Genomic DNA, 57,671 nt, shown 5'->3' on the forward strand with positions numbered 1-57,671 from the left:
ATGATAATAAATTATTTGTAGTACTCAATAAGAAGTACACTAATGCGGAAAAGTATATCATTTACATTGCCTATACTGCCAAACCAGATGAGCTTAAGGTAAAGGGCAGCGCGGCAATAACCGATGCTAAAGGCCTTTATTTTATTAATCCAGACGGAACCGACCTTAACAAACCAACACAAATCTGGACACAGGGGGAAACAGAATCTTCTTCTGCCTGGTTCCCCACTATTGACAAACCAGACCAAAAAACCACTCAGGAAATTGCAATTACCGTTCAATCTAAATATACCACCCTATCAAACGGTAGACTGATTACCCAAAAAGTAAATGCCAACGGTACCAGAACCGATACCTGGAAAATGGACTTACCGCATTCGCCATATTTGTTTATGATGGCTGTTGGTGATTTCAAAATCACAAAAGATACTTACAAAGGCAAAGAAGTAAATTATTACCTCGAACCTAGATTCGCGCCTTATGCAAAGCAGATTTTCGGTAAAACTCCGGTTATGATGAAATTCTACAGCGATATCTTAGGTGTAGATTACCCCTGGAATAAGTACGCGCAGGTAGTGGCAAGGGACTACGTTTCTGGCGCAATGGAAAACACTACAGCTACCCTGCATGGCGAACATGTTCAAAAAACTGACCGTGAACTGTTGGATGGAAATGAAGAAGGAACGATAGCACACGAACTTTTTCATCAGTGGTTTGGTGATTACGTTACCGCAGAATCTTGGTCTAACCTTACCATGAATGAATCTTTTGCAACTTTTGGTGAAATCATCTGGCATGGATATGATGCCGGGAAAGATGCCGAAGACAGATCGAGATATGAAAAGTTACAGTCTTATATCAGCTCTACCAAAAACGGAGACAGTCCTGTTTTAGCCAGATTTCATTATGCCGATAAAGAAGACATGTTCGATAACGTGAGTTATGCAAAAGGCTCGGTAATTCTTTATGCCTTAAAAAATCAGTTGGGGGATGCAGCCTTTTACAAAGGCCTCAATAAATACCTCACTACCAATGCATTTAAAAATGGCGAAACCCATCAGCTAAGATTAGCCTTTGAAGACGTTTCAGGCAGAGACTGGAGTCCTTATTTTAATCAATGGTACTATGCCGGCGGGCACCCCATTTTAGCAGTAGACTACGGCTATAGCAACGGAAAAGCAACCATAAAAGTAAAACAAACACAAGATGCAAGCGTTCAGACCTTCACGTTACCCGTGAAGGTTGACATCTATGTTAACGGGCAGAAAATCCGAAAAGAGATTTTAATCAATCAGCGTGAGCAGGATTTCGCTTTTGAAGTAGCAGCAAAGCCAGCACTAATCGATTTCGATGTAGATAAAATTATTGTGGGCGAAATCAATGACAATAAAACGGCAGAAAACTATTATTACCAGTACAAAAATGCACCAGGCTATGCCAACAGAATAGAAGCTTTACAGTTCATTATGCAAAGCAAGGCCAAAAGTGGTCAGCAGATTTTACTTGCCGGATTAAAGGATATTTCGGGCGATTTACGCGCCTTGAGCATTGACGGTTTAAACCTCGAAGATGCGGAGATTAAAGCAGCCGCTTTACCCGTTCTCCTGCAAATGGCCAAAGCTGATAAAGATACAGAAGTGAGATCGGCTGCAATATCCAAACTTGCTGAAACAGGAGATCAAGCGTACACCACGCTGATGAACGAGAGTGTAAAAGACAGATCTTACAAAGTGATAGCGGCAGGGATTGCTGGCCTTTCCAAGCTGGCTCCACAGCAAAGTTCAGCGGCTTTGGCATCCTTGGATCAGGATACAAAAGATCATATTTCAACCTCAATTGCAGCGTTATATGTTGCAGATCCGAAAGATGGGCATCAGGCGTTTTACACCGACATTATGAGTAAAGGCGATCGCAATAAAATCTTTGCGGTAATCGGTCAGTATTTCCAGTATTTACGTGCTAACAATAACCCCGCTGTTACTGAAAAAGGCATTGGGGATATCAGAAATGTTATTGAACGGTTAAAACTTCAAAGCTACCTGAACAAGCAACTTTCAGGTGCGTACTCAGCTGCAGCGCAAGGCAAATCACAGCAAGCTGCATCGGCTACCGGAATAGCGAAAGCCAACCTAACAAAGCAGGCTGATATATTTAATAAAGCTGCAGCAGAATTGAACAAAGAATAAACTAGTGGGTTAAACAAAAAGGGCTGACGATATAAGCTTATCGTCAGCTTTTTTTTTTTGCGGTAAGTATATATCAATCATCTACCTGCAGTTCCGATAAAAAATGGCCGTCACAGTCATTTTTTCATGACCTACTCATTACCCTACTCCCGTAAATTTATCTTATTTTTGTAAAAGTAGGGAGAAAGGAACCGCGATGTTGAAAAAACAACAGATTATCTGAACACGATAATCACACCTGATAAGCTTTATTTTCAGTCATTTACATTGTTTTCAACGATTGATGTTAATAATTATTTGTAAAACGAACAATTTAAATTATTAAACTTATAATGTGTTTATCTGATACTGGCACGGTTCTTTAATAGATTATAGATATGGAAGAAGAATTCTTTTTTGAATCCAACGAAGACGCACAACGCTCTGTGGAACGTTATGAAGAAATGCTTCGCAATCAGGATCAGTATTTTTTTGATGCTGGCGCATTCGAATACATCGTAGATTTTTACATCGAGAAAAATGATCCTGTTAAAGCATTACAGGTGGTTGATTTCGCCATTAACCAGCACCCTTATGCAACGGTGTTTTTAATTAAACAAGCACATTTATACATTCTCACCAACAATCACGAACAGGCATTTATTTCCCTGCAAAAGGCAGAGTTGCTGGAATCATCAGAGCCCGACATCTATTTGTTAAGGGGAAATATATACCAGAATACCGAACGGTTTAGCGAGGCGCTGGAGAATTACGAAAAGGCCCTTGGCCTGGCTGAAAGTACTGATGAAATTCTGTTGCAAATGGCTTATGTTTATCAAAGCATGGGCGATTATGAAAACGCCATCAACTATATTAAACAAAGTTTGGAACAAAATATGGAAAACCAGGACGGTTTGTACGAACTGGCATTTTGTTATGATGTGCTGGATAAGCAGGAAGAAAGCATTAAATTCTACCAGCAGTATATCGATACCGATCCCTATTCTTATGCCGCCTGGTATAACCTGGGCAACAGCTTTCACAAATTAAATCTTTTTGAGAAGGCCATTGATGCCTATGACTATGCCATTCTGATCAAAGAAGATTTCAGTTCAGCTTATTTCAACAAAGGCAATGCGCTGGTACAGCTGGATAAATATGACGAGGCTATTGAAGTTTATAAACAAACCTTCGAATACGAGCAACCAAATGCCGACACTTACTGTGCAATAGGCGAGTGTTACGAAAAACTGGAAAAAATGGACGAAGCCCGTTCATATTATAAGAAATCAGTAAAAATGGATCCGAAAATGGCTGATGCCTGGTTTGGGATTGGTGTTACCTTAAATCATGAGGAGCGTTATTTCGAATCGTTACATTTTTACAAGAAAGCAATTGATTTAGAAGCAGAGAATGCTGACTTCTGGTTTGCAATGGCTGATGCTTACTATAAGTTGGGCCAGATTGAAGAATCTATTGCGGCATACGAAAAGGTGCTCGAATATAATCCTCTGGATGTTGAAGCCTGGCTGGACTTCAGCACGGTACTTTACGAACAGGGAAAATTGTTAGAGGCCTCTGAAACCATGGCACAAGCAATTAAAAATAATCCGGAAGCTGCCGAACTATATTATCGCATGGTAGCTTATCTTTTCGCATTGGGTAGCTATGCCGACGCATTGGGATACCTCGAAACCGCATTGACTACCGATCCTGAAAAACATTATATTTTATTTGAATACCTGCCCCAGCTGCAGGATAACAGCGCCATTATCAACGTTATAAACCGATATATTCGGTAACAGCCTTGTGAGAAAAATTTAACAAATAAATCTCAAAATTTTTTTCACTTTTGTACACATATGAATTACCCATTATTAAACGTTCCTGAACGTCCAGATAAACCACGCCAGAAAGGCTTAACGATGGTTATGGATAAGGGATTGAGTCTACGCCAGGTTGAAGATTTTATCGAAGTTGCTGGCGTACATACCGACATCGTAAAATTAGGTTGGGCAACATCGCATGTTACCCCAAACCTCAAAGAAAAATTAGCTTTATATAAAAGTGCAGGCATCCCTACCTATTTCGGAGGGACGCTTTTTGAAGCATTTATCATCCGTGATCAGTTTGCAGATTATCAACGTGTTTTAGATCAGTATGGAATGGAGTACGCCGAAGTTTCTGATGGCTCTATCGAAATTGAACACGATAAAAAATGTGGTTTTATAAGCGAATTGTCAAAGCAGGTAACGGTTATTTCTGAAGTTGGAAGCAAGGACGCTGCAAAAATATTTGCCCCCTATAAGTGGATAAAGTTAATGCAGGCTGAAATTGAAGCAGGATCCTGGAAAGTGATTGCCGAAGCACGTGAAGGTGGAAATGTGGGTATATATCGCGGAAGTGGTGAGGTTCGTGAAGGTTTGGTTGATGAAATTTTAACTCAAATCCCTGAGGAGACCATCATCTGGGAAGCACCACAAAAAGAACAACAGGTTTGGTTCATCAAATTGATCGGCACCAATGTAAATTTAGGAAATATTGCACCGGCTGAAGTAATTCCGCTCGAAACCATTCGTTTAGGACTTAGAGGAGATACCTTTGATTATTTCCTGAACAAATTAAAATAATTACAATTTTTTTTGGCAAGGCAAGATTAATCTTTCTTATTCGACGGATTAGTCTTGCCTTGTTTAATATGATAAGAATATGAAAACATACGGACTAATCGGATATCCATTATCACATTCTTTCTCCAAAAAATACTTTACGGAAAAATTTCTGAACGAAAGGATTGCTGATCATCGTTACGAACTTTTCCCCATTGAAGACATTAAAGCTCTCCCTGACTTACTGAACGCAAATCCCACACTGTGTGGCATAAACGTTACCATTCCGCATAAGGTGAATGTACTTTGTTATTTAAACGAAGTTGATGAGGCAGCAGATCAGATAGGTGCAGTTAACTGCATCTCCATCAAATCTTTCGATGGAGAAAACTATTTAAAAGGATACAACACCGATGCTTATGGCTTTGAAGAATCGCTAAAACCATTGTTAGCCCCCCACCATCAAAAGGCGTTGGTGTTTGGAGATGGCGGAGCCGCTAAAGCTGTAAAATATGTATTGGAAAAACTGGGTATCGCTTATCAGGTTGTTGTCCGAAAGGCCACTCCCGGCGCCATATTGTATAGCGAAATTACACCCGAAATATTAGCATCGCATAAGCTGCTAATTAATACCACCCCTTTGGGCATGTCGCCAAATATTGATACTTATCCTGAAATAGATTACAGCTTAATGGATTCGAACTACCTGGCTTATGATTTGGTGTACAATCCTTTAGGAACAGCCTTTTTGGCAAAGGCCGCTGCACAGGGTGCCCAAATCAAAAACGGTTTAGAAATGTTATATCAACAGGCAGAGAAAGCCTGGGCCATCTGGAATAAATAATCAGGCCGATGATTAATTATTGAAAAGCCAGGCAATCAAATCCGGTGTTTAATGCTATGAAAATACAACAGATAATTCTTTTACCATTTGCACTACTGCTGGGTTTTTCCGCCTGTCGGAATAATGATTACAGCCCTAAACCAAAGGCATATTACAGAATTGAATTTCCCAAAAAATCATATCAGACATTCACTGCACCTGTGCCTTTCGGATTTTCTTATCCCATATATGCTTCAGTTGAACAGGATAACAGCCGCGATGCACAGAAAAACTGGTATAACTTACATTTTAAACAATTCAACGGTTATCTGCATTTAACCTATTATGATGTTTCCGGAAAAGAAGCATTTAACGAAATGGTGGAAGATGCCCGAAAGCTCGCATTTAAGCACACCATTAAAGCCAGTGCAATTGATCAGAAACTAATTAACTATCCAGAGAAAAGGGTTTATGGCGTGTATTATGCCATAGAAGGAAATACTGCGTCGTCCGTACAATTTTTCTTAACAGATAGCATCAAACATTATTTCAGAGGGGCACTTTATTTTAACGAACGCCCGCAGTATGATTCCATAGCACCCGTAATAAAATTCATTAAAACTGATATCGACACGCTTATTTCAACATTTAAGTGGAAAAACTAAAGAACTATGATTACCGTAAAAACATTCACCTTTAACGCGTACAGTGAAAACACCTACCTGCTTTTCGATGAAACCAGGGAATGTGTAATCATCGATCCAGGGATGTACGATGCATCAGAGCAGAACGAAATTGCCTCGTTTATAAAATCAAATGAATTAACACCGGTATTCCTGCTAAATACACATTGCCACCTGGACCACGTGTTTGGCAATAAGTTCGTTTTCGATACTTACGGACTAAAGCCTCAGTTTAACGAGGGAGAATTAACGATTATCAGTGCAATTCCGGGTTATGCCCCATCAATGGGGTTTACCCACTATGAGCTTTCTCCTTTACCAGATGTTTTTCTTCCTCAATCAGGTACAGTGTCATTCGGCAATAGTACGCTGGATTTGATTTTCGCACCGGGACATTCTCCTGCTCACCTGTGTTTTTATAACAAAGAAGATCATATCCTGATGGGGGGCGATGTATTATTTTATGGCAGCATTGGCCGAACCGACCTTCCTGGCGGAAACCATCAGCAACTTATCGAAAACATTTCAACCAAACTTTTTGTATTACCAGAAGAAACCAAAGTTTACCCTGGCCACGGTCCGGCAACAACTATTGGGTTTGAAAAAAAACACAATCCTTTCTTTTAACGAAAAGTGAGTTAGGGCAGGTTGCATTTTCCATCTTACATGATACATCTTACATTTTAACTATCTTTACCAGCGTGAATGCGTCGTTCTATATTGCCAAAAGGTATTTGTTCGCAAAGAAGTCTACAAATGCCATCAATCTGATATCAGGCATATCAATGGTTGGTGTTATGGTTGGAAGCGCCGCACTAATTATTATACTTTCGGTTTTTAACGGACTGGAAACGGTGGTTTTGGGAATGTTTGATACCGTTACCCCACAAATCCAGATTACGCCTGCACAAGGCAAAACCTTTGACCCCAACACTACTTATTTCAATTCCCTCAGAAAAAACAAAGCTGTTTACGCTTTCGCTGAAGTACTGCAGGAAAATGCCCTGTTAAAATACAATAACAAGCAGGCCGTAGGTATGGTGAAAGGCGTAAGTGATGCTTATTTAAAAAATCCAAAACTAGACAGTACGATTAGAGAAGGAAAGTTTGTATTAAAAAGCAAGAGCGGCAACCACGCAGTGATCGGTAATGGCCTGCAAAGTTATCTGGCGATTAATACTTTCGACCCCTTCACCGAACTGGAATTATACTCCCCAAAGAAAACGATTGCGGTGAATTCTATCAATCCGACTGAAGATTTCAATTTAAAGAGCATACCTGTTAGCGGTGTTTTCGAAGTGCAGGAAGAGTTTGACAATGGCATCATTGTGCCGCTCGAATTTGCCCGGGAATTACTTGATGAGCCTGTAAATGTTTCATCACTCGAAATCAATCTTAATCAGGGAGTAGACGTTGATGATTTCAAAAGTGAAATTGCCAGTAAACTTGGTGATACTTTTTCAGTGAAAAACCGGGCTGAACAAAATAGTTCTCTGCATCATATTTTCAATTCGGAAAAAAGCATGGTTTATATCATCCTTACCTTTATTCTGATCATTGCCATTTTTAACGTTGTGGGCTCATTAACGATGCTGGTAATTGATAAAGTAAAGGACATTGCCATCCTTAGTAGCCTGGGCGCAGGAAGAAAATTAATAAAACGTATTTTCCTCATAGAAGGGATGATGATTACGATGTCTGGATGCGTACTGGGATTAATCATTGGTATTGTATTTTACTATATTCAGCATTCCTTCGGTATTATAAAGATGGGAGAAGGGTCGATGCTGAGTTCCTACCCGATAGGATTGAAATGGAAAGATTTTGTATTAGTTTTCATTACTGTTGGTATTTTCTCATTTTTGGCATCTGCTTTGTCATCTAATTTAAGTGTAAAGAAGATCGATCAAATAAATCAAACTATATAACATGAAGTTTTTTAAGCAAGCAATAGTATTCGTTGTGCTCCTTGGCGTAGCCGTTACAGCTTGTAATAGGGATAATAAAGCCGAGGGTGATAAAACGAATGTAAAAATGGTTAAAGGCTTGTATACCTTTGGCCCGGAAATGAAGTCCTTTACACTTTGTGAGGATGGACGTGAATACTGGGTTACCGATAGTGTTAAAAACCTTGAACTGCAATACAACAACCTTGGCTTCGAAAAACCTTATGAACCGGTTTACGTTGAATTAGAAGGCTATTTTACAAAATCTGATACCGCTACCGTTTCCCAGGACTTTGATTCTACACTGGTTGTAACCAAAGTGGTAAAAATCAGTAAAGAAATCCCCGACGGATCCTGTTCTCAATAAGATAGAAATTTCCAATATATAAAAGGCGGCATCTGGATTACAGATTGCCGCCTTTTTCGTTTTGCAACCGCAGCATTTTTGTTCAATTCCAGCCCAATACTGATAGTTTATTTACAGGGGCTCAACAGGGAATCCAGAGGGGGTTAACAGGCATTTGCCCCTACTAACCCCCTGTTAACCTCCTGTTAAGCCCCTGCCAAGCCCCTGTCAATCTAAGCCCGTTACAGAAAACGGGTATAAATAAAAAAGCTCCTTGACATAACATCAAGGAGCTTCAGTTTTGTACTAAAGAAATCTACTGTGCAGGGAAGCTGAAATTGTAAGTTCCTTGCTCACCAATACCAGAAATATTGATCATATTGTTTCTGCCCATTGGCAACGCCTTCTGCACATCTGCAACAGAGCTTACCGGCTGTCCGTTAACTTTCGTAATAATTAATCCCTTTTCTACACCAATGTTATCGAAAGCTTTACCAGTAACAACTGAAGTCACTACAACCCCACTATTGATTCCATACTTAGATTTCTGGGCTTGCGTAGCAGGAGCAAACGTTGCGCCCAACTTAGAGACCTCAACACTTTTTGCAGCATTGTTGCTGGCGGTTAAACCAACACTTGATTCGCCTTTTAGGGTTACTGTAATGTCTTTCAATGAACCGTCTCTTAATACACTTAATTTCACTTTATCACCTGGATTTAAGCGGCCGATTTTCTCCTGTAAATCAGGTGAGTCGTTAATAACCACACCCTCTACCTTTTTGATAATGTCACCTGGTTTAATACCAGCTGCAGCAGCACCGCCACCAGCGACTACATCACTTACATATAGGCCACTTACCTCGTTTGTTTTGATGTTATCTGGTTTTTCCTCTGCACTAAGCGGGAAGAAGTTAACACCAATATAACCACGTTTAACAGAGCCATATTTCATAAAATCATCAACAATTTTACGGGCAAGGTTAACCGGTATAGCAAAACCATAACCCTGGTTATAACCACTTTGAGAAGCGATAGCTGAATTGATACCTACCAGTTCGCCGCTTGCATTTACCAATGCACCACCACTGTTTCCAGGATTAATGGCAGCATCTGTCTGGATAAACGATTCGATACTGGTGTTGGCCGGTGCCTGTGGTCTTTTACCTGTACGCTGATATTCACGGTATTCCTGCTCCGTCATTTCATTTCCACGTTGTTCCTGACCGATAATACCAATACTCCGGTTTTTTGCGCTTACAATACCTGCAGTAACAGTTGTATTTAAATCTAGCGGGAAACCTACTGCCAGCACCCATTCACCAACCTGAACATTATCAGAGTTACCCATTTTTACTACCGGCAATCCTGTAGCGTTTACTTTGATCAAGGCTAAATCTGTATTTGGGTCACGGCCAATTACCTTGGCTTCTACTTTTCTTCTGTCGGTTAATACAACCTCTACTTTTGAAGCATTTTCTACCACGTGGTTGTTGGTAATGATATAACCATCCTGACTGATAATCACACCAGATCCGGATGCTGCCCTTGGCTGACGTTGTGCCTGACGGCCACCGCCTCCGAAGAAATCATCGAACATATCAAAAGGAGATGAACTGCGTTCATTACCACCACTTTTTGCTTCATAAGTAGTTTTGATGTGCACTACGCCCGGCGCAACTGCAGCTGCTGCCTGTGTAAAATCTGCAGTACCCGCAGATGAAACCTTTAACGGGTTATTGGCAAAGTAAAGATTCTGCTTTTCAGAAATTGTACTGCCTGTTTGGTTGCGCTCAAATAGCTTATAACCCCCAACCGCTGCTACCCCACCTATAAAGGCAGCTAATACGGTAACTCCTAATATTTTTTTCATGTGTTTGTATATTGTTTTTTAATAGTCATGAAGCCATTAAAACCTATTGATTGGTTAGACTCTAGTAACTTCACTTGTTTGATAATGTTAATTTAAAAACCTGATCTGTTATAAACTACTTTGCTAGCTAATGGTTTGCCTATAATCGATTTCGGTTAATTTGCTTAAGCACCTGGTCACTTTGATTTAAGCAGGATGCTCAGGCAGTTTTTATCTGCTCAAATTTTCTTTCGTAAGTTTATTCAAATTTAATACCATATAAACGATATTTGCATCTTCAAAGCGCTTCAAACCTTGTTAAAAAATGTTAAATTACAAAACATCAGGGGCCGAAGAAACATTGCAACTCAAATATTGCATAAAATAATGAAGAATAAATGAAAATCAATTTTTTAAAATATCAGGGTGCGGGTAACGATTTTATTTTGATTGATCACACTGCAGAACCACTAAAAAACATTGATAATGAAATGGTTGAAAAACTATGTCACCGACGTTTTGGCGTGGGAGCAGATGGGCTCATGTTTCTGACCAAACATCCTGATTATGATTTTGAGATGCACTACTTTAATGCTGATGGAAAATTAGGTAGTATGTGTGGAAACGGTGGCCGCTGCATTGTGGCCTTTGCTAAACACCTGGGTGTCATCGGTAACGAAACTAACTTTTTGGCAGTAGATGGCCCCCATTATGCCAGAATTTCAGAATCGGGAGATTGGGTTGACCTTCAGATGATTGATGTGGATTCCATCACAAATGATGGCGAGGCTTTCGTACTGAACACAGGCTCTCCTCATTATGTTGCCATACAGGATAACTTAAGCAGTTTTGATGTATTTAATGCAGGAAAAAGCATCCGTTATAATTCAACTTATAATGAAAAGGGTATTAATGTAAACTTTGTTGAAGATCAAGGCGACCATTTATTCGTGCGTACTTATGAACGCGGGGTTGAAGATGAAACTTATGCCTGCGGCACAGGTGTTACCGCTGTTGCAATGGCGATGGCAAAATACAAAAACCAGACAGGCCACATCACAACTGCGATCAAAGTATTAGGTGGCGACATTAAAATAGAATTCGATTACGACGGACATAAATTTACCAATGTATTTTTATGCGGGCCGGCAAAGTTAGTATTTGAAGGCGAGGTAGAATAACTTCGCCGTTAATTATCCAGCTGTAACAAAGCCTGCCATTTGATATCTTACTTAAAAAGCAAAACATGAATTTTTTAGGCAATATCATCTGGATTATTTTTGGCGGTATATTTATCTTCTTCGAATACATTATTGGCGGGTTGATCCTATGCCTCACTATTGTTGGCATACCATTTGGCATTCAATGTTTTAAATTTGCGATAGTTGGCCTTGCGCCCTTTGGCGTCAAAATTAAAGATACATCCTCCAATACCGGTTGCCTGTCAACAATTATGAACCTGATCTGGATTTTCTGTGGTGGATTCTGGATTGCCTTAACGCATCTTTTCTTTGGAATATTGCTTTGCATTACCATTGTCGGCATCCCTTTCGGACGTCAGCATTTCAAACTCATGAACCTGGCGTTTACACCTTTTGGCAAATCGATTTCTTAATAAGCTATACCTGATGATAAAGCGTACAAACTATTTTATCAGGCCTATTTTTTTTGAATGAATGATGGCTTCTTCACTATTATTGAACAAACAGGTTTTAACTCCCTTGAGCTCAATTTTATCTAAAGCAGACCTTGCATCTGCTTGTTTTTCAGGTCTGATGTTCCGGATGTAGACTGCCGCAATATTTTGTGGATATTTTTCTACAATAGCAGCGTATATAGTAGGATCCTGCTGAGAATTGTCCCCAAAAAAAACAAATTTCTGATTCGGGAAAGCATCAAGTATCCGCATTACCCTAAGTAATTTTCCCTCGTGTCCGGTTTTACCTGTAGCTATTAAATCCTTCCACCTCTTTAAGGTGTTCAGGAGAAAAGCTCCGTCTGGCAGTTTATGGTAATGAAACGTTTCAATTAAATAATCATAGAGATTCCACTCGCTGCTGCTGACATAAAAGAACGGGTTGGGCTGATCCTCCTGAGTATGTGACAAGGCAAGCTGCCGGTAATGTTCCGCAACATTCGGAAAGGTTTTACGTGTATGGGGATTTTTAATAAACAGTTCCCTTAACCTCCTGGCGACGGTAGCAGAGTGAGATACCATCACGGTATCATCTACATCAGAAATAAAAGCATATTGTGTAATATGGGGAACGTAAACCTTACCTTCACCGGCACTTAATACGTTGCCGGCCTCATCCACCGCTTCAACTTTTACAAAATGCCATCCCGCTTCTACATCTTCAGTTGCTTCCCATTCAAACCTGAAAAAGCCGTCATGTTCTGTACGGTTATAAATGGTTTGATCAAAAAACTGCAACCTCACATTTACAAATGAATAGGGCTTCAGGATAAAAAGCTTTAACAGGTGTAGAATATTAACAAATATTTTGTTGCTGTAAATCTGCCGGGTTTTAGCCCTTTGTTTGAAAACATGGCCATAAACTACCAGATTATGCTTGTGTCCGTATCCATGATAAACTTTTACACTTGCAGATTTATTCATTGTTGTAAAACAGTGTTTGTTAAAACTTGTTTGTGTTGTAAATCATTAAGGTTAAACATGAAACTTCAATTCATCATCAATCCCGGTTCCGGAAGTCACGATATTGACCTTAAAGAGGCCATCACTTCGCATTTTGCCGACAGAGAAGCAGATGTAGTAATTTATGAACTACCGGATAATTGTTCGCTTGCAAAAATTAAAGAAGAAATTGAATCTGGTCAGGCAGACCGGGTGATTGCGGTTGGTGGTGACGGCACTTTAAAACTGGTTGCAAGTTGCTTACTCCAATCAGAAACACCCATTGGGATTATTCCTGCAGGCTCGGCAAATGGTATGGCAAAAGAGCTGGGTATCCCCACAGATATTAATGAGGCACTGGATCTGGTTGAGCATGGAACTGTCAAGCAAATCCATGTGATTAAGATTGATGATGAGATCTGCATTCATCTGGCAGACCTGGGGTTTAATGCTTATCTGGTTAAAAAATTCGATACGCTGCCAGAAAGAGGAATGTGGGGTTATGCTAAGGCTACCTGGCACGCGCTATGGAATCACAAGAGAATGGAAGTGGAAATCACTCTGAAAGGGGAGAAAATAAAGTCAAAGGCCGCAATGGTGGCCATTGCCAACGCGACGATGTACGGAACAGGCCTCCAAATTAATCCGGATGGAAAACTGGACGATGAGCTGTTTGAAATTATCCTGGTGAAAGATTATTCCTATCTGGAAATTTTAAAGATCTGGTTGACCAGACTGCCCTTTAACCCTAAAAAGATTGAAGTGTTTCAAACTGCAGCGGTAAAAATATTTTCAAAACACCAGGTACACTTTCAGGTTGATGGGGAATATATAGGAAGGGTAAACGAAGTAAGTGCAGCTGTGATACCACGTGCGATATCAGTAATTGTTCCTTAACTGGTCGCGATGAATCTGGATAGTAAAATACAGCCTGAAAAACTCTGCGACAAAGCATACTTTGAGTAGCACATAAAACCATTTTTCGCTTAAACTAACCTGAAACAATTCAGGGAGGTAAGTGAGAAACCCGATGGAAAATACCCATACGATTAATCTGAATGGGAACTGAACATAATAGGTAATGAATCCAAAGCGTTTGTATTGGAGCAGTCCCGCGGCAGAAATAAATAATGATAAAAACAGTGGAATTAAGAAGGCTACCTTGATCTGAGAGAGTAGCTGATCTGGAATTCGATCCAGATGGGTGACTACATTCCAGAATTGACTGGCTAATAACATGATACTGATTACATCCAGCAATCCAAAAAATCTGCCTGTATTTCTCATTAAGCGATATAGTTATGCTTACTTGCAATATTTAAGCAGAAATTCATCTGCTAATTTACTACCCATGTATTTAACGAACAGAAAGTCTTCACAAGCGCCTTGTTTATCGCCCTGCTTTATTTTTTTCATTCCGCTATCAATGCGCGATCTAAGGTAATCATCATCTATCCCCAACTGATTTTTGATGGCGATAATCTGTGCTTCCTGGCCTGGTTTGGCCTGATCTATATTTTTATAAAAATTGATGACAGAATTGGTTAATCCCTCCTCAGCCTGATAGTTTCGTATAGCTTCCTGAATATCTGAACTGGATTTACCCTCGCAATTATAACCCGAGAGCCTGAAATTAACAGGTACCACAACAGAAGCAGTTGTATCGTAACCTGCCGGAACCTGCCATTTCCCGCTACTCATCCGTATAAGCCGAAGCGCTTCCTCATCCAGTTCGCTCAGGATCCCTTTACTCACTTTCGACGAATACACTCTTCCTTTTTCATCTAGTTTAAAACTGATATTCACTGTGCCCTGGATACAGTTATCCTTCGAAAAGCCGGGATAAATCATCTTGTCCCTCAAAAAAGTAGCGAAGCCGGTTTTACCAGACTTGAATTGCAGCTGGGCCATACTGGCACCACTGTACAACAGCAGGCAAAGGATAATCAACTTTCTCATCATACTAATTTACGGTTTCTCAGGTAATAAAAGTTGATTGAAAAATAATATTCGGATCGGGACAGTTGGCCAGATATTTTTCCCGTTCGCTATACTTGCAGACTCCAGGATAGTCACCTTTTAGATTCTCCATATCCTGAATGACTTGAAAATGCAAATGAGGAGGCCAGTAGCCGTTTTCTTCCTTCACACCTAAAGAAGCAAAAGCAGTGGCTGCCGGAATAAATTGCCCCTCAGCTAAACTCTCCAGAGAACTAAGACTCAAATGTCCGTAAAGCACGTTAAATTGAATGCTTTCGATCTCATAAGTCAGGATAATCGTCGCACCATAGTCGCCGAAGCGGTTATTATTGGCAAAACTATGCACAACGGCATCATGAAAATTATAAACCGTTGTACCTGCCGGCGCCCATATGTCAACCCCTAAATGCAATCTCCTGGGCTCTTCGCCAGTATCAAAATGTGCACTTCGGGAATAGATGGTTCTATGTTCATTATAACCTCCGATTCCATAGCGTGCATCATAAACGGCAAGCTTTTGATTAACCCAGTTGGAGAACAAGACGGTGTCATCTAAAATCTCACTGTTCAGCTCAGTATTCTGAGCTGTGAAATCCATATTAAGTAACCGGTCTTTCAGGCAGTCAAAATCTACAACCCGCTGAATTGACCGCCTGTTGGCTTCAATGAGCTGTGCAAAAGATGGCTTTGAAAAATCCGACATATTTACTTTGAAACTGTTCAGAATTATTCTTCGTCCTCGTCTTTTTGTCTGGGCTCTTTGGCAATCTTATCAAAAAGATGATCCATGCGCTCTACATATTCGTTGGTATCATCAACAAAAAATGTTAACTCGGGCACCACCCGTACCTGATGACGGATTCTGCTGCCTAGTTTATATCTGATTTCACCTGCGTGTGCATTCACAGTGTTGATTGAAAGCGTAGTATTATTGGTATTAAAAAAGCTTAGATAAACCTTTGCCACAGCTAAATCCGGCGATACGCGAACGCGGGTAATGGTTACCAGTGTATTTGGTAAAAATGCAGCACCCTCACGCTGAAAAACCTGTGCTAACTCCTCTTGCAGTACCCCTGCAAACTTTTGCTGACGTTTACTTTCCATATTCTAATATAGCAAATTACTATCATACGGGTATCTCGCTACGTGTGCAGCTTTGATTTTATCGTACAATAGTGTTTTAAATTCTTCAATATTTTCTTTTTCTGTTGCCGAAATAAAGAGAACAGGTACTTTATCATGACTCATCCAGCTGCGCTTAAAATCCTCAAGTGTTAGTTTTCCATCATCCTCTTCGCTGTCAACTTCAGGAGATACATATGCATCTATTTTATTAAATACCAGGATAGTATCCTTATCTACAGCGCCGAGATCTTTCAAAGTTTCATTTACAGTATTGATCTGGTCTTCAAAATTGGGATGCGAAACATCCACAACATGGATCAATAAATCCGCCTCACGAACCTCATCCAGGGTAGATTTAAAACATTCTACCAGGTGGTGAGGAAGTTTGCGGATAAAACCTACTGTATCAGACAGCAAAAAGGGCAGATTCTCAATTACCACCTTCCTCACTGTAGTATCCAATGTGGCAAATAATTTATTCTCAGCGAAAACTTCAGATTTGGAAAGCATATTCATGATGGTGGATTTACCCACATTGGTATATCCTACCAATGCTACACGAATAAGCTGCCCACGGTTTTTGCGCTGGGTTTCATTCTGTCTGTCAATATTCCTCAAACGTTCTTTTAGCAGGGATATTTTATTTAGAATAATACGCCTGTCGCTTTCAATCTGCGTTTCTCCTGGTCCACGCATACCAATTCCCCCTTTTTGTCGCTCAAGGTGAGTCCACATCCCCGTTAAACGAGGTAAAACGTATTGTAATTGGGCAAGTTCTACCTGCGTTTTTGCCTGTGCGGTTTGTGCACGGCTGGCGAAGATATCGAGGATTAAATTACTTCTGTCGAGTACCTTTACCCCGAGTTCGCGATCAATATTTCTTAATTGTGATGGAGAGAGTTCGTCATCAAACACAACGGTATCAATCTCTTCCGACTTCACATAAGCTTTAATTTCTTCCAGTTTTCCTGTACCTACGAAAGTTGCCCGTTCAGGTTTAAGCATTTTTTGAGTAAAAACCTTCTCCACTTTTCCACCAGCCGTATCAACTAAAAAGGCAAGCTCATCTAAATATTCTTTAGTTTGCTCTTCTTTTTCACCCGGTGTTACCACGCCAACTAAAATCACCCGCTCCTGCTTTATAGCAGTATCATAAAATTTCTTTTTTCCCATGTAATAATACAAATATACGAAAATTGATCAGCTGTAAATTAGCGAACCAAAAACCCGGATTAACAAAATGTTACCGGTTTATGAAATTTATGAAGCCAGAACGCTTATATCTGTGTTACAAAATCTTTTATCGCCCTACCCGGATCATCTGTTTTCATAAAGTTTTCACCAATTAAAAAGCCGTTAAAGCCGGCAGCTTTTAGCTCCTTAATGGTTTGCGGATTACTGATTGCACTTTCAGAGATCTTTAAAAAATCGTTAGGTATCGTATTGACCAGATCAAATGAGGTCTGAATATCGACCGTAAAATCGGCGAGGTTCCGGTTATTAACACCAATAGCATCCAAATGCGGACATATACTTCTTTCCAGTTCCTCCAGATTGTGCACCTCTAAAAGCACATTTAAACCAAGGTTTTTGGCAAATTTACCAAAATCACTGATTTGCTGAGGGCTAAGGATTGCAGCGATGAGCAGAATGATATCTGCCCCCCAGGCTTTGGCCTCCAGTATCTGGTATTCATCAATCATAAAATCCTTACGCAGGATAGGAATTTCATTTGCGGCTCTCGCGGCCAGGATATCATCGGTTTTACCGCCAAAGAAATCAACATCAGTTAATACAGAAAGTGCCGACGCACCAGCCTGGTTATAAGCCTGCGTTACCTCAGCTACATCCGCTATACCGTTTATCAATCCTTTTGAAGGAGAGCGCCGTTTAAACTCCGCAATAATGCCGGTACGGTCTTCCGCCAGTAAAAACTCTTTAAAGGAATATGGCGTTCTGTTAAAGTGAACCGATTGCGTTAAATCATTAACAGAAATCAATCGCTTCGCATCAGCAACTTCTTCCTTTTTTCGTAGTACGATTTTATCTAAAATATTCATGTAATGTCTTATTTCTTAACTCGTCAACCAGTTTTCCATCATTTGCTTACCATATTCGGTAAGCACACTTTCGGGGTGAAACTGTACTCCGCGAACGTCGAGCGACTCATGTCGTAACGCCATAATTTCACTTTTGTGGTCCCTTGCAGTAATTTTAAGGCAGGCAGGAAAGTTTTCTTTGCTTACCACCCAGCTATGATAGCGTCCCACATTGATGGTTTGCGGACATTCCCAGAACAAGGGTTCATCACCATCTACCACCGTAACAGGTGTTGCAATGCCGTGCATTGGGCGTCCAAGGTTTAGTAAATTTCCGCCAAAAACTTCTGCAATTGCCTGTTGCCCTAAACAGACCCCAAAAATACTTTTGGTTGGTGCATAAGTTTTGATTACATCCAGGAGTAAACCAGCCTCTTCCGGAATGCCCGGACCTGGAGACAGTAAAATTTTGTCGTATTGTGCTACATCTGCCAAATCAAACTTATCATTGCGCCATACCACAGCCTCGTATCCAACTTCATTAATTAAATGAACCAGGTTATAGGTAAAACTGTCGTAATTATCTATCACCAGTACAGGTTTTTTATCTTTATTTTCCATTGTGATTCTTCATTTATTCATTTATCCCACATCATCCGTCTTACCTCTTCTGTCAGATTCCCTCTGCCATTTCCAGCGCTTTTCTTAAAGCGGCAATCTTATTATTCACTTCCTGCATCTCAGTTTCCGGAACCGAGTCTGCCACAATACCTGCCCCGGCCCGGTAATGCAATTCGTTATTTTTACTCATGAAAGTCCTGATCATAATGGCATGGTTAAAATCTTCATTGAAGCCCATAAAACCAATGGCACCAGCATAAAAATTACGTCCCAGTTTTTCATTCTCATCAATCAGCTGCATGGCTTTGTATTTAGGCGCTCCGCTAAGCGTTCCTGCCGGATACGTATCAGCGACAACTTTAAAAGCACTTACATCTTCCTGAAGGTGACCACTCACTTTACTTACCAAATGGATGAGGTGAGAGTAGTACTGAACTTCTTTAAACGATTTTACCTCAACACGGTTACAATGCCTGCTTAAATCATTACGGGCTAAATCGACCAGCATCACATGCTCGGCGCTTTCTTTCGGATCCTGCTCCAGTTTACGGGCCTGTTCTGCATCTTCGATATCATTTCCACTGCGTTTAAAAGTGCCCGCTATCGGAAAAATATTGGCCGTATTATTTTTGATCGTAATTTGAGCCTCAGGTGAGGATCCAAAGAGTTTGAAGTTGCCATAATCGAAATAAAACAGATAAGGAGATGGGTTGATGGAACGCAGGCAGCGATATACATTGAACTCGTCGCCAGAGAAGGCCTGTTTAAATGCACGCGACGGAACAATCTGAAAAACATCACCGCGATAAATATGTTTTTGAAGCTTTTCCACCAGATCCATGAAGCCTTGATCGGTTAAATTTGAGCTTTCCTCACCGCGAAGCTGAAACTTATATTCAGGATAGTTCTTGTTTTGTATCAGATACTCCATTTTTTCCAATCCACCTTCTTCTTCACCTTCAAAAGTATTTTTAAACAAGGTGATTTCATTCTTAAAATGATCGATAGCAATCAGATAACGATACAAGTGATATTGCATTTCCGGAATTTCCTCGCCCTCAGGGGTTTCGGATTTGAACTGAATATCTTCAAAATGCTGAACGGCGTTCCAGGTAAAATAACCGAATAAACCACTGGAAATAAACTTAATTTCAGGAAAGTCAGTTTGTTTAAACTGGTCTTTAAATTCGGCTATCTCTTCCGTAAGGTTTCTACTTTCTTTTATCGCAACGGTTCCATCCGGGAAATAAGTCTCCAGGCGTGTGCCTTTCAAAACAATTCCGGCTACAGGTTCGGCACAAACAAAACTCATAGAATTCTCACGACTGTGATAATCTGAACTTTCCAGTAAGATGCTGTTTGGATAAACATCTCGTAATCGTAAATAAATGCTAACAGGCGTTGTGGTGTCAGCAAGCATTTTTTTATAGGTGGTATTAATTTTAAACATTTTTATCGTCATTGCAGGGAGGAACAACGAAGCCATCTCCCCTTTGTAATTTTCTAAAAAAATAAAAGCCCGGCGTGTGGTTCTACGCCGGGCTTTATTGGTTCAATTAAGGTTTAGGTTGATAAACTATATTTTTCTCATACGCAGCCAGCGCAACTCTTTTTAGAATTACCGCGCCAAAGCCATGTATGTATATTGCTGATCATGAGCGACAAAAATATAAAGAAATTTGAAAAAGCAAAATATTTACCACAATTAATTCCACATATTTTATGTTGAATTTTTATTTATTAACGAATAAAGCCGGCTAGCGGGCCGGCTTTATTTAAAATATTATTAATATTCGACAGTTTTTGTTGCAAAATACACTCCTGCTAATTCAGGAAGCAATCATTTTTTATGAAACTCCAAAAAATGATCTTCCGGGAACTTCTTTGATCATTAGAGAGATGGCCACAATGATAATGATTAGGGCCAATCCAAAGAAAACAGCTATCGTGCGGTGTTTAGCTGCAGCATCTGCTACTTTTTTTGATTTCGAATTACCAATAGTAATCAGGATAATGGCAATCAGCATCATGCTGGTATGCTCAGCTTTGAAGTATCTACCTATCGTATCGCTCATGGGAAGTTTTGTAAGGGGGCTTAAAAAATAAAGCACCAATCCGATCAGAAACTGAATATGCGCGCTGATAAGGGTGAAGACATTTATCTTACGGTTACCTTCTGTATACGTTTTTTTACCTAACCATCCCTGAAGGGCATTAATTACGGCAACAACTAATAAAATTAATACGATGTAGCGCCACCCTGAGTGCGCAGATTTTAAAATACTATACATTTTTCCAAATATGTTTCTTCAAAAATAGTCATTAATTGTAAAAAATAGGATATTCAGCAATACCAACGCTAATTTATATTAGTTTTAAACAAAAAACCACTAAACTTATTATGAAGAAAATTTTACTTGCCCTTGGGCTGGTATTTTCTACTACGATGATGTTTGCACAACAAACTACTTTCCCTGTTAATGGTTCTTATGATACCCGACCTGGAATGTTTGCTTTTACTAATGCAACTATTGTAGTGAATGCCAACCAAACCCTCACCAAAGCAACACTGTTAATTAAAGGCCAAACCATTCAGGCCGTTGGAGCTGGATTGGCAGTACCAAAGGGATACGTTGTTGTCGATTTAAAAGGAAAATACATTTATCCATCCTTAGTAGATGCTTTTACGAGCTACGGAATTGCCGAAACTCCGGCTCAGGGACGCGGTTTCGGAGGGCAGCGTCAATCTATTTTTGTTTCGACTAAAAAGGGCGCCTATGGATGGAACGAGGCCATTAGACCAGAAACCTATGTTAAGAATATCTTCTCTGCCGACAGTAAAAAAGCGGATGAGTTGCGCAAAGTGGGTTTTGGGAGTGTTAATGTCATCAGCCGTGATGGCATTGCCCGCGGGGTTTCTGCCGCCGTTACACTGAACGATGATGCTGACAATAACCTTATTTTGAAAGATCAGACCGCAGCTAACTATTCGTTTAACAAAGGCACATCATCAAATGATTATCCTACCTCTTTAATGGGGTCGATCGCCTTACTCCGCCAGACCTATTATGATGCACAATGGTATAGCAAACAAAAAGATGAATATAATATTTCTTTAGATGAGTTTGGGAAACAGCAGGCCATGCCGCAGATTTTTGAAGTGGACGGTTGGGCAAATATCCTCCGTGCAGATAAGATCGGTAAAGAGTTTGGTAAAAAATTCATTATCAAATCCGCGGGAGATGAGTACCAGCGAATCAATGAAGTTAAAGCGACAGGAGCGAGCTTAATTATTCCTTTATCTTTCCCTAAAGCTTACGATGTAGAAGATCCTGCTGAAGCGAGAAATGTAACCTTATCGCAGATGAAGGGCTGGGAGCTGGCACCAACCAATCCTGCAGCTTTGGAAAAAGCAGGCGTAAGGTTTGCATTAACTGCATTTGGTTTAGAGAACAGCCGCGATTTCTGGGGCAACATCCGCACCGCTATTGAAAACGGATTAACCGAAAAACAGGCTTTACTGGCAACAACTACTATTCCTGCAGAACTTTTAGGAATCAGCGATAAAGTAGGCTCACTGGAGAAAGGTAAAGTGGCCAACTTTCTGATCTCTTCCGATAACCTATTCAAAAACGGCAACATCATTTTTGAAAACTGGGTTCAGGGAAAACGCTTCATCGTTAACAAAATAGACGTAAGTGATGTTCGCGGAACATATAACCTGAACATAGATGGTGTAGGTGCCTTAACCTTAAAAATAACCGGAACGGGTGGAGGCTCTGCTGCAGCGATTGAAAGAACAGGTGCAGATAGTGTAAAAACGACTGCAACCTTTACACGCAATGGCGACTGGGTGAGCATTAACTTCAACCTTAAGAAAAACCCTATAGGTGATGTTCGCTTAAGCGGATATATTACCTCGGCAAATCCGATCACCATTAAGGGTGAGTCTGCTCTTGCTGATGGTTCGGCGGGTAAATTTACGGCCAGCTACAAAGAAGCTGCCAAAGAAATGCCTAAGAAAGATGAGCCTAAACCTGCATTAGCTGTTGGCCCGGTAATTTATCCTTTCACCGCATTTGGCAGTGTTGAGTTGCCTAAACAAGAAACTGTTTTGATTAAAAATGGTACCGTATGGACGAATGAAAAAGACGGTGTTTTGCAAAATGCGGATGTTTTGCTGGAGAACGGAAAGATTAATGCCGTTGGTAAAAACCTTTCTGCCGCGGGCGCGAAAGTAATTGATGCAACAGGCAAACACATTACTGCCGGAATTATTGACGAACACTCACACATTGCCGGTAGCGGAGGGATAAACGAAGGCGCTCAATCGGTGTCTGCGGAGGTTCGCATAGCTGATATTATCAATTCGGAGGATGTCAATATTTATCGCCAGCTGGCAGGTGGTGTCACCACTTCGCATATTTTGCATGGTTCAGCAAACCCTGTTGGCGGACAGTCTCAACTGATTAAATTACGCTGGGGTAAATCGCCTGAAGAACTGAAATTTGCAGGTGCAGATGGTTTCATCAAATTTGCCCTTGGAGAAAACGTAAAGCAAAGTAATTTTGGTACAGGTGCCCGTTTCCCGGTTACCCGTATGGGCGTAGAACAAACTTTCGTTGATGAGTTTACACGTGCAAAAGAATATGCCAAAGCGATGTCGGTTAAAGGCAGTAATGTCCGGAAAGATCTTGAACTCGATGCCATCGTGGAAATTCTAAACAACAAACGTTTCATCACCTGTCACTCTTACGTTCAAAGCGAGATTAATATGCTGATCCATGTTGCAGATAGCTTAGGCTTCAAAATCAACACCTTTACCCACATCCTTGAGGGCTATAAAGTGGCAGATAAAATGAAAGCACATGGGATAGCCGGTTCCACTTTTTCTGACTGGTGGGCTTATAAGAATGAGGTTGCAGAAGCCATTCCTTACAATGGTAAAATTATGCATAACGTGGGCATTACTACAGCATTCAATTCTGACGATGCTGAGATGGCCCGTCACTTAAACCAGGAGGCTGGTAAATCAGTATTATACGGTAATGTACCAGAAGAAGATGCGCTGAAATTTGTAACCTTAAACCCTGCACACATGCTTCATATTGATGACAAGGTGGGTAGTTTAAAGCCTGGAAAAGACGCTGATGTGGTGATCTGGAGTGCAAACCCATTATCTATTTATGCAAAAGCAGAAAAAACTTTTGTAGATGGGATTGCTTACTGGGATATTGAGAAAGATGGGCAGATCATCAAAGCACAACAGGCTGAAAAAGCACGCTTAATCCAGAAAATGCTGGAAAGTAAAAGTAAAGGCAGTCGCACACAGCGCCCTATGGGCGATGCGCCACGTCTGTACAACTGCGAAACATTAGAGAACTATTCAGCCGAATTAACCGAGAAAGAACATGCACACTAACATGAAAACGTATTTAATGAGTCTGGCTTTTTCGGCAACGAGCCTGATGTGTTTTGCCCAGGCAAACATTTCGCCAGCTAAAAAACAAAGTAAAACCATTGCCATTACAGGTGCCACGATACATATCGGTAACGGAACGGTAATTGAAAACGGAACCATCGTTTTCAGCAATGGAAAAATTATATCAGTTGCTGCAAACGGACAGGTACCCCAGGATGATGTAAGCAGAATTGTAGCTACCGGAAAGCACATCTATCCTGGCTTTATTGCAGCAACAACCAATCTGGGATTAACTGAAATAGAAGCCGTGAAAGCGACATTAGATTTTCAGGAAATCGGTGATTACAATTCACACATTCGTTCTATCGTAGCTTATAATACAGATTCGAAGGTTCCTGCAACCTTACGCAGTAACGGCATATTAATGGCCCAACCTACCCCACAAGGTGGCACTGTTTCAGGAAGTTCATCGGTTGTACAGCTTGATGCATGGAACTGGGAAGATGCCGCTCTAAGGACTGACGATGCCATGCACATGACCTGGCCGGTTACCCCACGTTTCAGAGGTGGCTTTGGCGGTTTCGGAAGACCACAAATGTCGCCCGAAATGTTAACAGAAAGGACACAGGCCGCTATTGCACAACTTGGCTCCTTCTTTGCAGAAGCCAAAGCATATGTTGAAATGGGTAAGCCAGAGGTGATCAATACCCGGTTTGAGGCGATGAGAAGAGTATTTAATGGCGAGGAGAAACTTTTTATTGCTGCCGACTCTCAAAAAGACATTGTTGCCGCCGTTAATTTTGCCAAAAAGTTCGGCATCACACCTGTAATTACGGGTGCAGATGAAGCTTATCTGGTTATCGATTTCTTAAAAGAGAATAATATCAGTTTAGTGGTTAAACAACCACATTCATTACCAAATAACAATGATGATGATGTAAATATGCCTTACAAGAATGCGGCAGTTTTAGCAAACGCGGGCCTTAACGTAGTACTCAGCATTGACGGTTACTGGCAGCAAAGGAATTTACCCTTCATGGCAGGTACAGTTACTGCATGGGGTTTGGATAAGGAAAAAGCTTTATCAACCATTACCCTGAATGCTGCAAAAGTAATGGGTGTTGACAAAACTACAGGCAGTATCGAAAATGGTAAGGATGCTACCTTCTTCATTTCTGCTGGTGATGCCCTTGATATGAGAACCAATAAAGTGGAACAGGCTTTCATTCAGGGTAGAGATATTAACCTCGACAACCTGCACAAACAACTGGATAAAAAATTCAGCGATAAATATAATGCTGAGAAAATTAAGTAAAAAGCAATTTAATGAAAACGGCCAATATGTTAATGTTGGCCGTTTTTTATTTTAACATAGGGCGAAAATAAGACCATTTGTAAACCATTTAATAACATAAAATAGAAATCAGCTTAACACTACAACAACAATTTTGCATCATAAAAATCAGAACTAATCATGATGAAAAATTTACTAGTTGCAGTGATGCTACTATTGTCTTTTGCAACTAATCCGGCAATTGCACAAACCACACAGGCATCCATATCCGGTATTGTAACGGATAATCAGAAGAAGCCCATACCCGGAGTATCGGTTCAAATCAGAAACAATTCTACAGGCTTCACCACCAGAACATCAACGAATGCTCAGGGAGAATATACTTTTAAAGAGCTTCCTTTAGGCGGGCCTTATACCGTTAAAGCAACTTACATTGGCTTTGCAGAGCAAAACAGAACAGGCTACATGCTTAACCAGGGCGATGCGGTAAGTGTCGCAGTTAACATGCAGGAAGACGCCCAAACCCTTGATGGTATCGTAGTTAATGGTTCGGCATTAAGAAATAAAGTGCAGCAATTTGGTGCCTCTACGGAAATTTCATCAAAAACAATGAACTTATTGCCTGTAAATGGACGTAACTTTTCGAGTTTAACAGATTTATCACCCTTATCAGGTCCCGGAGGAATTTCTGGTCAGTTAGGTTCTTCTACTAACTTTACCATTGATGGTATGACGGCAAAAAACCCAACTTCAGCAGGAAGTACAACCAGCCGTAGTGGTGCACCGTATTCCATCTCCATTGAAAGTGTACGTGAGTTTAAAGTAGTAACCAATCAATACGATGTAAGTTTAGGCCGTTCGGGCGGTGGAACAATTAGTGCCGTAACGAAATCTGGTACAAATGAAATTACAGGTAGTGCATTCGCTTATAACAGAGCCGATTTCTTAGCCAGTACTTACGACATCAGAGGAAATAAAAGAGTGAACGATTTCTCTACTTATCAATATGGATTTAGCTTAGGCGGACCGATCATTAAAGACAAATTACATTATTTTGCAGCTTGGGACCATCAGAGAGATTCCCGCCCGCTTATTATTGCTGATATTAGTTCGGATGCAGATATAGCTCGTTTCAACATCACGAACAGCACCCTGAACAATTTTTTAGCTGTAGCAAAAACAAAATATGGTGTAGCAAATACCCCCCAATTTGGATCTTTCCCTAAAAAAAGAGGTACTGACGCCGGATTTCTTCGCTTAGACTGGCAGATTAACGATAAGAATTTATTAACGGTTAGAGATAACTATACAAACGACAGAAATCCGTTAGGTTTAGCTGACAATACCGCCATTAACTTCTATGAAAGCTATGGCAATGATAAAAATGTGGATAATAGTTTATTGGCCACCTTACGTTCTACCATTAGTAGTAAAATTACCAACGAATTAAAACTGCAGCATTTATACACCTACCAGGCCAGTACTCAAAATGATGAGCTAGGTTTTGCCATCCCGAGGGCTGTGGTTTCTAATTTAGAGTCTACATCACCTACCGGAGCTACACTAGCAACTTCAGTTCAAATTGGCGGACACCGTTTCGGACAAGAGGGTTTTACCAACAACGTTTTCCAATTAGTAGATAATTTTTACTACAACACAGATAAAATCAAATATACTTTTGGAGTTGACCTGATGTATACCCATGCAAAATCGTTGTATGGTAGTGAAGTGAATGGCCGTTTTACATTTAATACCTCGGGTACTGTAGCAGCAGGAAACAGGCAAACTGCTTTACAAAACTTCGATAATTTAATCCCAATCAGTTATTACCGAGAAGTTCCATTAGTTGCCGATCCGACAGTTGTTGGTAAGTTATGGAATACGGCAATTTATGGCCAGATGCAAACTAAACTGGGTAAAGGTTTAGATTTTACAGGGGGCTTACGTTTAGATTATAGCAAATACCCAACATCACCGCTAAACCAGGATCTTTTTAATGCCATTGGGGTAAGAACAGATCATAAATTAAAGCAATTTTTAATTCAACCCCGTATTCAGTTTAACTGGGACGTGAATGAAAAACATACTGATTATGTACGTTTAGGAGCCGGAATTTTCGGATCGGATGTGAACAATTATGTAACCATTAATAACCTGACATTTGATGGTAAACACTTTGCAACGGTTGACGTTACAGGCACAGGCGTTCCTACTCCAAACTTTATTGGTTACAGAAATGGAACCGCTACAGCGCCAACTTTACCAGGATTACAAATTCCTACCATCAATACTTATGCTGAGGACGCAAAAATACCAGTAGTGTATAAAGCTAACCTATCATATAATAAATTAATAAATGATAGAATAAGGGTAGGTATTACCGGTTATGCAACATTGGCACGCAATAACTATATGTATGTAGATAGAAATATGGTTGCCAATCCTTTCTTCAGGCTGTCAAATGAAGGGAACAGAGGCGTATATGTACCGGCAAATTCTATTATTGCGAGTAACGGAGTTACAGATTGGAAAACAGGCCGTTTAACGAATTTATTTGGCAGAGTCCTGGAAATGAACAGCAAAGGTAAAGTAAATCAATTTGCTGTTGTTATAGATGGTACATGGAGATACTTTAAAGACGGGGAAATCTCAGCGAGTTTTACCTGGAATGATACTAAAGATAATACCTCATATAATGGTAACGTAGCCAATTCTGCAACACTATCTTTACCTGTTATCGATGACCCACGCGACTTAAGTAAAATGACTTATTCAAATGGCCAGTTTAGAAACAAAGTAGTTGTTTACGGAACTTTACCTTCATTCTACGGCATTAAAGCCGGTATCCGTTATTCGGGCATTGGCGGTACAAGATACAGTTTACTATCTGGAGGAAATACCAATGGTGATTTCGTAGCAACCAACGATTTAGCTTACATCTTCAACCGATCAAATGCAAATGTTCCGGCTGCGCTTAGAACTGCTTTACAAACATTACTTGATAATGGTGCTGCAAGCCAGAGCTTAAAAGATTATATCACTAAATATGAAGGCACATTTGCAGAGCGTAATGGTGGTATAAACCGTTTCTACGGTACATTTGATTTGAGACTAGCTTATGAGATTAAATTTGGCAAGAAACAAAAGGTAGAAATTTCTGGCGACTTGTTTAACGTCGCAAACTTAATTAAGAAAACCTGGGGAACATCAGAAACCTTAGGTACGCAGGCTTTATATGCTGTTACCGGCTTTGATGCTGCAAGCTCGAATTACAACTACCGTTTAAACAACACTGGTATTGTAACGCCAACCGGAAACCCTTGGCAAGCACAGATTGGTTTGAGATACGGATTTTAGTCATAGAAAGATACGTTGTATCTTTCCAAAAAGTCATAAAAAAAGGGAATGGATTTTTATCCGTTCCCTTTTTTTATGTTTGCATTTACAAACAACAAAACTTTCATGGGATTACTACTCAACTACCTGAAAAGCCACAAATGGATTGTGGCCCTGGCGCTATTGCTTGCGGGTTTAAATATTGGATTTTCTTTGATGGACCCACTAATTACCGGGAAAATTTTAGACCGTTTTATCAATAAAAAAAATAGCTTAACCTACGCGGAGTATCTCTGGGGATCCCTTGGACTCATTGGTCTTGCAATTGGCGCGGCTATGGTTTCAAGGATAGCGAAAAACTTTCAGGATTACTTTACCAGCGTTATCGTACAAAAAGTTGGTGCAAAAATGTATGCCGACGGCTTGAAGCATTCGTTAAAACTGCCTTATCAGGTTTTCGAGGATCAGCGAAGCGGAGAAACCCTGGGCATCCTGCAAAAAGTAAGGCTCGACTCCGAAAAGTTCATCACTGCGTTTATCAGCATTTTGTTTGTAAGCCTTATCGGAATGGTTTTCGTAATCGTTTATTCATTTACGGTAAGCTACAAAGTTACTTTGGTTTATTTCTCGGCCATACCAATCATCAGCTTTGTAAGCTGGTTTCTTAGCAGAAAGATCAAAACCATCCAACGTTCCATTGTGGGTGAAACTACCGCACTTGCAGGCTCCACCACTGAATCATTAAGAAATATCGAGCTGGTTAAAAGCCTCGGGCTGGCAGATCAGGAAATTGAGCGGTTAAATAAAACGACATACAAAATCCTGGGTTTAGAACTTAAAAAAGTGAAATACGTGCGCAGTATGAGTTTTGTACAAGGTACTACCGTAAACCTGGTGCGAAGCACCATGGTGTTGGTACTGCTGTTACTGATCTTCGACAATACCATCTCGGCCGGACAATACCTAACATTTTTATTTTATTCGTTTTTTCTTTTCGGTCCGCTGCAGGAATTGGGGAATGTAATACTTGCCTGGCGTGAGGCAGAAGTGTCCCTTATTAACTTCAAAAAGATTTTAAGTACACCTATTGACAAAAAGCCGGAAAACCCTGTTTCTATTCAAAAGATTAAAGATTTAACTTTTAGTGGAGTAGGCTTTAAACACCAGACAGCAAACCGGAACGCACTGGAAAACATCAGCTTTAAAACGCAAAACGGGCAAACAATCGCATTCGTAGGCCCTTCCGGATCAGGAAAAACGACTTTGGTAAAACTATTAGTAGGTCTGTATCAACCAAAAGAGGGAGAGATATTATACAATGGAATTCCAAGTAATGCCATAGATCTTGATGCTTTACGCGAAAAGATTGGTTTTGTAACACAGGATACCCAACTTTTTTCGGGTACCATCAGAGAGAATCTATTATTTGTAAATCCGACTGCGACCGATGAAGAATGTTTCAAGGTATTAAATCAGGCTGCCTGCCAGACGCTGTTAGCGAGAGCAGATAAAGGGCTGGACTCACTTATCGGAGAAGGAGGTGTTAAGGTCTCTGGCGGAGAGAAACAGCGTTTGTCTATTGCAAGGGCATTACTCCGCCAACCAGATATCCTGGTTTTCGATGAGGCAACCTCTTCACTTGATTCAATCACTGAAGAAGAAATTACCAAAACCATCAGAACGGTATCTAATCTTACAGATCACATTACCATTTTAATTGCACACCGGTTATCAACCATTAAGCACGCAGATGTCATTTACGTGCTGGAGAAAGGTAATATCATTGAGCAGGGTAAACATGAAGCGCTTATTGCACAAAATGGTTTATATCAGGCCATGTGGCGCCAACAAATTGGCGAAAGAATTGTTGAAGCATAAGAAAAACAGGAAATGATGTTAATAGCACAAATCGAAAGTAACCAGATCGGAATGATTATTATTCTGGCGGCCATTCTTTGGCTGGCCCTCATACTCACTGCGCTCTATCACATATCAAGGAACACATCGATGATGTTCCCGGTAAAGATACTTTGGTTTATTATTATTCTTTTAGCCCCCTTTTTAGGATCGATCATTTATCTGATCTGGGGCAAAAATCGGAAGTTCTGATTTCCACAAATCTATAAGGCTGTGAAAGCCTTATAGATTTATATAACGGGTTTTATCATTTAGTGGTTTGCTCATTAATATCCTGCAAACTGAGCTTTATGAGTGGTTTAGTTTTCAGCCAGGTGAAAAAGGCAATTCCAATCGTCATACTTCCTCCGAAAACCACAGCAGGTACGAGGCGCATGTACTTTGCTGTAAGTCCCGACTCAAATTCGCCGATTTCATTTGATGAACCGATAAACATGCTATTTACCGCAGACACCCTTCCCCGCATTTCGTCGGGTGTAAGCAATTGCATAATGGTTTGTCGGATAAGCACACTAACACTATCGAAAGAGCCTTCTAAAAACAGGAAAAACAATGTAAGGTAGAAGTTTCTTGACAGGCCATAACAAATGATACTCAGGCCAAAACCTGTAACTGCGATCAGTAGATTCCGCCATGGTTTTGCCATTGGTGAAAACCGTGTCATACCCAGCATGGTAATTACTGCCCCCAACGATGCCGCACCACGCATCATCCCCAAACCGAAAGAGCCGAGGTGGAAAACATCCTTGGCAAAAATGGGCAGCAGCGCCACAGCTCCTCCAAAAAACACCGAGAATAAATCCAGGCTCATTGCCCAAACCATCATTTTGGTTTTAAACACAAACTGAATACCCTCTTTTAAACTGTTAAAAATATCTTGTGTTGGCAGATAGGTAGCCGGATGTTTTTTAAAGGTGAATATGCAAATTAAAGCAACGGAAACAAAGAAAACGATTACAGTATAAGCCGCGGTAATGCCCCAAAGCCAATTTACTAAACCTCCTAATGATGGTCCGATAACCGTAGCCAGCTGAAAACTACTGGTGCTCCATGTACTCGCATTCGGATACAGTTCTTTAGGAACAATTTTAGACATTAAAGAGAACGTAGCCGGACCGAAGAAGCCTCTCGCAATACCGATGCAAGAAACCAATCCATACATAATCAAAACTATCAAATCCTCTTTCAGGTGGAGGTATTCACTGGTAATGAACAACATCAGCACTGATGCTAGCCACACGCCCGAAAAAATCCTGATTAATAGCCCTCTTTTTTCACTTTTATCAGCAATGTAGCCGCCATAAAGGGCGATACAGATTGCCGGTATTACTTCACAAAGTCCGACTAAACCAAGCTTTAGAGGATCATGAGTTAAATCATAAATATGATAAGCGATAACCACGGCCTGCATTTGATAGGCCAGAGTAAAGAAAAAACGCATACCTAAAAACGATTTGAATTCTCTATATCGTAAGGCTGCAAAGGGGTCGGGTTTTGTTACAACCGGATTGGGGTCTGAATCTGCCACTTGAAAAATGTTTCTGCAAAACTAAGGTTTGAAAAACTAAAAGTACAATGGAATCAAAATACTATTATAAACGTTACTGTGCGATGATGATTAAGATATCTTATCAAAGGAAATTCCACGCTCCAGTTTTTGCAAATGAATTTTTAAGATCCTGTTTTCAGGCTTTTCCAATTGAGGGTCCTCAGCAAAAATTTCAATGACTGTATTTCTGGCTTCTGAAAGCACAATCTGATCTTTAGCTAAGTCAGCTAGCTTTAAATCCAACACGCCACTTTGCTGCGTACCGGTAATATCTCCCGGACCACGTAGCTGTAAATCAATTTCAGAGATTTCAAAGCCATTGTTGGTTCGTACCATCGTTTCCAAACGTACTTTACCCTCCTTGCTTAATTTATTCCCACTCATCAAAATACAAAACGATTGCTCTGCACCACGGCCAACCCGTCCTCTTAATTGATGGAGCTGAGAAAGGCCAAAACGTTCAGAGTTCTCGATCACCATTACCGATGCATTGGGAACATTTACCCCAACTTCAATTACCGTTGTTGCCACCATAATCTGGCTTTTCCCATCAATAAACTGTTGCATTTCGAACTGTTTATCGACATTGGGCATTTGTCCATGTACAATACTAATCTGATAATCGGGACGGGGGAACTGGTAGCTCAACTGTTCTACTCCGGCTTCAAGATGCAACAGGTCGAGTTTTTCACTTTCTTTAATGAGGGGATAAACAATATACACCTGTCTTCCTTTGGCAATCTCCTGTTTCATAAAACCAAACATCCGCAAGCGTTGCCCTTCAAACAAATGCTTTGTTTCAATGGGTTTTCTGCCAGCAGGAAGCTCATCAATTATGGAAACATCCAGGTCACCATACAACGTCATAGCCAGTGTACGGGGAATTGGGGTAGCAGTCATGACCAATATATGGGGCGGAATGATATTTTTCCGCCAAAGTTTGGCTCTCTGTTCAACGCCAAAGCGGTGTTGTTCATCAATCACCACCAGACCCAGATTTTTGAACTTCACTTTATCTTCAATTAAAGCATGGGTTCCGATCAGGATATCGATTTCACCGTTTTCAAGCTGCTCATGTAAAAGCGTTCTCTCTTTCTTTTTGGTATTTCCCGTAAGAATAGCCACCTTCACCAGGTCATCCGTAACCAGACTTACAATAGAGGCATAATGTTGTCGGGCAAGAATTTCAGTAGGCGCCATCATACAAGCCTGATAGCCGTTATCGTTCGCCAACAGCATGCTCATTAAAGCTACAGCTGTTTTGCCACTTCCTACATCTCCCTGAACAAGCCTGTTCATCTGCACACCACGTTGTGTATCTATCCTGATTTCTTTTACTACACGCTTTTGTGCATTGGTGAGTTCAAAAGGAAGAAATTCATTATAAAACCGGTTAACCTTATCTCCAACCTTATCGAAAGTTGCCCCTTTAAATTTGAGTTGCCTCAAATGTTTGTTGTGCAGCAACTGCAGCTGGATGAAAAATAACTCTTCGAACTTTAAGCGGCGTTCCGCAGCATTTAACTCACTCTGGTTTTTAGGGAAATGGATATTTAGTAAGGCCGTTTTTTTATCGGCCAATTGATACTTATCTAAAATATAGGCAGGTAAAGTTTCAGGAACCTGAGGAATCACCTGATCGAGCAAACCGGCGATAAGCCTTTGAATGCCTTTCGAATCAAGCATAAATTTTTTAAGCTTCTCTGTAGAATGGTACACCGGCTGTAAGGTCAGGTTACCTCTCCCTACCGACCGGTTCTGGTACAATTCCATTTCCGGATGAGAGATACTAAATGTACCATTAAACAGCGTTGGTTTCCCAAAGGCGACATATGCGGCGCCTACCAAAATATGATCTTCTACCCATTTCAGACTCTGGAACCAAACCAGTTCCATTAATCCGGTGTCATCCTTAAAAACAGCAACAATACGTTTTGCTCTTTTATCCCCGATCACCTTTTTACTCACTATCCGGCCGATGATCTGAATATAAGTGGAATCTGGATTAATCTGATTAATTTTAAAATACTTTGTACGGTCAATGTAGCGAAAAGGATAATGGGCAAGCAGATCATGATATGTGAATAGACCCAGGTCTTTCTTCATCACATCTGCGCGACTTGGTCCTACGCCTTTAATAAACTCTATACGTGTATCTAAAATTGAATTTTGCAAAATAGTTATTGCTGCGGTTTGACTATATTTTTTAGCAATATCCGTTAAAAATAAGCATCAACAAGAGCAAAAGCAAATGGATAAAATTCTTAATAAAAAGAAACAGGCATTAATTTTCCTTTATGGGAAAAATAATGCCTGCCAAAAAAGTGATCAGGTATTAACCTGTAATAGCTATAACAGAGATTTCTACGTTAACATTTTTCGGTAATACCGAAACCTGAACAGTCTCACGAGCTGGAAAATCTGATTTGAAGTATTGCCCGTACACTTCGTTAACCTGCGCAAAAGTGCCCATGTCGCTTAAAAAGATACTCGACTTCACTACGTTTTCGAAAGTTAGACCTGCTTCAAGTAAAACAGCTTTAAGGTTACGCATCACCTGGTGGGTTTCCTCTTCGATATTAGTTAGATTTAATTCACCGTTTTCAGGATTAATCGCAATCTGCCCGGAGATAAATAAAAAGTTTCCTGCCTGCACGGCCTGACTATATGGGCCAATCGGAGCGGGCGCATTTGTTGTATTGATTATTTTTTTCATAAGATGGAATTGACTAGTGACTTAGCCACTGAATAAGCTTGTAAATAATTCCTGCAAGAAAGATCGTAATCGCCAGTGCATTGATAAAGTGCATAATTTTAATATTCGTATTTGTTGGCCTGTTAGGATCCTTTTTTCTGAAGAAGTACATTACACAAACTTAGCTAAAAAGCGTTATATGGAAAATAAAAGACACAAAAAAAGTCCCGATTTTCATCGGGACTCTTCTTTAACTTTTATATTGAAATACTAGTTTCTAGCAGTTTCAACACGACGGTTTTGGATACGACCTTCTTCAGTATCGTTAGAAGCAATTGGATTAGCTTCGCCTAAACCTTTAGTAGCAACTTGACTAGCGTTAACGCCAGAATTTACTAAGTAAGTTTTAACAGAGTTTGCTCTGTCTTTAGATAACTTCAAGTTATATGCAGCAGTACCTTCGCTAGAAGCGTAACCGTTTACAGTTACTTTACCACCGTTTTCACGTAAAGTTGAAGATAATTTATCTAAAGTAGGATAAGACTCAGTTTTAAGAACTGAAGAGTTGAAATCAAAAGCGATTTTCTCGAAACCAGTTACATTAGATGTTGCAGCTGCAGTAGTATCCATTTTTGGAAGTGGACATCCTGAACCATCAACAGCAGTACCTGCAGGAGTTCCTGGGCATTTGTCGAATTGATCAGCAACACCGTCACCATCAGAATCTTTTTTCAAATCTTCAACAGATTTCTCAACAGCAGAAACACGGTTTTTCAATGCTTCAACTTCTTGACGTAAAGTTGGATCTTTTAACTCATCGTACATAGTAGCTAATGGGTTAGTCCACTCTAAGCTTGGTTTAGCTGAAGAACCTAAAGAGAATTCTAAACCAGCATAACCGTAAGAATATTTATCTTTAGTAGTTCCTTTTGCATAAACTCCATCAACGTTATCAGCATCAACAAAGTTCATAGTGTAACCTAAGTTAAAGTTAACACGCTCAGAAACTTTGAATTTAACACCAGCACCAACTGGAATATAGAAACCTTTTACGTAATCTTTAGCATCGTGTCTGTCATCAGCAGGACCAGTAGCTCTACCTTTCCAATCGATAACAGTTCCGTTAGTTAAAGTTACTTTTGGAGCGTAAGCGATTAAACCACCACCCGCAGTTACGAAGAAACCAACTGAATTCTCACGACGTAAGAAATCGATTGAACCAACGTTGATTACACCACGTAAGTCAACAGCATATTGTAATTCTGTTTCGAATTCTCTAACACCTGTAGTGATACCTTCGTTAGTACCTGAAAGTTTACCACGTGTTCCGTTTAATTCTAAACCGAAAGAGTGACCTAATTGCTTACGGATGTTTAAACCGTAACCTAAGTTAGCATCCCATCTGTTGAAGTCATTTGATCCACCGATAGCAACAACTGGCATTAAAACACCACCGTGTACACCGATCGACCAAGTTCTGTACTGAGCCCTTCCGCCAAATACCTTGGCAGAAGAAGTAGTTGCAGGAGCATCCTGAGCGACAGCAAGAGAAGCTACTCCTGTTAATGCCACTAAAGAAAGCGCAACACTTTTCTTTAAAGTAGAATAATTCATAATCTTTTTTCTTTTTTAAGGGTTAAACAATTTAATTGATTAATTTTTTAGTAATCGCAAAATTAAACAAATATTTAAAATTTCAAACATTTATACAAACTCCGTTCCAAACTTCCCCCTGAATAATCATTTTCTTACATTTGGCATTTTCTTATTTAAATTTGCCTTACTTATGAAATATCCAACTATTGATCAGTCATTATTTATATTAAACAGAAAAAACTTCACTAAAGAACTCAAAAACAATTCATTAGCTATATTCAATGCCAATGACGAGTTCCCCAGGAGCGGTGATCAAAGCTTTATATTCAAGCAAAACCCCGATTTATTTTATTTATCAGGCATCGATCAGGAACAGACAATATTACTGTTATACCCAGATTGTCCTAATCCTTTATACAGAGAAGTCCTGTTTTTAAGACAGACCAATGATTTCATCAAAGTTTGGGAAGGATATAAATATACAAAAGAGCAGGCAAAGAGTGCTTCCGGTATTCAGTCGGTTTACTGGCTGGAAGATTTTGATAATATACTTCATAGTATTGTTCATTATGCTGACCATATTTATTTAAACACAAACGAAAACGATAGATATGCCCATGCTGTCCCTTACAGGGATATCAGGTTTATTGACAAAATGAAGGCCAACTATCCATTGCATCATTTCGAAAGAGCAGCTCCAATTATGCGGAAACTGAGGGCGGTGAAATCTGATGTGGAAGTAGAACTCACCAAAAAAGCAGCTGCCATTACCAGAGATGCCTTTATCAGGGTACTAAAGTTTACAAAACCCGGCGTAAAAGAATATGAAATAGAGGCAGAAATCATCCATGAGTTCATCAGGCAGGGCGGAACAGGGCATGCTTATACGCCAATTATTGCTTCAGGGAATAACGCAAATATTCTTCATTATAATGATAACAACCAGGAATGTAAGGATGGTGATGTGATTCTTTTTGATTTTGGAGCAGAATATGCCAACTACAATGCAGATATGAGCAGATCAATCCCGGTGAACGGAAGATTTACCCAACGACAAAAAGACGTTTACAAGGCTGTGCATCATGTGATGACAGAATCAATTCAATTAATTGGGGTGGGGACAGTGTGGAATACTTACCACGAACAAGTTGGGGAATTAATGACAGAGCAGCTCATTAAGCTTAAGTTAATAGCAACGGATGATGTAAAAAACCAGAATCCGGCATGGCCAGCCTATAAAAAATATTTTATGCATGGCAACTCCCATCATCTGGGAATAGACGTACATGATTTTGCAGGGCGGTACACGCCATTTGCAGCCGGAAATATACTGACAGTAGAACCGGGCATTTACATCCCTGAAGAAGGGCTTGGTATTCGCCTGGAAAACAATATTCTGATTACTGAAAATGGAAATATCGATTTAATGGCAGATATTCCTCTGTATGCAGAAGAGATTGAAGATATCATGAACGGATAACGCACCTTTGGCCATTTAACCCGGTAAGCAATTGTTACTATTAATGATGCTACTTCATGATCTCCGGATTAACCTTTTGTTGAGTATTTGTTAACCTATTCTTAACCCTGGGGGTTAAGAATAGGTTAACAATGGGTTAACGTAGGGTAAGCAATAGGTACAGAAAAGGTTAAGGATGGGTACAGAAAAGGTTACCAAGGTGTTAATCAGGCACGAACAAAGGGTTAAAAAAAGTAGATCACATTTCGACGAATTAGCCGTCTGATTTAATAAAGCTCTCCGCAAAACGATAAACATTAAAGTCATTCTTTAATAAAGCTGCCTGAATTTCATCATGCAGCCTTATTTTATCAATAGCTTGCATTTTTCGATGTTGGATAATTTTCCAGGCCTTTTCTGCTAGCAGGAAAACTTTCCTCTTATTGTCGCTTTCAAGAGGCTGCTCAATCCACTTTACGAGCTCGGAAATACCAATCCCCTGATCGGCTACCGTTTTGATCACAGGAACGGATTTTACCCCCTGATGGATCATCTTCTGCAGGTTATTGGCAAAAACTTCCGCCCCATCCCGGTCTGCTTTATTCACCACAAAACAGTCGGCAACTTCCATTAAACCGGATTTTATATTTTGTATCTCGTCGCCTGATTCAGGAACCAGAACCACAACTGTTTTATCAGCCAGTCCGGCAATCTCCACCTCCGATTGACCTACACCTACAGTTTCGATCAGAATCACATCGAAGTCTGATGCTTTTAATACGTCGACCATTTCAATGGTTTTGGCAGAAATTCCCCCCAGTGCTCCCCGGGTGGCCAATGATCGGATGAAAACATCGGGATGGTTAAACTGGGCAGCCATCCGAATCCTGTCGCCCAGTAGCGACCCGAAATTGAATGGCGAAGTGGGATCTATAGCCAGAATGGCAACTCTTTTTCCATCACCAACCAATTGACTGGTTAATGCGTTAACAAGGGTGCTTTTGCCTGCACCGGGCGGGCCGGTAATCCCAATAACAAAAGCTCCTGATGAAGTATCCAGATTTTTTAGAATTAAATCTGAAGGCGCAATATCGTTCTCAACAAGAGTTAATGTTCTTGCCAAAACCTTATAATTGCCATGTTTTAATTCGTTTAAAATGGATAGATGTGTATTCATCAATAAAACTATCTTTGTACAAATAAACTGATTTATTTTTAATCGACGATCGCATTTATACGATAATAAGGGTGATCCAAATCCAGTATACATGAAAGTAAGCGGCTTCAGCTATATGAGAAATAGCTTTAAATATGGCTATCCTGTAATCGAGTCAATCAAATCCATTTTGCCCCTTTGTGATGAATTTATTGCTGTTGTAGGTAAATCTGAAGATGGTACCAGAGAGGCAATTGAAGCAATCGGATCGGATAAAATCAGGATTATTGATACCGTATGGGATGATTCGCTTATACAGGGGGGAAAAGTTTTCGCTCAACAGGCTAATATTGGTTTAAAGGCTGCAACCGGAGACTGGGTTTTTCATATCCAATCTGATGAGGTATTTCATGAAAAAGCCTTACCCAAAATCAAGAAGGCAATGGAAGACAACCTTTATGACACTAAAGTAGAAGGCTTTTTATTTGATTTTCTCCACTTTATAGGCGATTACAAACATATTGGGACTACTAGAAAATGGCATCGCCGGGAAATTCGGATCATCAGAAATAATCCGACCTATTATTCTTATAAAGATTCGCAAGGCTTTAGAAGTTATCCTACTTTAGAAGATTATCAAAACAATACAAATAGCAGAAAACTAAAAGTAAAACTGATCGACGCTAAAATTTTCCATTATTCATACTGCCGAAACCCAGATTTACTTTTAGGTAAAGTAAAGAGATTTACCGGATACTATCAATCTGAAGAAAAAACGGTAGAGCAATATAAAAATTATAAAACTTTCGATTTCAGCAGCGTAGCAGACATACTTGCGCCTTTTAATGAATCCCATCCGGAAACCATGAAAGATGTAATCGCTAATCAGGATTGGACATTCGTACATAACCCTAATAAAATAGATTTATCTCCAAGGAGAATGTTTTTACATAGAATTGAGATGCTTACCGGATGGAGAATAGGTGAATATAAAAACTATAAACTCATTTCAAAGAAATAATAATCCGCTTATGAAAGTGATTTTTGACTGCGAAAGGATGAAATATCCTTTTACCGGATTATTCGAATATTGCCATAAATTAGGAAATGCCCTTCAGGATACAAAAGAAACTGCTGACGTAGTTGGTTTATATTTGAGGAAAGGAGACCAGCATTTCTTCAAAAACACTTCGCTGTTTATTAATCAAAATAGTCTCCATAAATTTATTTTTCCAATTTTGCCCGCAAATGTCAATGTATGGCATGCTGCGCATCAAACTTCATGGTACATTCCACCCAAATCGCGCAAAATCAAGGTTGTAGTGACTGTTCACGATTTGAATTTTTTACATGAAGAAAAGTCTGACACCAAAAGAATTAAGCTGCTCAAAAAACACCAGGAAACTATTGACAAGGCTGACCAGATTATCGCTATATCTGATTTTACCAAACAAGATATTTTAAAACATTTAAAAGTCGACAAACCGATATCTGTTATTTATAATGGCTGCGACTTTGAGGTTTACCCTAATTTCGACTCACCGGTTTACCGCCCTCAAAAGCAGTTTATATTTGCCATTGGTACGGTTATTCCAAAAAAGAACTTTCATACTTTGCCATGTTTGCTGGCTGGCAATGAACTTGAGCTGGTGATAGCTGGAAAAGAAAATTCTGATTATGTGAAAGAAATCCTTGATGAGGCAAAAAAACACGGCGTTGAAACCCGTGTACACATTACCGGCCCGATAGGCAAGGAGGACAAATACTGGTATTATAAAAATTGCACGGCATTCGCATTTCCGTCGCTGGCAGAAGGCTTTGGGATTCCCGTTATTGAGGCAATGAACTTTGGTAAGCCTGTATTCTTATCCACCCGAACCTCACTGCCCGAGATAGGCGGCGAACACGCTTATTATTTTGAAAACTTTGAGCCAGCGTATATGCAGAATGTTTTTAATAAAGGAATGGAACATTACCTCAGTACAGATTCTGCTGATAAAATCAGAGCACATGCTCAAAAATTCAGCTGGGAAAAATGCGCTGATGCACACTGGCAACTTTATAAATCGCTAACTGGCGAAAGTTGATTAGTTTCATCATGCTTTTTGAAATCCATGGTCAACATCTGAAAGATAATGGTGAACCAAATTATTGCACATGGCAATGCTTTCAGTGAATAAATCCTGATAAAATAACGGACATCTCTGGGAATAATATCTGTTGGGGATAAACTGGTAACCACAAAAGCGAAAATTAACAGGGATATTACCAACCAATTTTTCTTCGGTTGCAACATAAACCAGATGGCAATGCCTGCAAAGGCGATGATGTAGGTAGGAGATTCTGAACCGGTGCTGAAAATAACGGTGAAAATCAAGGTAGAGGCCAACAACATTAACCTAAACGCAACTTCTTTGTACTGACTGATCCTCATGTAAGGCAACAGGAACAATGCTAGTCCCCCGAGCAGCATGGGGCCATTAGGGATGTCTTTATTATGTGCAACCCGCCTCACCAAGCCCATTAGCGAAATATCCTGAAAGGAGTCTAGCGTAGTGTTGCTATCATTCTTTTCAACCAAAGATATATACCACTCATGATACGTTTTTAAAATATACGCCGGGGAGGAAAAAATCATCGGCACTAAAAAAAACGATATCAGACAAATTAATCCATATAAAATAAACTTCCATTTATCCTTTACAAAAAAGAAAAAAGCGAGCGACACTATCCCATACAATTTTACCATTGTACCAAATGCAATAAAAAAAGCAGACTTAAAATTTTCCTTTTTTAGAATATAGGAAAAGCTCAATAATATAGTACCTGTCAGCGCCACATTAAACTGATAGCTAAAAAGGGCTGTCAACGCTTCATGCGCACAGATATAACCAATAATAATTTTGGTATTCTTATTGAGCGGCAGGCTGAAAATTCCCCAAAGCAGTACAATGACATTTGCAACATTCCATAAAACCGTTCCCGCCCAATCAGGTAAAACTGCAAATGGAGCGATAAAAAGAGCGAATGCCGGACCATAATGGTTACAATCCAAATAAGGGTTTAGCGGTGAATTGACGTATAAAGGCTCTAAATCAATCAGGTGCCAGAAAGTATATTTAAAGATGAGGTAGTTATTGAAAGTGTGATGCAAATATTGTTTCAATGCGGCAACAACCGCCAACAAAATATATAAACCGTAAACAAGTTTCTGATTTAAAAAGATACTCCAACGAAATCTGTTCAACATAGGTAGTCAATAATTAGCCCTGCAAAGAAAGAATTATTTTTTCAAATTATTATTTCAACTGATGCAATAATACATTAGAAATCATCGAAATGTCGATTTAGAGCCATTGCTTAACCGTCTTTATTAAATAACTTGTCTAAATGCTTAACTTTGGCATTTAAACATTTTTGATGAAAATATACTTTCGGTTATTATCTTTTGCCAAGCCAATAGAAAAGTTTGCAATTCCATACGTAATCGCAACGCTGTTGTCGATCTTATTTGGCACGCTAAATTTAGCACTGCTGTCTCCGCTTTTTGAAACACTTTTGAATACAAACAAAGGCCAAAAGGAGGAATCATTGGTGGATAAGGCTTCATCATCTTTTGATATACTAGGACAATTTAGACAAACGGTAAATCAATATAGCGCAACTCATGGCCTCGAAAAGACTTTAGGTCTGGTTTGTATAGTAATCATTGCATCAGTATTACTCTCAAACTTATTCAAGTATTTTTCACAACGGTACATGGAAGATTTACGCGTTCATACACTCTTAAACCTTCGTAAAACGGTGTTTAACAATGTAATGAATATGCATGTTGTTTTTTTTAATAATGAACGTAAGGGTGATATTATCTCAAAAGTGGCATCTGATGTACAAGTTGTTCAGTTTACTGTGACGAACACCTTACAGGTTGTTTTTAAAGAGCCTGTAACTTTGATCGTTTACATATTTTTTCTATTTAACATATCAGTGAAGTTAACACTATTCTCGTTATTGGTGATACCGGTTTCCGGCTTTATTATCAGCAAGATTGTAAAAAGGTTGAAGCAACAGGCGAAGGAATCTCACGAGTCGTTTGCCAAAATGATTGGCTTTTTAGATGAATCTTTAAGTGGTATCAAAATCATCAAGGCTTTTAATTCAACAGAACGGATTAAAGAAAAGTTCAATAAGGAAAATATTTACTATTCAAACCTAACGAGAAAAATGACCCGCCGTCAGCAGCTCGGTTCCCCTGTTTCCGAGTTTCTAGGTGTACTAATGGTTTCGGCAATAGTGTGGTACGGCGGTTCACTTATCATCAACAAAGAAGCTAATGCTTTGGCTGCAGCAGACTTTATTGCTTACATAGCTATTTTCTCTCAGGTGATGCGCCCTGCAAAAGCACTAACTGATTCATTTAGTGGTATTCACTCAGGCATTGCCGCAGGAGAGCGTGTATTGGACTTAATTGACACCAAACCTCAATTGGTGAATGCCGATGATGCGAAACCCTTAAGTGGCTTTAATAGTGCTATAAAATTTGAGAATGTTTCTTTCAACTATGGCGAAAAACAAATTCTGAATAACATCAATTTCGATGTCGAAAAAGGCAAAACCATTGCTTTGGTCGGTCCCTCTGGTGGCGGAAAAAGCACTTTGATGGATCTCATCCCACGCTTCCATGATCCTAAATCAGGAAGTATTAAAATTGATGGTTTTGATTACAAGTACTTAACTGTAGAAAGCATCCGCGCACAAATGGGGATCGTGAATCAGGAATCTTTCTTATTTAACGATACAATCTTTAATAACATTGCTTTTGCGAAACCTGATGCAACAGAAGAAGAAGTAATCGCTGCTGCAAAAATCGCGAATGCACATGAGTTCATTCAGAATACCGAAAACGGGTACCAGTCGTTTGTAGGTGACCGCGGCAACAGGTTGTCAGGAGGCCAGAAACAACGTGTATGTATTGCAAGGGCAGTATTGGCAAATCCTTCAATTATGTTGCTCGATGAAGCTACCTCTGCATTGGATACCGAATCTGAAAAACTAGTACAGGAGGCATTAAATAACCTGATGAAAAACCGTACTTCAATTGTTATTGCCCACCGACTGAGCACCATTCAGCACGCTGATCAAATCGTTGTTATAGATAAAGGAAGTGTTGTTGAAACAGGCAACCATAGTGAATTGATGAGTCAGAACGGCCTTTATAAAAGGTTAATTGATATGCAGGCTTTTAACGATTAGTTTCCGAGGAAACATAATCAACTGCTTTACTTACTTTATCAATTACCACATCCCAGTTATAATTCTCTACAACATATTTTTTTGCATTGCTTTTTAGCAATGCAAAATCGGTTGCCGGACTCGTTAATCTATCGAGTGCCTTTTTAAAAGTTTGGCCGTCCGAAAACAGGTACCCTCCGCCACTTTGTTCAATATGGTCTCTTAACACTTCACTAAAATCATTGGCAATAACCGGAATCCCTGCCATCATGCTTTCCAATGTAACTAATGATAAACTTTCATAAAATGAAGGAATAATTAATGCCTTGGCATATTGCAATAAGCCCCCTTTTAATTCCTCACTTACAAAACCCTGAGGCAAGATATCGTTGTGCGTTGGGATCTCCATGAACGGCTGCCCCACTAAAACAAGCTTTAAATTACTAGTGTCAGTTTTTTTATATTCAATAAAATACTCAAACAAAATATCGCATCCCTTTGCAGGATCAATCCTTCCGATATAAATAATATAAGGATCCGTTACAGGTATTAGGTCTGGCCTTACATAATAAATAGGCTCATCTATTCCCACACCCACTACGTCACTGTAAATCCCTTCATTATGGAAGAGCTGATTGACGAAATGCTGCTCAGCTTTAGTATTGTATAAAATTGCTTTAGGTAGCTTAAAAAAGCTTTTAAAATTAGGAAAATAGATTGGTGGCTCGTCATGAGCAGTGGGGATTAAAATAGATCGCTCGGATGCAGTCTGTAATCCATAAAAAGTAGGATAATATAGATAGGTAAAGAAAATAACGGCGTCATAGTACTGCTTATTGTGTTGTAGAAAATCAATAAGTGAAGGCGTATATGGTCCTTGCTGTTTCGCCCATTCATTCCCAAGCTCTTTGAGATTATCGTTTAAGTTAAATAGTGTTTCCACAAAAGAAAGAATTCCAAACAGCTGCAGACTTTTATGGAAAAAGGTTTTTTTTCTCAGCCTCCGTTCAATAGATTGAGTCTTTTTTTTGTTTCGCTCTTGTACAACTTCAAATCGCCTGACTTTAACCCCATTGACACTTGAAACACCAGGTTGATATTCGTTCCGCCATGTGGTATAATCCTTGGCACATGAAGTAATCACTTCCAGATCAAATAAAGGATTAAGCTTTTCTGCCAGTATTCTACAATGATATTCTGCACCTCCATTAACCTCTAAACCATATCTTTGTACAACAATTGCGATTTTTTTCATAAATTTTCTATTCCTGCAAAGTTATATTTAATCCATTAGTTAATATAACTTTGGAATCTTATTAACAAACCTGTTTAGGCATTATTTCACCAATAGAATGAAAAAAAGTGTTACTGTAGTTATTCCTATATACAAACCTTCGCTGAGTGAAATGGAAATCATCTCGCTCAACCAGTGCTTTAAAGTACTTGGCGAATATAATATTGTTGCGGTAAAGCCCCTGTCACTAGATTTAAAAAACTATAAGTATCCTTTTAACACCGTTTACAGCTTCGATGATGTATATTTTAAAAACATTGCCGGATATAACAGATTGATGTTGGCATCGATATTCTACGAGAAATTTCTTGCCAATGATTTTATCTTAATCTACCAGCCTGATGCTTTTGTATTCAAAGATGAGTTGCAACAGTGGTGCGAGGCAGGGTATGATTATATTGGTGCTCCCTGGTTAAGAGAAGCAGACTATCCAGATTTATTCAAAAAACTAAAGAATCAGTTTAAGGCTTATTTTCACATTAAGTATGATGTAAAACAAAAAAGGACTGGTATCCCCAGTGACTTACAGTTTGAAAATAAAGTGGGTAACGGCGGATTTTCGCTTAGGAACACCAAAAAGTTCTTTGATTTATGCCAGTCAAAGCAGCAATTGATTGCTGATTATACTGCTCAAAACTTTCACCGTTTCAACGAGGACGCCTTCTGGAGTATAGCGGTAAACCGAAAATCAGAACAGTTAAAAATCCCAAACTATAAAAAAGCAGCTCTTTTTTCTATTGAAAATCATGGTGAATATGCATTAGAATTAACCAAAGGGGTACTTCCATTTGGTTGCCATGCCTGGGATAAAAACCTTGATTTTTGGCGGCCGATGTTTAAAGATGAAGGTATCGTAATTTAATACCGGCCAATTAGGATTTTAAAGTTGAATGATAAAAACCCACCAAAGCCCAATACCCTGTAAAGCTTAAAGTTCCACAAAACACTGACTTTGGCCCATGCGCTATACTTCTCAGCTGACAGCATTTTTAGTAAAGCTCTACAAGCCATTTTCTCACCTCTGGACGACGCTTTTGCATCAAGGCCGGAAATGTTCAACGGGAGGCACTGCTGATGCTTTAAAGAGATTTGCATGGCCGATTTTAGCCAATCAGTGGAGTAATTACCTTCAGAAAAATGATCCAACAATATATTGAACGTAACTACAACCTTATGTTCCTTAGCAACCTGCAACGAGATATCTACATCATAACCATGAAATAACGGAAGCGTTTGCTCATCAAACTTAACCGAATCTGTGATACTTTTCCTTGTACACATCCATACCCCGTCTATAGTTGCTACCTGCGAAAGCTGCTCGTTTTCAGAATTGAAGTATTCTTTTTTTGTGCCACCCTCGGAATACTTATAACGCTGTATAATATTCACCTTATTGGTTTTTGCTTCAATTCCCGGACAAGCCCATCCACCGGGTGTTAAAGATTTATAGCTTGATCCAGCTACGCCTAAAAGACCTATCGTCTCATCACCCATAATTTCGGCTACTTCATCTCCCCAGTTTGTAGTAAGAATTTCTACATCTTCGTGCATAAAGCAAAGTAAATCATACCTCGCCTTTGAAACTCCCGAATTGTAAATTTCGCATAACCCCCTTTTTCCACTGGCATTGTCAAAACTAATTACCTCGTAAGGCACACCAATGGTATCAGCTATGTTTTTTTTAACGGCCGACAACATTTTAGCATTAACAGAACTAATAATGATAGAAATCATGATATTGACTTTTTAACCTGTAATAAATTTTCAACAAATGCTGAAGATTTCTTTATGCGTGTTGTACTAAAAAAACCTCTATTTTTTTCAAAGGCAAATAATTGATTAAAATTCAGGTAGATGAAAATTTTCCATTTCAATTCCTGTTTTTCATCAATTGTGTGATACATACTGAATATTGTTGTAATAAATGCTCTGTCAGCTTTTGCTATCCGTGAACAACCGGCAAGCACGGTTAACATTGTTGAAGTTGAACGGAAATCGACTTTATTACGCTCCGATTGATTATTCGCTGATGGTTTAATTTCCTTATTAATTACCGATTCATCATGTTGTCTATAAAGTGTTAGTTTCAGATTAATGAAGGCTATCTTATGATGATAAAGCGCTACAAACCCCATCCACCAGTCATAATAACCTCTTTCGGGCATAGGGTAGATCTGATCTATAAAGCTTCTGGAAAACAAACAGGTATGTCCTGTTACAAAATTATTAATCAAAATACTTCGATAACTGGATTTTTTTATGCTGAAAGCATCAGATAAGAGACTTTTCTCAATTAACTGATCATTTTCATTTATCAGATCTGAGTTAGAAAAAATCAGCCAATTGTCTTTGATATGTTTCACTAAGGTTTCTATTTTGGCTGGAAGCCATATATCATCCTGGTCGCATATAGCAATATAATCACCCGCTGATAATTGAATAGCTTTCTCGAAATTTCTGTTGAAACCAATATTTGATTCATTCTGATAAACTTTTATTGAGGGGTGTCGAACCGTATAATCTGATAAAATGAAAAATGTGCTATCCGCCGAGCAATCATCAAGCGCTATGATCTCAATATTTTTATAGGTTTGATCAAGTAAACTGTCAATAAGCTTTCTGATGAAAATCTCGCCATTGTAAGTGCACAAAACGATTGATACTAATGGCTCAACTGATGTAATCATGATGCTAAAGTAATCATTCCGTTCTATACCATAAAGATATGCGCGGAATGAAAGCTGTTAAAACCGCGTCATTTCCCTGTTAATGAGTTCAGTTAGCGCAACATGCGCCTGTGCCGGTGTGAAATAAATTTTGTTATTTTTTGGTGCGGTATATAAATTTGCGCAGTCGTTACCAATAGTTAGCGTTCCGTTTTGCAAACCCAGCCAGTGTTCGAAGAAGTAGCGGTCATGAGTAATTAAAGGTTCATCACAGTTAACAATATAACTCCCCCGTGCATACCAGAAATTGTACCAGATCCAGCCTCCTCTTACTCCAAATATTTCCTTATCATCATTACTTCCTATAGCGGGAAACAAGCCTGCTTTATTTATTTGAGGATTTTTAAATAGTTCTAGTTTTTTACGCCAGTTTTCAAAAGTTTTGGTTAACAAAGCTACCTCATCAATTCGCCTGGTCGTTACATTGTAACTCATAGCTTTTGAATGGAAATAAATAAAAATATCATCAGGAAATTGCTTGGCTAGATTGTAAACTAAGCTGATGGCAGGATATTCAAACAGATTTTCGTTATTGGTACTTATAATAGCATCAGATACAAATTCTCCTATAAATCTAATCACTTCATCTGCTTTACCATCAGTATCCGTTATGTGAATGTATAAGGCTGCCTCGTCTAACAATCCATAGCCTTTAATTTGTAAAAGCTGTCCGGATACAATTCCGCGCCAGTTTGAGTTACGATTGATGTAAACATAATAGATAATTCTGATCTTTTTAACTGTTTCAGAAAGACTGATCTCAATATCATAATCATAATCGGCTTCGATAATATCATGCTTGCGTCCCCTGTGTTCTATTTGTAGAAACTTTGGTTGTCCGAAAGCAGGATCCGTAAAAGCATCATTAAAGCTCAGTCCGGCAGGGATGACAACCGAATCACCCTTTAAAAATCGTTCCTTTAAAATCTCAGTTATATCGGTTGCTGTAACCGGGTTCATATCGATGTTAAAGACGCCATAAAGGGCCTTAAATTGATTCATATCCATAAAAGTTTAATTGCTTCCTACAAACTTACGCATTTTGGTTTTGAGTATAAGTTTCACCAGGGCTAGGGTTACAAAATAGGCAATGCTAAACTTAACAATACTGAAACATGTATTTGTCCATACACCATATAATTTCGGATCCAGGTGCATTGGCATAAATATTAATGGAAATAACCTTTCAATTACTACTGCATGAATAAGGTAAATTCCAAAAGTTGTTTTGCGTGGTTCCAGCTTTTCCTGAAGCCATTTAATATTTCCAATTTTAAGAAGCAGGAAAAATGCTGCCAGAGAATATAGTATATTTGAAACTCTAAGTGTATTAAATGGGTCGGAATGATCCGCTTTTAACAAATAAGCTGCTTCCCAGTCGGCAAAAAAAAATGTTGCCAGCACTAATAAGATAACCAACGTCCACCTACTTCTCTTAACGAACAACATTACCTGATCATAGTATCGGTTCATAAAAACACCAAGCCACAAATAAAATACAAAGCCGAAAATAGCGGTAGAATGCTGGGTTAGAATCCAATGGTAATATAAGTTGAAGCTATAAAACAGGGTAAGTAAACCTAGCACAAGTCCAAACCAAATACTGTAAAGATATTTTTTAAAAATAAGCAATAAGCTAATGCAAATCAGAAAGTTTAAGATAAACCAATAGCTTGTAAAAAAAAGTGTATTTACAAGCCGATCCCCGGCATATCCTAAAAAGTCGACAATAATCCTATCGTCCCCCCCCTTACTGTAAGCCACATACCTGTCTACAAAATCAAGCAAAACAAAAATCATAATCCAAAATAACCAAGGTTTAATGGTATTTTTAAATCTGTTTTTAAGGTATTGGCCGGGAGTATACTCCTGAAATTTATGGTTAATCAAAAAACCACCTATTAGGAAGAAGGCAATAGTTCCAAACTTGAAAAACTGCATTACTGAAACCTCAATAAACGTATCCATTTTGCCTGAATAAGTCACTCCGTAAAAAACAGAGGCATGTTCAAAAACAATTCCGATCATGGAAATGCACCTGATTGTATCAACAAAGTCAAAATTCTTTTTAGTGTTTTTTTCTGTACGTTTTAATTCTATATCCATTAAAAAGGGTCAAGTAGATAAAAAACAAATATCTATTAAAAAATCAGCCTGAAATATTTCTGAATAAATTTTAACATTTATGTATGTAAAATTTTACACGCCAAAATAAATCATGATTTGTCCAGATATTATTTGAGAATGTAAACAGATCTTTTACTATCCCACTCTCAAAAACTTAATACTATGTGAAAGTATGTAAGGTATAAAAAAAGGCCTCAATCACTTGAGGCCTTAAATATTTATATTGCTTTTAGCTGGACTACAACTTCCTTGCTACTTCTACTTGTTCATAAGCTTCAACGATATCGCCAACTTCAATGTTATTAAAGTTCTGAATGTTTAAACCACACTCGTAACCTTTATTAACTTCTTTAACGTCGTCTTTAAAGCGTTTTAATGATGCCAGTTCACCAGTGTAGACAACTACACCATCTCTAACAATACGGATTTTGCTGTTACGGGTAATCTTACCATCCAATACCATACAACCTGCGATGGTACCCACTTTGGTAATTTTGAATGTCTCACGGATTTCAACATTAGCCACAATTTTCTCTTCGAACTCAGGATCCAACATACCTTCCATTGCCGATTTAATCTCGTTGATTGCATCGTAAATGATAGAATATAAACGGATGTCGATTTGCTCTGCTTCTGCAAGTTTACGTGCACCTGTTGACGGACGAACCTGGAAACCAATGATGATCGCATCTGAAGCCGAAGCTAACAATACGTCAGATTCTGAAATCTGACCAACACCTTTACTGATGATATTGATTTGGATCTGCTCAGTCGATAATTTCAGCAATGAATCGGCTAATGCTTCAATAGAACCATCCACATCACCTTTAACGATGATGTTAAGCTCTTTAAAGTTACCAATTGCCAAACGACGACCGATCTCATCAAGCGTGATGTGTTTCTGCGTACGCAAGCCCTGCTCACGTTGCAATTGCATACGTTTGTTTGCAATATCACGTGCTTCAGTTTCGCTTTCCAGTGCATTGAAACGATCACCTGCTGTAGGCGCTCCTTGCATACCCAATACCTGTACCGGTTGTGATGGACCTGCCGACTCTACTTTAGCTCCACGCTCATTGGTTAATGCTTTAACACGACCACTGTAACTTCCTGCAAGAATTGGATCTCCAACCCTCAACGTACCAGCCTGAACCAGTACTGTAGTTACAATACCACGACCTTTATCTAGTGCCGATTCAATTACAGTACCTGTAGCCCTCTTATTCGGATTAGCTTTAAGTTCTAATAATTCAGCTTCTAATAATACCTTATCTAAAAGCAAATCGACATTTAAACCGCTTTTGCTTGAGATCTCCTGTGACTGATATTTACCACCCCAATCTTCAACCAGAATATTCATTGCTGATAACTGCTCACGCACCTTATCTGCATTTGCACCTGGCTTATCTACTTTCGTGAAAGCAAATACTAAAGGTACACCTGCCGCTTGTGCGTGGTTTATCGCCTCTTTTGTCTGAGGCATCACCGCATCATCCGCAGCAATTACAATAATGGCAATATCTGCTGCCTTAGCACCACGGGCACGCATCGCTGTAAAGGCTTCGTGACCTGGTGTATCTAAGAAAGTTACTTTTTTACCGGTTGGTGTAGTTACCATGTATGCACCAATGTGCTGTGTAATACCACCCGCTTCACCTGCAACCACATTCGCTTTACGAATATAATCCAGTAATGAAGTTTTACCGTGATCGACGTGACCCATAATCGTTACAACCGGAGCTCTTTCGATTAAGTCTGCCTCGTTATCTTCTTCTTCAATTACATTTTCCTCATCTTCATCAGGCTTAACAAACTGAATTTCGTAACCAAACTCATCAGCAACGATAGTTAAAGTTTCAGCATCTAAACGCTGATTAATGGAAACGAACATACCAAGACTCATACAAGTACCAATGATTTTGGTAACCGGTACATCCATCATGCTCGCTAACTCATTAGCAGTAACAAATTCTGTTACCTTTAATATTTTCGATTGAGATTCAAGCTCGTTTGCTGCCTCTTCTGCATTGAACGCTACATCATCACGCTTCTGACGACGTAATTTAGCACGCTGAGCAAATTTACCAGATTTACCTGCTCCACTTAAGCGGGCAAGGGTTGCCTTGATCTGATCTTGAATTTCTTTCTCTGTAGGTTCTTCTTTTGGTCCGCTTGGGGTAGCGTTCCTGTTTTGGAAACCAGGTCTGTTATTATTTCTGTTGCCCTGATAACCTGGACCACCTTGTCCCGCCGGACGGTTGCCTTGATAAGGCGTACCCCCCGGTCTGTTACCCTGATAAGGCTGACGAGGTTGTCCTGGCGCTCCACCCTGACCCTGACCTGCTGGGTTTTGACCCGGCTGGCCCTGACCACCCTGTTGTCCGGGTTGGCCTGGTGCTCCTGGCGTTTTTTTACGCTTACGCTTACGTTTAGCAGCCTCACTATCACTAGACGACGCTACCGGGTTACTTCTTCTATCAGGAGTAGTAGGTAAAGTAATCTTTCCAATGATATTTGGACCACTTAATTTTACCGTTCTCGCCTTAATTACTTCCGGCTCTGCATTTGCTGGTTTTTGTTCAGCTTTTGGCTGCTCAACAGGTTTAGCAGGTTCCGGTGTTTTAGCAACAGGTGCCGGAGCAGGGACTTCTTCTTTTCTAACTTCCACTGGTTTTTCTTCCACCTTCGGCTGTTCTACCGGTTTTACAGGTTCTTCAACCTTTACTACCGGTGTTGGTGCCGGAGCAGCTGGTGCTGGTGCAGTCTCCTCTTTTTTAACAGGACGTGTTTTAGAGTTAAGGTCGTTTAAATCGATCTTACCTACAATTTTTACTCCTGGTAAACCACTGTCTTCAGATTTGTCTTCCGCTTTTGAAGCTGCAACAGGCTCTGCTGCCGCAGGCGCTGGTGTTTCTACTTTCGGTGCCGGTGTTTCGGCAACTTTTGGTTTCTCCGCCGGTGCTGTAAATGACTGAGCATTTTTTATTAAAATCTCATCACTTTTTTCAAAGTCGGTATTTTTCTTCGGCGCTTCTACTGGCTTTTCAGTCTCAGGCTCGTCACGACGTATTTTACCAATCACTATTTGTTTGGCTTCTTCTCTTACGATCTTATCTCCCTGATACTCTTTCAACAAGGCACTGTACATGTCTGGCGTAAGTTTAAACATAGGGCTCTTCTCGGCAGAGAATCCCTTTTTGTTTAAAAACTCAACGGCCGTACCCATGCCTATGTTAAGTTCTTTAATAGCTTTAATTAAAATGATTGGTTTGTCGTCTGACATCTAGCTCCTTTTATTTTTTAATATAATACAAAAGTAGTGTTTATTTGGCAATTACACCACTTATTCAAATTCTGACTGCAAGATCTGAACCACTTCTTTAATGGTTTCCTCTTCTAAGTCGGTGCGTTTAACCAAATCTTCTACTGTAAGTGCTAAAACACTCTTAGCAGTATCGCAACCGATAGCCTTTAATTCATCAATGATCCAGCTGTCAATCTCATCTGAGAATTCCTCTAAATCAACATCCTCGTCGTTTTCTTCTCCAGCTTCGCGATACACATCAATTTCGTAACCAGTTAATTTACCAGCCAGTTTAATGTTATGTCCGCCACGTCCGATAGCCAATGAAACCTGATCTGGTTTTAAATAAACAGATGCATGTTTTGTTTCATCATCTAATTTAATAGACGTGATTTTCGCCGGGCTTAAAGCACGGGTAATGTATAATGAAATGTTATTTGTGAAGTTAATCACATCAATATTTTCGTTTTTCAATTCGCGAACGATACCATGGATACGTGATCCTTTCATACCCACGCAAGCACCTACCGGATCGATACGGTCATCATAAGATTCTACCGCAACTTTAGCACGTTCTCCTGGTTCACGAACAATTTTCTTAACGGTAATTAAACCATCAAAAATCTCCGGAACTTCAAGTTCGAACAAACGCTGTAAAAACTCAGGTGCTGTTCTTGAAATAATGATCTTCGGATTTGCATTGATCATTTCTACTTTAGAGATTACTGCTCTCACAGAATCACCTTTTTTGAAATAATCTGCAGGAATCTGCTCCGTTTTTGGCATTAAAAGTTCATTACCTTCATCATCCAGAACCAGGGTTTCTTTCTTCCAAACCTGATAAACCTCACCGGTAATAATTTCACCAACACGGTCTTTATACTTTTTGAAGATCTCGTCTTTTTCTAACTCTAATACTTTAGAAACCAAAGTCTGGCGTGCTGCTAAAATTGCCCTGCGCCCGAAACTCTCTAATGTAATCTGCTCAATATAATCATCACCAACCTCTAAAGTCGGGTCAAACTGATGTACATCAGCAAGTTCAATTTCTAAATCATCATCTTCTGAGAAACCATCCTCCATGACTTTTCTAGTTCTCCAGATTTCCAAATCCCCGTTATCGGGATTTACAATCACATCACAGTTTTCGTCTGTTCCGTATTTTTTACGCAACATACTACGGAAAACCTCTTCCAACACACTGATCACCGTAGGGCGATCTATATTTTTAAAATCCTTAAACTCCTGAAAAGAGTCGATCAAATTAATTGTTGTAGTACTCATTTTACTTAAATGAAATTAACACACTGGTTTCTAATATATCATTAAGCGACACTTCAGTTTGAACTAAAACCGCTTTTTTCCCTTTTTCCTTAACCGATTCCTCCATCAGCAGGTTATTTTCTGCAACTTCTAAAAGTTTCCCTTCCTTCTTCCTGCCGTCCTTTAATTTCAGACTTAACGTTCTGCCGATATTTTTTTGATACTGACGGATCAGTTTCAAAGGCTCACCAACTCCGGGAGAAGAAACTTCTAAATTATAAGCCTGTTCAATTGTATTTTCCTCTTCTAAATGAAAACCAACATGCCTGCTTATGTCCACACAATCCTGTATGCTAATACCTTCGTCACCATCAACATGAATAATTAATTTATTGTTTGGCAACATTTTCACATCAACCAGAAACAGTTCTGGCCGGTCTGCAATTTTTTCCTCTACGAGGTCAGCAACTCTCTTTTCTACTTGCATATTTTAACCTGATTTCATAGAAAAAGGGGACATTGTCCCCTTCTCTTTTCTTCGATTACGATGCAAATGTAATAATTTTTTTATAAAATTTCAATAGTTGACTGAATTATTATACTGATTACTACCGCTTAAGAATTTGTTTTTGCGGCTGCAGGTTCTGTTTGATGGTACCAGAGAATAGTTTACTCACGGTAGCAAACTCAGCACCGATAAAACTCTCAACCAGATATCTTTTATTTTTCTTAAAAGGCTGATCTGGCTTAAACAAGATGGAATCTCCCTGAAGCACATAATGACCCTTTACCACAATTTCATCCTGCAGGCTATCCAGCTCGCCTGGCAAGGCAATCACTGAAAGCAGGTTTGATGAATCAAGGTTTTTTGAATAAACATTTTTGACCTGAACAAGACTGGCATCACCAAGATTGTTAAGAACAATTGAAGTACTATCTATCGAAAACTTAATGACTGCTTTGTTGTTTCTTCCTGAGCAAGAAATAAAAAATGCAGCCACTATAAAAATGATCAGTTGCTGATTTAAATTTTTAACCATTGTCAAATTTAACATTATGAGATTAATTATCGAGATCCTTTTAATGGGACTAGCCTTTTTTATCGGCGCAAAATTAGTTCCCGGCGTAGAAGTAGCGGGCTATTCGAGCGCCTTGATTGCCGCAATTCTAATCGCCCTTGCAAATGCAACAATAGGGTTTATCCTGAGGCTATTAACCTTCCCGATTAATTTCCTAACACTAGGATTGGTATCATTCATCATTACTGTGTTAATGATTCTTCTGGTAGATAGCATGATGACCTCATTCAATACATCTGGTTTCTTTGCAGCAGCCTTTCTGGCGATCATTGTAGCCCTGATAAAAGCGATATTTGGCGCAATTGCCGGAGAAAAGGAATAGTATAAACTGGGCGTGAAAAACAGGAAAGTTTAAACGCCCAGCCTTAGATTATCTGATCACCTCACGAGATATGACCATTTTCTGGATTTCAGAGGTCCCCTCGTATATTTGTGTAATTTTTGCATCCCGCATTAAACGCTCTACATGGTATTCTTTGACAAAGCCATAACCCCCATGAACCTGTACGGCTTCTATGGTCACATCCATAGCAACTTTAGAAGCAAAAAGCTTGGCCATTGATCCCGCCTGAGTATATGGCAAACCCTGATCTTTAAGCCATGCCGCTTTGTAAACCAATAACCGGGCAGCCTCGATTTGTGTAGCCATATCAGCCAGTTTAAATGCAATTGCCTGGTGTTCAGAAATTGGCTTACCGAATGACTTACGCTGCTTTGCGTACTGCGTAGCCAGTTCAAACGCACCTTGAGCAATGCCTAAAGCCTGGGCAGCAATACCAATACGGCCGCCTTCGAGTGTTTTCATGGCAAATTTAAAACCAAATCCATCTTCACCAATCCTGTTTTCTTTAGGCACCTTAACATCGTTAAACATCAACGAATGGGTATCAGAACCCCGTATGCCGAGCTTGTTTTCCTTAGGACCAACGGTAAATCCTGGTGTTCCTTTTTCCACAATAAAAGCATTTATCCCTTTGTGTTTTAATTCAGGATGGGTTTGCGCAATAACAAGATAGGTTGAGGCTGTTCCACCGTTCGTAATCCAGTTTTTTGTTCCATTAAGTAAATAATAATCGCCCTTATCTTCGGCAGTTGTGCTTTGCGAAGTGGCGTCCGATCCTGCCTCAGGTTCTGAAAGGCAAAATGCTCCGATCTTTTCTCCTGAAGCCAATGGCTTTAAATACTTTTCCTTTTGTTCTTCTGTTCCGAAAGCTTCCAGTCCGTAACACACCAGCGAATTATTCACTGAAACCACTACAGATGCTGAGGCATCAATTTTGGAGAGCTCCTCCATTACCAATACATATGAAATGGCATCCAGGCCGCTTCCATTATATTTTTCATCAACCATCATCCCCAGAAATCCCAGTTCACCAAGTTTTTTAACCTCCTCTGCCG

The 57,671-nt window shown here is 39.6% G+C and carries 50 protein-coding genes (2 of these 50 running past the window's edge); 22 read left to right on the forward strand and 28 right to left on the reverse strand.

The window, feature by feature from the left end; genetic code table 11:
- The 8 genes from R2Q80_RS06465 to R2Q80_RS06500 all read left to right on the forward strand — a co-directional run.
- Positions 1 to 2,186, forward strand: the 3' portion of a protein-coding gene (locus tag R2Q80_RS06465; protein ID WP_316798815.1) for a M1 family metallopeptidase. Its footprint begins 325 nt before the window's first position; the window shows 2,186 of its 2,511 coding nt (coding positions 326-2,511); the start codon falls outside the window, past its left edge; the stop codon is at positions 2,184 to 2,186.
- 377 nt (positions 2,187 to 2,563) lie between these two features.
- Positions 2,564 to 3,967, forward strand: coding sequence for a tetratricopeptide repeat protein (locus R2Q80_RS06470; protein WP_316798816.1), 1,404 nt, complete (start codon positions 2,564 to 2,566; stop codon positions 3,965 to 3,967).
- 60 nt (positions 3,968 to 4,027) lie between these two features.
- Positions 4,028 to 4,795, forward strand: coding sequence for a phosphosulfolactate synthase (locus tag R2Q80_RS06475; RefSeq protein ID WP_316798817.1), 768 nt, complete (start codon positions 4,028 to 4,030; stop codon positions 4,793 to 4,795).
- A gap of 79 nt (positions 4,796 to 4,874) precedes the next feature.
- Complete coding sequence (gene aroE, locus R2Q80_RS06480; RefSeq protein WP_316798818.1) at positions 4,875 to 5,618, forward strand: shikimate dehydrogenase; 744 nt, start codon at positions 4,875 to 4,877, stop codon at positions 5,616 to 5,618.
- A 56-nt stretch (positions 5,619 to 5,674) separates the two neighbouring features.
- Entirely contained in the window at positions 5,675 to 6,262 is a 588-nt protein-coding gene (locus tag R2Q80_RS06485; RefSeq protein ID WP_316798819.1) for a gliding motility lipoprotein GldD, read from the forward strand.
- A 6-nt stretch (positions 6,263 to 6,268) separates the two neighbouring features.
- Positions 6,269 to 6,907 carry an MBL fold metallo-hydrolase gene (locus R2Q80_RS06490; RefSeq protein WP_316798820.1) on the forward strand — a complete coding sequence of 213 codons (639 nt, stop codon included), beginning with the start codon at positions 6,269 to 6,271 and terminating at the stop codon, positions 6,905 to 6,907.
- A gap of 107 nt (positions 6,908 to 7,014) precedes the next feature.
- Positions 7,015 to 8,208: an ABC transporter permease gene (locus R2Q80_RS06495; protein WP_316798821.1), complete on the forward strand. Its 1,194-nt coding sequence runs from the start codon at positions 7,015 to 7,017 to the stop codon at positions 8,206 to 8,208.
- A 1-nt stretch (position 8,209) separates the two neighbouring features.
- Complete coding sequence (locus R2Q80_RS06500; RefSeq protein WP_316798822.1) at positions 8,210 to 8,593, forward strand: hypothetical protein; 384 nt, start codon at positions 8,210 to 8,212, stop codon at positions 8,591 to 8,593.
- 295 nt (positions 8,594 to 8,888) lie between these two features.
- Here R2Q80_RS06500 and R2Q80_RS06505 read toward each other — a convergent pair whose 3' ends face one another.
- On the reverse strand, positions 8,889 to 10,442 hold the full coding sequence (locus R2Q80_RS06505; protein ID WP_316798823.1) for a trypsin-like peptidase domain-containing protein: 1,554 nt from the start codon (positions 10,440 to 10,442) through the stop codon (positions 8,889 to 8,891).
- Between the two features lie 377 nt (positions 10,443 to 10,819).
- Between R2Q80_RS06505 and dapF the strand changes: the two genes are divergently transcribed.
- Complete coding sequence (gene dapF / locus R2Q80_RS06510; protein ID WP_316798824.1) at positions 10,820 to 11,602, forward strand: diaminopimelate epimerase; 783 nt, start codon at positions 10,820 to 10,822, stop codon at positions 11,600 to 11,602.
- A gap of 65 nt (positions 11,603 to 11,667) precedes the next feature.
- Complete coding sequence (locus R2Q80_RS06515) at positions 11,668 to 12,036, forward strand: YccF domain-containing protein (RefSeq protein ID WP_316798825.1); 369 nt, start codon at positions 11,668 to 11,670, stop codon at positions 12,034 to 12,036.
- A 30-nt stretch (positions 12,037 to 12,066) separates the two neighbouring features.
- On the opposite strand, the gene R2Q80_RS06520 is transcribed toward R2Q80_RS06515, so the two are convergent.
- The gene (locus R2Q80_RS06520; protein WP_316798826.1) at positions 12,067 to 13,041 is read right to left on the reverse strand and encodes an App1 family protein; all 975 of its coding nucleotides are present in this window, start codon (positions 13,039 to 13,041) and stop codon (positions 12,067 to 12,069) included.
- A gap of 57 nt (positions 13,042 to 13,098) precedes the next feature.
- On the opposite strand from R2Q80_RS06520, the gene R2Q80_RS06525 reads away from it, so the two are divergent.
- Positions 13,099 to 13,956: a diacylglycerol/lipid kinase family protein gene (locus R2Q80_RS06525; protein ID WP_316798827.1), complete on the forward strand. Its 858-nt coding sequence runs from the start codon at positions 13,099 to 13,101 to the stop codon at positions 13,954 to 13,956.
- Here R2Q80_RS06525 and R2Q80_RS06530 read toward each other — a convergent pair.
- The 9 genes from R2Q80_RS06530 to R2Q80_RS06570 all read right to left on the reverse strand — a co-directional run bounded on the left by R2Q80_RS06530 (position 13,939) and on the right by R2Q80_RS06570 (position 21,115).
- Entirely contained in the window at positions 13,939 to 14,346 is a 408-nt protein-coding gene (locus tag R2Q80_RS06530) for a hypothetical protein (protein ID WP_316798828.1), read from the reverse strand. The two genes, R2Q80_RS06525 and R2Q80_RS06530, sit on opposite strands and share 18 nt — an antisense overlap.
- An 18-nt stretch (positions 14,347 to 14,364) precedes the next feature.
- Positions 14,365 to 15,021: an energy transducer TonB gene (locus R2Q80_RS06535; RefSeq protein WP_316798829.1), complete on the reverse strand. Its 657-nt coding sequence runs from the start codon at positions 15,019 to 15,021 to the stop codon at positions 14,365 to 14,367.
- Positions 15,022 to 15,037: 16 nt separating this feature from the next.
- Complete coding sequence (locus R2Q80_RS06540) at positions 15,038 to 15,742, reverse strand: peptidoglycan DD-metalloendopeptidase family protein (protein WP_316798830.1); 705 nt, start codon at positions 15,740 to 15,742, stop codon at positions 15,038 to 15,040.
- Between the two features lie 23 nt (positions 15,743 to 15,765).
- The gene (gene rbfA, locus R2Q80_RS06545) at positions 15,766 to 16,143 is read right to left on the reverse strand and encodes a 30S ribosome-binding factor RbfA (RefSeq protein WP_316798831.1); all 378 of its coding nucleotides are present in this window, start codon (positions 16,141 to 16,143) and stop codon (positions 15,766 to 15,768) included.
- A 3-nt stretch (positions 16,144 to 16,146) separates the two neighbouring features.
- Positions 16,147 to 17,337, reverse strand: coding sequence for a GTPase HflX (gene hflX / locus R2Q80_RS06550; RefSeq protein WP_316798832.1), 1,191 nt, complete (start codon positions 17,335 to 17,337; stop codon positions 16,147 to 16,149).
- Between the two features lie 104 nt (positions 17,338 to 17,441).
- The gene (gene trpC / locus R2Q80_RS06555) at positions 17,442 to 18,224 is read right to left on the reverse strand and encodes an indole-3-glycerol phosphate synthase TrpC (RefSeq protein ID WP_316798833.1); all 783 of its coding nucleotides are present in this window, start codon (positions 18,222 to 18,224) and stop codon (positions 17,442 to 17,444) included.
- Positions 18,225 to 18,239: 15 nt separating this feature from the next.
- Positions 18,240 to 18,824, reverse strand: a complete 585-nt coding sequence (locus R2Q80_RS06560) for an aminodeoxychorismate/anthranilate synthase component II (RefSeq protein WP_316798834.1) — start codon at positions 18,822 to 18,824, stop codon at positions 18,240 to 18,242.
- Positions 18,825 to 18,876: 52 nt separating this feature from the next.
- Positions 18,877 to 20,274, reverse strand: a complete 1,398-nt coding sequence (locus tag R2Q80_RS06565; protein WP_316798835.1) for an anthranilate synthase component I family protein — start codon at positions 20,272 to 20,274, stop codon at positions 18,877 to 18,879.
- Positions 20,275 to 20,671: 397 nt separating this feature from the next.
- Positions 20,672 to 21,115, reverse strand: coding sequence for a cytochrome B (locus R2Q80_RS06570; RefSeq protein WP_316798836.1), 444 nt, complete (start codon positions 21,113 to 21,115; stop codon positions 20,672 to 20,674).
- A gap of 110 nt (positions 21,116 to 21,225) precedes the next feature.
- On the opposite strand from R2Q80_RS06570, the gene R2Q80_RS06575 reads away from it, so the two are divergent.
- From R2Q80_RS06575 to R2Q80_RS06595, 5 genes are all read left to right on the forward strand, one after another.
- The gene (locus tag R2Q80_RS06575; protein ID WP_316798837.1) at positions 21,226 to 24,246 is read left to right on the forward strand and encodes an amidohydrolase family protein; all 3,021 of its coding nucleotides are present in this window, start codon (positions 21,226 to 21,228) and stop codon (positions 24,244 to 24,246) included.
- A 1-nt stretch (position 24,247) separates the two neighbouring features.
- Positions 24,248 to 25,561: an amidohydrolase family protein gene (locus tag R2Q80_RS06580; RefSeq protein ID WP_316798838.1), complete on the forward strand. Its 1,314-nt coding sequence runs from the start codon at positions 24,248 to 24,250 to the stop codon at positions 25,559 to 25,561.
- Positions 25,562 to 25,720: 159 nt separating this feature from the next.
- The gene (locus tag R2Q80_RS06585) at positions 25,721 to 28,897 is read left to right on the forward strand and encodes a TonB-dependent receptor (RefSeq protein WP_316798839.1); all 3,177 of its coding nucleotides are present in this window, start codon (positions 25,721 to 25,723) and stop codon (positions 28,895 to 28,897) included.
- 105 nt (positions 28,898 to 29,002) lie between these two features.
- Positions 29,003 to 30,754 carry an ABC transporter ATP-binding protein gene (locus R2Q80_RS06590; RefSeq protein ID WP_316798840.1) on the forward strand — a complete coding sequence of 584 codons (1,752 nt, stop codon included), beginning with the start codon at positions 29,003 to 29,005 and terminating at the stop codon, positions 30,752 to 30,754.
- 51 nt (positions 30,755 to 30,805) lie between these two features.
- A complete protein-coding gene (locus R2Q80_RS06595) occupies positions 30,806 to 30,985 on the forward strand; it encodes a PLDc N-terminal domain-containing protein (RefSeq protein ID WP_316799283.1) in 180 nt (59 codons plus the stop codon).
- A 55-nt stretch (positions 30,986 to 31,040) separates the two neighbouring features.
- Here R2Q80_RS06595 and R2Q80_RS06600 read toward each other — a convergent pair whose 3' ends face one another.
- The 5 genes from R2Q80_RS06600 to R2Q80_RS06620 form a co-directional block, all read right to left on the reverse strand.
- A complete protein-coding gene (locus R2Q80_RS06600) occupies positions 31,041 to 32,321 on the reverse strand; it encodes an MFS transporter (protein WP_316798841.1) in 1,281 nt (426 codons plus the stop codon).
- Positions 32,322 to 32,411: 90 nt separating this feature from the next.
- Positions 32,412 to 34,517 (reverse strand): ATP-dependent DNA helicase RecG, encoded by a 2,106-nt coding sequence (gene recG / locus R2Q80_RS06605; protein WP_316798842.1) that lies wholly within the window; start codon positions 34,515 to 34,517, stop codon positions 32,412 to 32,414.
- A gap of 160 nt (positions 34,518 to 34,677) precedes the next feature.
- On the reverse strand, positions 34,678 to 35,058 hold the full coding sequence (locus tag R2Q80_RS06610) for a RidA family protein (protein WP_047800050.1): 381 nt from the start codon (positions 35,056 to 35,058) through the stop codon (positions 34,678 to 34,680).
- A gap of 13 nt (positions 35,059 to 35,071) precedes the next feature.
- On the reverse strand, positions 35,072 to 35,209 hold the full coding sequence (locus R2Q80_RS06615; protein ID WP_316798843.1) for a DUF6728 family protein: 138 nt from the start codon (positions 35,207 to 35,209) through the stop codon (positions 35,072 to 35,074).
- A gap of 98 nt (positions 35,210 to 35,307) precedes the next feature.
- Entirely contained in the window at positions 35,308 to 36,651 is a 1,344-nt protein-coding gene (locus R2Q80_RS06620) for an OmpA family protein (RefSeq protein WP_316798844.1), read from the reverse strand.
- Positions 36,652 to 36,823: 172 nt separating this feature from the next.
- Here R2Q80_RS06620 and R2Q80_RS06625 point away from each other — a divergent pair, with 172 nt between their 5' ends.
- Entirely contained in the window at positions 36,824 to 38,113 is a 1,290-nt protein-coding gene (locus R2Q80_RS06625) for a Xaa-Pro aminopeptidase (RefSeq protein WP_316798845.1), read from the forward strand.
- Between the two features lie 253 nt (positions 38,114 to 38,366).
- Here R2Q80_RS06625 and meaB read toward each other — a convergent pair whose 3' ends face one another.
- On the reverse strand, positions 38,367 to 39,269 hold the full coding sequence (gene meaB, locus R2Q80_RS06630; protein WP_316798846.1) for a methylmalonyl Co-A mutase-associated GTPase MeaB: 903 nt from the start codon (positions 39,267 to 39,269) through the stop codon (positions 38,367 to 38,369).
- A gap of 91 nt (positions 39,270 to 39,360) precedes the next feature.
- Here meaB and R2Q80_RS06635 point away from each other — a divergent pair, with 91 nt between their 5' ends.
- Both R2Q80_RS06635 and R2Q80_RS06640 read left to right on the forward strand, forming a co-directional pair.
- Positions 39,361 to 40,269 carry a glycosyltransferase gene (locus R2Q80_RS06635; RefSeq protein ID WP_316798847.1) on the forward strand — a complete coding sequence of 303 codons (909 nt, stop codon included), beginning with the start codon at positions 39,361 to 39,363 and terminating at the stop codon, positions 40,267 to 40,269.
- A 10-nt stretch (positions 40,270 to 40,279) separates the two neighbouring features.
- Positions 40,280 to 41,335, forward strand: a complete 1,056-nt coding sequence (locus R2Q80_RS06640) for a glycosyltransferase family 1 protein (RefSeq protein WP_316798848.1) — start codon at positions 40,280 to 40,282, stop codon at positions 41,333 to 41,335.
- Here the strand turns inward: R2Q80_RS06640 and R2Q80_RS06645 are convergent.
- A complete protein-coding gene (locus tag R2Q80_RS06645) occupies positions 41,308 to 42,498 on the reverse strand; it encodes a glycosyltransferase family 87 protein (protein WP_316798849.1) in 1,191 nt (396 codons plus the stop codon). The genes R2Q80_RS06640 and R2Q80_RS06645 overlap by 28 nt on opposite strands.
- A gap of 170 nt (positions 42,499 to 42,668) precedes the next feature.
- On the opposite strand from R2Q80_RS06645, the gene R2Q80_RS06650 reads away from it, so the two are divergent.
- Entirely contained in the window at positions 42,669 to 44,501 is a 1,833-nt protein-coding gene (locus R2Q80_RS06650) for an ABC transporter ATP-binding protein (RefSeq protein ID WP_316798850.1), read from the forward strand.
- Here R2Q80_RS06650 and R2Q80_RS06655 read toward each other — a convergent pair.
- Positions 44,491 to 45,735: a glycosyltransferase family 4 protein gene (locus R2Q80_RS06655; RefSeq protein ID WP_316798851.1), complete on the reverse strand. Its 1,245-nt coding sequence runs from the start codon at positions 45,733 to 45,735 to the stop codon at positions 44,491 to 44,493. The two genes, R2Q80_RS06650 and R2Q80_RS06655, sit on opposite strands and share 11 nt — an antisense overlap.
- Positions 45,736 to 45,832: 97 nt before the next feature.
- Between R2Q80_RS06655 and R2Q80_RS06660 the strand changes: the two genes are divergently transcribed.
- Complete coding sequence (locus R2Q80_RS06660) at positions 45,833 to 46,636, forward strand: DUF5672 family protein (RefSeq protein ID WP_316798852.1); 804 nt, start codon at positions 45,833 to 45,835, stop codon at positions 46,634 to 46,636.
- Here the strand turns inward: R2Q80_RS06660 and R2Q80_RS06665 are convergent.
- The 8 genes from R2Q80_RS06665 to R2Q80_RS06700 form a co-directional block, all read right to left on the reverse strand.
- Positions 46,633 to 47,508 (reverse strand): glycosyltransferase, encoded by an 876-nt coding sequence (locus R2Q80_RS06665; protein WP_316798853.1) that lies wholly within the window; start codon positions 47,506 to 47,508, stop codon positions 46,633 to 46,635. The two genes, R2Q80_RS06660 and R2Q80_RS06665, sit on opposite strands and share 4 nt — an antisense overlap.
- Complete coding sequence (locus tag R2Q80_RS06670) at positions 47,505 to 48,461, reverse strand: glycosyltransferase (protein ID WP_316798854.1); 957 nt, start codon at positions 48,459 to 48,461, stop codon at positions 47,505 to 47,507. Before R2Q80_RS06670 ends, R2Q80_RS06665 begins: the two co-directional genes overlap by 4 nt.
- 57 nt (positions 48,462 to 48,518) lie before the next feature.
- Complete coding sequence (locus tag R2Q80_RS06675; RefSeq protein WP_316798855.1) at positions 48,519 to 49,502, reverse strand: hypothetical protein; 984 nt, start codon at positions 49,500 to 49,502, stop codon at positions 48,519 to 48,521.
- A gap of 12 nt (positions 49,503 to 49,514) precedes the next feature.
- Complete coding sequence (locus R2Q80_RS06680) at positions 49,515 to 50,606, reverse strand: acyltransferase (RefSeq protein WP_316798856.1); 1,092 nt, start codon at positions 50,604 to 50,606, stop codon at positions 49,515 to 49,517.
- Between the two features lie 259 nt (positions 50,607 to 50,865).
- Positions 50,866 to 53,910, reverse strand: coding sequence for a translation initiation factor IF-2 (gene infB, locus R2Q80_RS06685; RefSeq protein WP_316798857.1), 3,045 nt, complete (start codon positions 53,908 to 53,910; stop codon positions 50,866 to 50,868).
- Positions 53,911 to 53,970: 60 nt separating this feature from the next.
- On the reverse strand, positions 53,971 to 55,215 hold the full coding sequence (gene nusA, locus R2Q80_RS06690; protein ID WP_047800038.1) for a transcription termination factor NusA: 1,245 nt from the start codon (positions 55,213 to 55,215) through the stop codon (positions 53,971 to 53,973).
- 1 nt (position 55,216) lies between these two features.
- Positions 55,217 to 55,681, reverse strand: coding sequence for a ribosome assembly cofactor RimP (gene rimP / locus R2Q80_RS06695; protein WP_316798858.1), 465 nt, complete (start codon positions 55,679 to 55,681; stop codon positions 55,217 to 55,219).
- Positions 55,682 to 55,802: 121 nt separating this feature from the next.
- Positions 55,803 to 56,234 carry a hypothetical protein gene (locus R2Q80_RS06700; protein WP_316798859.1) on the reverse strand — a complete coding sequence of 144 codons (432 nt, stop codon included), beginning with the start codon at positions 56,232 to 56,234 and terminating at the stop codon, positions 55,803 to 55,805.
- A 16-nt stretch (positions 56,235 to 56,250) separates the two neighbouring features.
- Here R2Q80_RS06700 and R2Q80_RS06705 point away from each other — a divergent pair, with 16 nt between their 5' ends.
- Positions 56,251 to 56,595 (forward strand): phage holin family protein, encoded by a 345-nt coding sequence (locus R2Q80_RS06705; protein WP_047800035.1) that lies wholly within the window; start codon positions 56,251 to 56,253, stop codon positions 56,593 to 56,595.
- A 48-nt stretch (positions 56,596 to 56,643) separates the two neighbouring features.
- Here the strand turns inward: R2Q80_RS06705 and R2Q80_RS06710 are convergent, their stop codons facing one another.
- Positions 56,644 to 57,671 carry the 3' portion of an acyl-CoA dehydrogenase gene (locus R2Q80_RS06710; protein WP_316798860.1) on the reverse strand. The gene runs 112 nt beyond the window's last position, so the window shows 1,028 of its 1,140 coding nt (coding positions 113-1,140); its start codon lies beyond the right edge, outside the window — the gene reads right to left on this strand; the stop codon is at positions 56,644 to 56,646.

The sequence above is a fragment of the Pedobacter frigidisoli genome (genome assembly GCF_032678525.1).
GTDB lineage: Bacteria > Bacteroidota > Bacteroidia > Sphingobacteriales > Sphingobacteriaceae > Pedobacter > Pedobacter frigidisoli_A.

Coding starts and splice junctions, on each gene's coding strand:
- R2Q80_RS06500 (WP_316798822.1), top strand. CDS start 8,210: ATGAAGTTTTTTAAGCAAGCAATAGTATTCGTTGTGCTCCTTGGCGTA.
- R2Q80_RS06580 (WP_316798838.1), top strand. CDS start 24,248: ATGAAAACGTATTTAATGAGTCTGGCTTTTTCGGCAACGAGCCTGATG.
- hflX (WP_316798832.1), bottom strand. CDS start 17,337: ATGGGAAAAAAGAAATTTTATGATACTGCTATAAAGCAGGAGCGGGTG.
- R2Q80_RS06635 (WP_316798847.1), top strand. CDS start 39,361: ATGAAAGTAAGCGGCTTCAGCTATATGAGAAATAGCTTTAAATATGGC.
- R2Q80_RS06610 (WP_047800050.1), bottom strand. CDS start 35,058: ATGAAAAAAATAATCAATACAACAAATGCGCCCGCTCCGATTGGCCCA.
- R2Q80_RS06520 (WP_316798826.1), bottom strand. CDS start 13,041: ATGAATAAATCTGCAAGTGTAAAAGTTTATCATGGATACGGACACAAG.
- R2Q80_RS06565 (WP_316798835.1), bottom strand. CDS start 20,274: ATGTTTAAAATTAATACCACCTATAAAAAAATGCTTGCTGACACCACA.
- R2Q80_RS06490 (WP_316798820.1), top strand. CDS start 6,269: ATGATTACCGTAAAAACATTCACCTTTAACGCGTACAGTGAAAACACC.
- R2Q80_RS06640 (WP_316798848.1), top strand. CDS start 40,280: ATGAAAGTGATTTTTGACTGCGAAAGGATGAAATATCCTTTTACCGGA.
- R2Q80_RS06705 (WP_047800035.1), top strand. CDS start 56,251: ATGAGATTAATTATCGAGATCCTTTTAATGGGACTAGCCTTTTTTATC.
- R2Q80_RS06560 (WP_316798834.1), bottom strand. CDS start 18,824: ATGGAAAATAAAGATAAAAAACCTGTACTGGTGATAGATAATTACGAC.
- R2Q80_RS06645 (WP_316798849.1), bottom strand. CDS start 42,498: ATGTTGAACAGATTTCGTTGGAGTATCTTTTTAAATCAGAAACTTGTT.
- R2Q80_RS06620 (WP_316798844.1), bottom strand. CDS start 36,651: ATGAATTATTCTACTTTAAAGAAAAGTGTTGCGCTTTCTTTAGTGGCA.
- R2Q80_RS06470 (WP_316798816.1), top strand. CDS start 2,564: ATGGAAGAAGAATTCTTTTTTGAATCCAACGAAGACGCACAACGCTCT.
- R2Q80_RS06585 (WP_316798839.1), top strand. CDS start 25,721: ATGATGAAAAATTTACTAGTTGCAGTGATGCTACTATTGTCTTTTGCA.
- aroE (WP_316798818.1), top strand. CDS start 4,875: ATGAAAACATACGGACTAATCGGATATCCATTATCACATTCTTTCTCC.
- R2Q80_RS06670 (WP_316798854.1), bottom strand. CDS start 48,461: ATGATTACATCAGTTGAGCCATTAGTATCAATCGTTTTGTGCACTTAC.
- infB (WP_316798857.1), bottom strand. CDS start 53,910: ATGTCAGACGACAAACCAATCATTTTAATTAAAGCTATTAAAGAACTT.
- R2Q80_RS06700 (WP_316798859.1), bottom strand. CDS start 56,234: ATGGTTAAAAATTTAAATCAGCAACTGATCATTTTTATAGTGGCTGCA.
- trpC (WP_316798833.1), bottom strand. CDS start 18,224: ATGAATATTTTAGATAAAATCGTACTACGAAAAAAGGAAGAAGTTGCT.
- rimP (WP_316798858.1), bottom strand. CDS start 55,681: ATGCAAGTAGAAAAGAGAGTTGCTGACCTCGTAGAGGAAAAAATTGCA.
- R2Q80_RS06675 (WP_316798855.1), bottom strand. CDS start 49,502: ATGAATCAATTTAAGGCCCTTTATGGCGTCTTTAACATCGATATGAAC.
- R2Q80_RS06535 (WP_316798829.1), bottom strand. CDS start 15,021: ATGATGAGAAAGTTGATTATCCTTTGCCTGCTGTTGTACAGTGGTGCC.
- meaB (WP_316798846.1), bottom strand. CDS start 39,269: ATGAATACACATCTATCCATTTTAAACGAATTAAAACATGGCAATTAT.
- rbfA (WP_316798831.1), bottom strand. CDS start 16,143: ATGGAAAGTAAACGTCAGCAAAAGTTTGCAGGGGTACTGCAAGAGGAG.
- R2Q80_RS06590 (WP_316798840.1), top strand. CDS start 29,003: ATGGGATTACTACTCAACTACCTGAAAAGCCACAAATGGATTGTGGCC.
- R2Q80_RS06665 (WP_316798853.1), bottom strand. CDS start 47,508: ATGATTTCTATCATTATTAGTTCTGTTAATGCTAAAATGTTGTCGGCC.
- R2Q80_RS06650 (WP_316798850.1), top strand. CDS start 42,669: ATGAAAATATACTTTCGGTTATTATCTTTTGCCAAGCCAATAGAAAAG.
- dapF (WP_316798824.1), top strand. CDS start 10,820: ATGAAAATCAATTTTTTAAAATATCAGGGTGCGGGTAACGATTTTATT.
- R2Q80_RS06655 (WP_316798851.1), bottom strand. CDS start 45,735: ATGAAAAAAATCGCAATTGTTGTACAAAGATATGGTTTAGAGGTTAAT.
- R2Q80_RS06625 (WP_316798845.1), top strand. CDS start 36,824: ATGAAATATCCAACTATTGATCAGTCATTATTTATATTAAACAGAAAA.
- nusA (WP_047800038.1), bottom strand. CDS start 55,215: ATGAGTACTACAACAATTAATTTGATCGACTCTTTTCAGGAGTTTAAG.
- R2Q80_RS06525 (WP_316798827.1), top strand. CDS start 13,099: ATGAAACTTCAATTCATCATCAATCCCGGTTCCGGAAGTCACGATATT.
- R2Q80_RS06475 (WP_316798817.1), top strand. CDS start 4,028: ATGAATTACCCATTATTAAACGTTCCTGAACGTCCAGATAAACCACGC.
- R2Q80_RS06530 (WP_316798828.1), bottom strand. CDS start 14,346: ATGAGAAATACAGGCAGATTTTTTGGATTGCTGGATGTAATCAGTATC.
- R2Q80_RS06575 (WP_316798837.1), top strand. CDS start 21,226: ATGAAGAAAATTTTACTTGCCCTTGGGCTGGTATTTTCTACTACGATG.
- R2Q80_RS06505 (WP_316798823.1), bottom strand. CDS start 10,442: ATGAAAAAAATATTAGGAGTTACCGTATTAGCTGCCTTTATAGGTGGG.
- R2Q80_RS06680 (WP_316798856.1), bottom strand. CDS start 50,606: ATGGATATAGAATTAAAACGTACAGAAAAAAACACTAAAAAGAATTTT.
- R2Q80_RS06615 (WP_316798843.1), bottom strand. CDS start 35,209: ATGTACTTCTTCAGAAAAAAGGATCCTAACAGGCCAACAAATACGAAT.
- R2Q80_RS06660 (WP_316798852.1), top strand. CDS start 45,833: ATGAAAAAAAGTGTTACTGTAGTTATTCCTATATACAAACCTTCGCTG.
- R2Q80_RS06515 (WP_316798825.1), top strand. CDS start 11,668: ATGAATTTTTTAGGCAATATCATCTGGATTATTTTTGGCGGTATATTT.
- R2Q80_RS06570 (WP_316798836.1), bottom strand. CDS start 21,115: ATGTATAGTATTTTAAAATCTGCGCACTCAGGGTGGCGCTACATCGTA.
- R2Q80_RS06595 (WP_316799283.1), top strand. CDS start 30,806: ATGATTATTATTCTGGCGGCCATTCTTTGGCTGGCCCTCATACTCACT.
- R2Q80_RS06540 (WP_316798830.1), bottom strand. CDS start 15,742: ATGTCGGATTTTTCAAAGCCATCTTTTGCACAGCTCATTGAAGCCAAC.
- R2Q80_RS06485 (WP_316798819.1), top strand. CDS start 5,675: ATGAAAATACAACAGATAATTCTTTTACCATTTGCACTACTGCTGGGT.